Below are 56,132 nucleotides of genomic sequence, written 5' to 3'. Positions count from 1 at the left end.
GCCCACGCCAAATCCGCATGCCCCGTCACCTCACTCCTCCCTGCCGTATACGTAAATTGCCGTCCCCCGGGCGTCACCGTCTTGCGAATCGCCATCAACGACTGTGCCAAGTCCGTCCACCCCGCATCGAACTCCAACCGCCCCTTACTCACCACATCCCACGCCTTCATCACCAACCGCGTCTTCACCTCCGGGTTATAGGAAAACGTCCTCACCCCCGGAAAGAACTGCCGCACCAACTGCGCCACCGCACTCCCCATCCCCGTCGTATCGATCCCGACATACGTCACCCAATACCGCTGCGTCACCTTCCGAATCGTCTCCGCCTGCGAAGCAAAGTCCATCCCCCGAAACTGATGCCGCTCCAACACCCGAAACTTCCCCCCAGGCACCATCGGCGGCGCCACCACCACCAACCCCGCCGTATCCCCCGTCTCCGCCGGGTCATACCCCACCCAGACCGGCCGATCGGCAAACGGCCGCGCCGCGAACGGCTTGTAGTCCGCCCACTCCGTCCAACTGTCCACCATGCACGGCTGCAACACGGCCAACGGAAAGATGCTCGCCCCATCGTCCACGAACTCACACATCAACAAGTTCTGAAACGCCGCCGCGTCGTACTCCAACCGCAGCTCGTCCAGGTCGAACAGGTCACAGCCCCGCCCTTCCGCATCCAGGATCGTGACGATCTGCCGCCAGATCCGGTCCTCGCACAGCCTTCCCTGCTGCAAGGCGTCGTGGCTCACATCGATCGCCACCTGCTGCGCCGTCGGCTTGCCCTTGTTGAACCGCTCTCCCGTCCAGAAGGTGTACGCCTCATGCGCCATCGAACTGGGCGTCGAGAAGTACGTCCGGCGATAACGCTTCTGCATCGCCATCCCCGAGGCGACCTTGTTCAACTCCCTGAACTTGAACGTCCAGAAGAACTCGTCGAAGTAGAAGTTGCCGTGATACCCCTGCGCCGTCCGCGCGTTGGTCCCGAGAAAGTGCAGCTCGGCGCCGTTGGCCAGCACGATCGGATCGCCACCCAGCTCTACCCCAACCACGTCCCGGGCGAAGGCCTGGATGTACGCCTTGAAGATGTGCGCCTGCGCCTTGCTGGCCGACAGGAAGATCTGGTTACGCCCGGTCGTCAGCGCGTCGATCAGCGCCTCCCGTGCGAAGTAGTACGTGGCGCCGATCTGCCGGCTCTTGAGGATGGCCCGCGTCCGCTGGCCACCAGCCCGGTACCAATCCTTCTGGTAGTCGAAGCACCCGTCGACGAACGCCTCGACCAGCTTCTCGACGGCGTCTTCCGGGATGTCGTTGCGCTTGGGCTTGCGCTTCTCGCCTGCGTTGCGCTTGGCCAGCTCGGGGTTCAGGTCGGTCTCGGTCCCGCCGCCCTGATAGCGTTCGACCCGCGCCTGACGTTCCAACTGCCGGTGCAGCAGGTCGATCTCCTTGTAGTCCGACCCTGACTTAGGATCCTTGAGGATCAGCTGCACCAACCGCGCCTCAGTCGCCGCCTGAATGCGCTGCAACGGCGTGGCCCGGTCCCACTCGTCCCGCGCCTTCCAGCTGTGCACGGTCTTGTCCTTCTCGCCCAGCAGCTCGGCGATCTCGCACACGCGATAGCCCTGCCAGTACAGGTGCTTGGCATGGCGACGTGGGTCAGTGGGCAGATCGACGGTGGCATTCATGGCGCCGATGCTGCCGCCCGCGCGCGCAAACCCCTACCGACCTTCCCTGTAGCCCCTGCCCCTACAACGCCCCCACGTTGCCGCCATCGGGCGCCCTGCCGACCATGCACCCATCGCCAGGCACAACGCCCTGCATCGAGGACACCCCATGGCCGCCAAGACCGACACCCCACCCAAGCAGTACCGCAGCAAGTTCTTCCGCGTCGCCGTCGAAGGCGCCACCACCGACGGGCGCACCATCGAGCGCCAATGGCTGATCGACGCCGCCGAGACCTACGACCGCAACACCTACGGCGCCCGCGTCTGGCTCGAGCACTTCCGCAGCCTGCTACCGGATGGCCCCTTCCGCGCCTATGGCGACGTGGTGGCACTCAAGACCGACGAAATCGAGATCGCTGGCAAGAAGAAACTGGCCCTGTTCGCCCAGATCGAACCCACCGCTGACCTGATCGCCCTCAACAAGGCACGCCAGAAGATCTACACCAGCATCGAGATCAAGCCCAAGTTCGCCGACACCGGCCGCGCCTATCTCGACGGCATCGCCGTCACCGACACCCCGGCCAGCCTCGGTACCGAGATGCTGACCTTCAGCGCCCAGCACCCGGACGCCAGCCCCCTCAAGGCACGCAAGCAGAACCCGGACAACCTGTTCAGCGAGGCCATCGAGGTAGCCCTGGAGTTCGAAGAGGTCACCGACAACGAGCACCGCCTCGCCGGGTTGTTCAGCCGCGTCATGGACGCGCTGGGCAAAGGCCGCGCCAAGGCCGCCCAGGACGACCGTCAGTTCGCCGAACTAGCCGACGCGGTCGAAGCGCTGGCCAACCATGCCCGCGACCAGGGCGAAACCTTCGCCCAGGAGCAAGCCGCACGGCACGACCTGGCACGCCAGCTCGCCCAGCTCACCACCCACTTCGATGACCTGGTCAAGCGCCTGAGCGAAACCGACAACAACCCTACGCGACGCCCGCCGGTAACCGGTGGTGACGGCCGCGCCGTCACCGACTGCTGACCACTCACCACCTAAGACCGGAGCCCAACCATGCGCAACGACACCCGCACCCAATACCAGGCATACCTCGACCAGGTCGCCCAACTCAATGGCGTCAGCGATCCCACCAAGACCTTCACCGTCACCCCCGCCGTGCAACAGAAGCTCGAAGCCCGCTTGCAGGAGTCCAGCGAGTTCCTGAGCCGCATCAACGTCATCGGCGTCGACGAACTCAAGGGCGAGAAGGTCGGCATCGGCGTCAGCAGCACCATCGCCGGGCGTACTGACACCACCGGCAACGGCGTGCGCACCCCGCGCGACGTGTCCGGCCTCGACAAGCAAGGCTACGAGTGCCGCCAGACCGACTTCGACACCGCCATCCGCTACGCCCAGCTCGACGCCTGGGCGCGACACCCCAACTTCCAGACGCTGCTGCGCGACGCCATCATCAAGCGCCAGGCCCTGGACCGGATCATGGTCGGCATGAACGGCACCCGTGCAGCGGCCACCACCGATCGCGCGGCCAATCCGCTGCTCGAGGACGTCAACGTCGGCTGGCTGCAGCAGTACCGCGACAACGCCCCGGCGCGGGTCCTCAAGGAAGGCAAGACCGCCGGCAAGATCGTCATCGGCAATGGCGAAGACGCCGACTACCGCAACCTCGACGCCCTGGTCTACGACGCCATCGCCAACCTGATCGACCCCTGGCACCGCAAGGATCCAGGCATCGTGGTGATCCTCGGCAGCGCCCTGGTCCACGACAAGTACTTCCCGCTGGTGAACAAGGATCAACCGGCCACCGAAAAGCTCGCCACCGACATGATCCTGTCGCAGAAGCGCATGGGCGGCCGCCAGCCGGTCGAAGTGCCCTACGTGCCCGACAAAGGCATGCTCATCACCAGCCTGAGCAACCTGTCCATCTACTGGCAGATCGAAGGCCGCCGCCGCTACACCCAGGAAAACCCCAGCAAGAACCGCATCGAGAACTTCGAATCGAGCAACGACGCCTACGTGGTCGAGGACTACGGCCTGGGCTGCGTAGTCGAGAACATCGAGCTGGAGGACTGACTCCTATGGCCCAGAGCCTCGCCAAGCGGCATTTCCTCCAGGTCACGGCAGCCCAAGAGGCCGCTTCCACGGCGCCCGATGCGCTGATGGACGGCCTGACCAGCTATGAACTCATGCTGGCTAAGCTGCATCAGGATCAACTGCGCCTCAAGCAAGTCCAGTCCGGGCAAGGGAAGGCACGACTCAAGGCCGAGCTGTTGCCCGACTACGCACCCTACGTGAGCGGCATCCTCGCCGCAGGCCGAGGCGCCCAGGACGACGTACTGACCACCGTCATGCTCTGGTACCTGGATGCCGGGCAGTTCGAGCCAGGCCTCGACGTGGCTGCCTACGTGCTCGAGCACGGTCTGAAGATGCCGGACCGCTTCAGCCGCACCACCGGTTGCCTGGTCGCCGAGGAAGTGGCCGAAGCCGCGCTCAACGCGCAGAAGATGGGCGACACCTTCCCCGCGCACGTGCTCGCCCGTACCGCCCAACTGACCGCCACACACGACATGCCCGACGAAGTGCGCGCCAAGCTCGCCCTGGCTCAAGGTCGCGCACTGTTGCACGGCCTGGACGAAGCCGAGCCCAGCGCGGACCTGGCCACCGTCATCGCGAGCGGCATCGCAGAGCTGAAGCGCGCCATCGAGCTGCATGGCAGCTGTGGCGGCAAGAAAGACCTGGAGCGCGCCGAACGCCTCCTGAAGAAACATGCCGGCGCCGCCGGCTGACCGAGCGTCCCACGCACCCGGCGGCTCGGGATCGAACGGCGGCCCCAGCGGCCCACCCGTGACGTCCCGACCACCGCCGACCTGTTCTGGAACCACGCCCATGAGCGGATTCATCGCTAACGGCCCGCCCACCGGCGGCCACATCAACAACAGTCCCTTCTGGCCCTCGATCGACCTGGATCAGGTGCGCGCAAGCCTGCGTATCGATGCCAGCGTGTCCCTGGCCCGACTGGAAACCGCCGTCATCGCCGCTGTGATCGACGTCAACCGTGAGTTGGCTGCCTGGCGCCAGGCACGCCAGGACGAAGGCTTCGCCACCTTGGCCGAGGTGCCAGGCGAGCAGATCCAGGGCGTGTCCCAGTGGCTCCACCTCTACGCCCGGGCCGTGTCGTCCGCCGTCGGCGCCGAAGTCTGCGAGCGCTACCGCGGCTACGACACCACCGGCAGCGGTACCAAGCGTGCCGAAGACAGCTTGCCGACCATCGAGGACTACCGCCGCGACCAGCGCTGGGCGATCCGCGATTTTCTCGGCAGCAGCCGCACCACGGTGGAGCTGCTGTGATGAACCGCGTGCGCACCCAGCAACACGACACCGTGGATGCCGTGTGTTGGCGGCATTACGGCAGCACCACGGGCGTGGTCGAGGCCGTGCTCGCCGCCAACCCTGGCCTGGCCGAGCATGGCCCCTTTCTGCCGACCGGTCTGCTGGTCGACCTGCCGCCACTGCACACGACCGCGCCCGAGCGACCCATGGTGAACCTATGGACCTGACCCTCCACCCGACCTCGGACCACCGGAATGAAACCCATGCCTGAACGTCCCGACACTTGGGCTTGGCTGCTCGCTTGGCTCGAACACAACTGGCCCAGCCTGTACGCCGGGCTGCTGGCGGTAGTGATCGCCGCGCTGCGCATCATGTATGGCGGCGGCACTTGGCGCCGCATCGCCATCGAAGCGCCGCTGTGCGGAGCCTTGGCCCTAGCGGCCAGCCATGGCCTTTCACTGCTGGGGATTGCCGCCTCGACCGCTCCCTTCTTCGGCGGCGTGATCGGCCTGCTGGGCGTCGAAGGCACCCGCGCCCTGGCCAAACGCTTCCTGCACAACAAGGTAGGTCACTCATGAACATGCCAATCGCACGACGTGACCTGCTCGAGGCGGCCGGACGCCTGGACGTCCCCCTGGCGAGCATCGCTGCATTGAAGGACGTCGAGTCGCGCGGCCAAGGCTTTCTGCCAGATGGCCGACCTACCCTCCTCTACGAGCGACACATCATGTACCGTCGTCTGCACCTGCCCAACAAAGCCGAGGACGTTCCGGCGCAATTGCAGCAGCGTGCCGAGGCACTGGCCCGCACGTACCCTTCCCTGGTCAATCCCAAACCCGGTGGTTACGTCGGCGGCGCTGCCGAACATGAGCGCTTGGCGCGTGCCCGTGAGATCGACGACGAGCGCGCGCTCGAATCAGCGTCCTGGGGCGCCTTCCAGGTCATGGGGTTTCACTGGTCCCGATTGGGGTATGCCAACGTCACGGCGTTCGTCGAGGCCATGCAGCGTAGCGAGACCGACCAGCTGGAAGCCTTCGTGCGGTTCATCGAAACCGACGCAGTCCTGCATCGAGCGCTCAAGGCACAGCAGTGGAGCGCCGTGGCCAAGCGCTACAACGGCCCCGATTACCGACGAAACCAGTACGACACCAAGCTCCAGCAGGCTTACGAACGGCATCGGCAGGCTGACGCATGATCCCATGGCGTGGCGCCTTGGCAGGGCTGGCCTTGATCGCCCTGGCGACCGGCGTCGGCTGGGTGCGCGTGCTCCACGCCAACCTGGACGCCGCCCAGGCACACGTCGGCAGCCTCGAGGCCCAGGCCGAGCGCGACCGCGACACGATCGATCAACACCAGGCCCGCGCCGCGCAGTTGGCCGACCTGCTCGCCCGCGAACGCGCGGCCCAGGCCCGCACCCTGACGCTGCAACGCGAGCTGCGCCGCGGCCTGGACCAACGTCAACGCCAACTCGAAAGGCTCACCCATGAAAACGCCGCGCTTCGCCACTGGGCTGTTCAGCCTCTGCCCGATCCTGCTCGCCGGTTGCGCGAGCGTCCCGCCCTCACCGGCGCCAACGCCTATCGTCAGTGGCTGTCTGGCAGTGGTGCCGTGCCAGCTGCCGGCGACACACCCCCGCCACAACGGTGACTTGCTCAGCGATCAAGACCGCCTCGAACACGCCTGGGCCGAATGCGCTGCCCAGGTCGACCGCATCCTCGAGCACCAGGTGAACCATGAACAAACCCGATAGCCTACGCGCCCATCTGCTGACCGCCGTGCCGGACCTGGCGCACAACCCTGACCGCCTGCTGATGTTCATCGACAATGGCAAGGTCCGCTGCACGGCGGCATCCAGCCTATCGTTCGAGTACAGCTACAGCCTGCAAGTGATCCTGACCGACTTCGCAGGCCACCCCGATAGCGTCATGCTGCCGCTGCTGGGCTGGCTGCGCGCCCACCAGTCCGAACTGCTGGTCAACCTGGACAAGGCCGCCGATGGCGTACAATTCGAGGCCGACATCCTCGACGCCGGCAAGGTGGACCTGAGCCTAAACCTGCCCTTGACCGAACGCGTGGTGGTCAAAGGCACCCCCGAGACCGGTTTCGAGGTGTCGCATCCCGCCGAACCGGGCTATACGCCCTATCAGGACCATGGCCGCATCGAGCTGCATGCCAATGGCGAGTTGCTGGCCGCCTGGCAACCTCCCGTGCCGCCCGACGGCATGGCCCTGGTCAGCCCTCACCCGAAGGCGCCTGCGCATGACTGACCTCAATGTGCTGGAAGACTGGGCCGCACCCTTGTTGCAACGCCTCGAGCCCGCCGCACGCACCAAACTGGCCAAGACGCTCGCCCAGCAAGTGCGTCGCAGCCAGCAACAGCGCATCACTGCCCAGCGAAATCCTGACGGTACCGCCTTTGCGCCGCGCAAGCCGCGACTGCGCGACAAGACAGGCCGCGTACGGGGCAAGGCCAAGATGTTTCGACGGCTAAAGACTGCGTCCATGATGAAAGCGCGAGGTAACGCCAGCGGCCTCACGGTCGGTTTCACCGGTCGCTTGGCACGTATCGCTCGCGTTCACCAGTACGGCCTACATGACGCAGCGAGACCTGGATCAAAGTCCGTGAAATACGCTAGGCGTGAAATTTTAGGTTGGACGCCTCATGATTTTTCACTCCTGCGAGAGCAGTTATTGAACCATCTTACAAATTCGGCTTGACCTCGTCATTACTTGAACCTCGAAGCATGATGCGCTCTTTCATTTCATCCGCCACGCCACCATACCCAGGAAACATCCTTGCAGGTCCATAGCCTAGCCTTCTCAGCATACGCGCGAGCTCGACTGTCTCGGAGGCGGGAAGCAAAAATTTCGTAAAGACTTCGTCTGGACAACCTTTCCCAGAATTAGTCACGTGCTCATAAAGCTGGGACTCTAAGGCCCGCTGATCAATCGCCTCAACAGAACCATCAAGTGTGTTAACACCAAACACCTGATAGCTTTCTATCTTAGTTTTCCAGTGAGTGAACAAGCCACGTTGTGCTGCAAGGTTTGGGTTACCCTCATAATGTGGCTGCGTAAAAACCAAAGGAAAATTGGGGTCGCACAGCTCAAGCATTTGAATTTTGCTTTGATCTAGCGCCCATATGCATAACTCACCCTCAGCATTGACACATGAGCAGGATGAGAAAAAAGCAGCCACCAACGGATCATGGGTCCAATCGAGAAGTCTAGTGGGCACTCCGTAATGCTGTGCCAAGCCGGCAGCTTCTAGTATATCGTCGGGTAGCCATTCCACCTTATCCCGGGTGAAAGCTACAAGGTCAAAGTCCACTAGACTATGGATCTTCTTTCGCAGCGATCCTGACAATGGAACGTGCAACCCGGCCAAATCAGCCAGCTTGTAAAAATCCCTAATCAGCTGAAATTCATAGAACAAATAGACAGAAGCCTCATGCCTGCGATGATCATCCACCTCTATGTAAGTTCTAGCCATCGCCTGCATATGACGTAACGAGTCATCCCGTAAGACTTGCGGCACCAGCTTGTATCTTGCGTCCTTATGACCTCTAAAAACATAGCTATTTCCTTGTAAATATTCCGACCATGGCATAAGCGCATTAAGCAACTGCTGTGCAGAGTCAAACCGAACAGTTTTCAAAAAACCTTCCACTTGAAGCACTCCAACGCGGGCTGTAAAGCTAAATCTTACAAGGTCTTCTCGGTGCTGGGCGTATCGGTTTGCGCAAGCATTAACATCATGAACGATCTCGCCACCCTCCACCGCTTGCTAGAAAACCTCGTCCGCTATGGCCGCATCGCTGCCGTGCAGCACCAGCCACCGCGCGTGCGCGTGCGGACGGGCGACTTGACCACCACTTGGCTGCCCTGGCTCACCACGCGTGCGGGAAAGGACCGAATCTGGGATCCGCCCACCGAGGGCGAGCAGGTCGTGGTGATCGCGCCCAGCGGCCAGTTGGCCAACGCCTTCGTACTCACCGGCCTCTACCAGAACGCCATACCCGCCAACGGCGATCGGCCTGACCTGCACCGACGCAGCTACCGCGACGGTGCCGTCATCGAGTACGACAGCCACGCGCATCATCTGGGGATCACACTGCCGGCCGGTGCCACGCTCTCGCTGGTGAGCGATGGCGGATTGCACATCGTCGGCACCCTCACCCATCAAGGCGACTACATCCAGCAGGGCAACCAGCAGGTGAGCGGTACCGTCACGGTCGGTGAGGACGTGATCGCTGCCGGCGTCAGTCTGGTGAATCATCCGCACGGTGACGTGACGCCGGGCTTGGGCAAGACCGGCAAACCGGAGGCCACTTCATGAACCGAGCGACGGGCGCCCAGCTCGACCGACGCGAGCACATCATCCAGTCCATCGGCGACATCCTGACCACGCGTATCGGCACCCGCGTCATGCGCCGTCAGTACGGCAGCCTGTTGCCCGAGCTGGTCGACCAGCCCGCCAACGATGCCACCCGCCTGCGCCTGTATGCCGCCACCGCCATGGCGCTGATGAGCTGGGAGCCTCGGATCCGGCTGCACCGGGTGTCCGTACAGGAGACCAATCTGCAAGGCGTCACCGTACTCGACCTGGAGTACATCCTGATCGACGACAACGAGCGAACCCGCGTGAGTCTCGCATTGAACCTGGGAGCCAGCGTATGAGCACGTTCGTCGCCGTCGACCTGAGTCTGTTACCAGCGCCCATGGTGGTCGAGCCGCTCGATTACGAGCAGATCCTCGCCGAGCGCAAGGCCCGCCTGCTCGACCTCTGGCCGCCTGAAGAGCGCGCCGAGATCGAGGCCAGGCTCGCCCTGGAGTCCGAGCCGCTTACCAAGCTGCTGCAAGAGAACGCCTACCGGGAGCTGGTGTGGCGTCAGCGGGTCAACGAGGCGGCCATGGCCAACCTGCTGCCCTTCGCGCGAGGGGCGGACCTGGACAACCTGGTCGCCAACTTCAACGTTCGGCGCCTGGTCATACGCCCGGCCGATCCTGCCGCGACACCGCCCGTGCCTGCACTGCTGGAGAGCGACGACAGCCTGCGCGAACGGGCGCAAATGGCCTGGGAAGGTCTGAGCACGGCCGGGCCGCGTAACAGCTACATCTTCCACGCACGCTCGGCCTCGGGCCTGGTCGCCGACGCCAGTGCCTACAGCCCGAGCCCGGCCGAGGTGGTGGTCACCGTGCAGTCGTTCGAAGGTGATGGCACGCCGTCCGCGCAGTTGCTGACCGACGTCGCTACGCAGTTGAACGACGAAGACCGTCGCCCCGTAGCCGACCGGGTGACCGTGCAGGCCGCCGAGATCGTCCGCTATGCCGTCAGCGCTACCCTGTACATGCTGACGGCAGGCCCCGAAAGCGAACTGGCGCTGGCAGCCGCCCGTACTCGCCTGGAGCGCTTCGTCACCCAACGGCGCCGCCTCGGGCTGGAGATCTCCCGCTCGATCCTGCATGCCTGCCTACACGTGGAAGGCGTGCGCAAAGTGACGCTCGAAGGCTGGCAGGACATCGCGGCCACCTTGACGCAGGCGCCCTACTGCACCGGCATCACGCTGCGCCAGGGGCATGAAGGATGACCGAACGCTCACTGCTCCCCAGCACGTCGGTTCGCCTCGAGCGTCTGGCCGCGCAGGCCTTGGCGGATATCCAGCGGGTGCCCATACCGCTGCGTCAGCTCTACGACCCCGATGCCTGTCCGGTCGAGCTGCTGCCCTACCTGGCCTGGACCTTCTCCGTCGACCGCTGGGACCCGGCCTGGCCTGAGGCTGCCAAACGTGCCGCGATCCGCGCGGCTTACTTCATCCATCAACGCAAGGGCACCATCGGCGCCCTGCGTCGGGTGATCGAGCCCCTGGGCTACCTGATCGAGGTGCAGGAGTGGTGGGAGATGCTACCCCCAGGCACACCGGGCACCTTCGTGCTCAAGGTCGGCGTGCTCGAGACAGGTATCACCGAGCCGATGTTCCAGGAACTGGTCTGGCTGATCGACGACGCCAAGCCGGTCAGCCGGCACATGGTCGGGCTGCTCATCAGCCTGGAAACACGCAGCCCGCTACCCGTCGGTGTCGCCGCACACGACGGTGAAGTCCTCACCGTCTACCCCTACGCCCCTGGCCCCATCGAAGTCAGCGCCCGCGCCGTGCGCGTGGGCGGTGCCGATCACTCCCACGACATCATGAGCGTCTACCCATGAGCCAGACCTATTTCGCCCTCCTGACCGCCATTGGCGAAGCCAAGCTCGCCAATGCCCTCTCGCTGGGTACCCAGTTGGAGATCAGCCAGATGGCCGTCGGTGACGGCAACGGCGATCTGCCCACGCCCACACGCGACCAAACTCGCCTGATCAACGAGCGCTACCGCGCCTCTCTGAACAACCTGGCGCCGGACCCGCTCAACCCAAGCCAAATCATCGCCGAACTGGTGATCCCCGAAACCGAGGGCGGTTACTGGCTACGCGAAATGGGCCTGTTCGACGCGGCCGGTGACCTGGTGGCGGTCAGCAACTGCCCGCCCAGCTACAAGCCGCAAATGGCCGAGGGCTCGGGCCGCACGCAGGTCCTGCGCATGGTGCTGATCGTGAGCAGCACCGAAGCGGTGCAGTTGAAGATCGACCCCAGCGTGGTGCTGGCGACACGGCAGTACGTCGACCAGGTCGCGCAAGCGCATCTGGATCATCCGGACCCGCACGCGCAGTACCGCTTGCGGGGTCGGTTCACGCACTTCACTGCCCATGCCACGTTGACCGCCAGCCATGAAGGGGTCGTGGTGGTCGATGCGGCGAAGGGTGCAAGAACCCTCACCCTGCCCCCGGCCAACGCAGCGTTGGGGGTTCGTGACTTCCTGATTCGACGGCTCGACAACACGGGCAACCGCGTCAAGGTACAGACCGCAGGCAGTGACCGGATCAAGTTCCACACCCATTTGCGCAGCGAGGGGTATCCGTTCCTGGTGCTCATGGGTGCGGGAGACTGGTGGCACCTGCGCAGCGATGGCGCCGGGAGCTGGTGGCCGGTCGGACGCTTCGACGGGACGCCGGTCGGGCATATCGGCTTCGCGGCAGGGGTCTCGTTCGCACCGGGAGGCTACGGTGTGCCCAACGGGGGCACCTTGTCACGGGCCGAATGGCCGTGGGTCTGGGACCATGCGCAAGCCTCGGGGATGTTGGTCGGTGAGGCGGCACGCCGCGGTAACGAAGGCAGTTGGACCACGGGTAACGGCACCTCGACGTTCCGCCTCCCCGATGCGCGTGGCGAGTTCATTCGCCTGCTGGACGAGAACCGTGGTGTAGACGCTGGGCGCCAGGCCGGTTCATGGCAGGACGGGACGTGGATTCGGACCGTGGTGCAAGAGTGGTCGGGATCCGACATGGATCACGGTGCCTACATCATGGGGACTGCCTATGCCCAGCCAGACGGAAGGATCTCGACGGTGGGCACGGGCGGCGCCGTTCCACCCGGTGCCAAAGTGGCCGGCGGCAATCCTTATCCGCTCGAAACGACCGACAACTCCTGCATAGGCGAAGCCACGCTCGAAACGGCACAGGCCATCAACAACTGGATCCGCCTGCGCAGCCGCAACATGGCCTACCCCGGCCGCATCAAACTGATCTGAGGACGCCATGAACATCTATCTCGTCGACACCGATTGCGGTGAGCTGCAAGGGCCGGTATCGCTGCCGGTCGTACCGGGCCTCGGGCCGCATGTGCCTGAGCACGCCCTCGAACTCGAACGCCCGCTTCCACCCGCACGCGAAGGGCATGCCTGGGCGTTGGTCGCTGGCCAGCCTCGCGAGGTCGAGGATCACCGGGGCCCGGTCTACAGCACCGAGACGGGTGCGATGCTCGAACATCGTACGCTAGGGCCGCTGCCCGACGATTTGACGTCACAGCCCTGGCCAGGCCCGTTCCACGTCTGGACCGGCGACGGCTGGAAACTCGACGCACAGGCCAAATACGAGGCCGCCGCACAGCAGGAACGGGACTGGCGCAGCGCGGCCATCACCGCGAGCGACTACCTGGTGATGCCGGACTATCCCATCACCGCCGGGCAGCGCAGCGAACTGTACGCCTACCGCCAAGCCCTGCGCGACTGGCCCTCGGCAGACGCCTTTCCCGATCCGGATGCTCGCCCTTCTGCCCCTGCCTGGCTGCCCACCCTCAGCCTGTAGCCGGGCCCAATACAGCGGCTGACACTCGTCTGCGACGCCGGTCGCGGGCAGCCTGTGCAGTGTCATTCCACCACTGCGCAGGCACCCCATGGCCGACTACCTTCACGGCGTCAGGGTCATCGAACTGAACGATGGCACGCGCCCCATTCGCACCATCCCCACGGCCGTCATCGGCCTGGTCTGCACCGCCGCCGATGCCGATGCCAAGGCCTTCCCGGCCGACACGCCGGTGCTGCTGAGCAACGTCAAGGCGGCCATCGGCAAGGCCGGTACCAAAGGCACGCTGGCCCGGTCGCTCCAGGCGATCGCCGACCAGACCAATCCGTTCGTGATCGTCGTGCGTGTGCTGGAAGGCGAGACCGAGGCCGAGACGCTCTCCGCGCTGATCGGCACCACTACCGCCGACGGCCGTTACACCGGCATGAAAGCCCTGCTCGCCGCCAAGGCCAAGGTCGGCCTGGTACCGCGTATTCTGGCCGTACCAGGGCTGGACGCTTTACCCGTTGCGTCGGCCTTGGTGTCCCTGGCCCAACACCTGCGGGCCTTCGCCTACGTCAGTGCCTGGGGCTGCCAGACCAAGGAAGCCGCCACCGCTTATCGCGAAAACTTCGGCGCGCGTGAGGTAATGGTGATCTGGCCGGACTTCCAGAGTTGGGACACGACCATCAGTGCCACCGCCCTGGAGCCTGCCGTGGCCCGCGCGGTGGGGCTGCGCGCCAAGCTCGACCAAGAGGTCGGCTGGCACAAGACCCTGTCCAACGTCGCCGTCAACGGCGTGACCGGTATCAGCGCCGACGTTTTCTGGGATCTGCAGAACCCTGCCACCGACGCCAACTACCTCAACGGCAACGACGTCACCACGCTGATCAACGAGAACGGCTACCGCTTCTGGGGCAGCCGCACGTGCAGCGCCGACCCGCTGTTCGCCTTCGAGAACTACACGCGCACCGCGCAGGTGCTGGCCGACACCATGGCCACCGCGCACATGTGGGCGGTCGACCTGCCCCTGCATCCGTCGCTGGTGCGCGACATCCTGGAGGGGATCAACGCCAAGTTCCGCGAACTGGTCGGCGCCGGGTACCTGATCGGGGCCAGCGCCTGGTACGACGCCGAGGCCAACGAGGCCACCACGCTCAAGGCCGGGCGGCTGTTCATCGACTACGACTACACCCCGGTGCCGCCGCTGGAAGACCTGACCCTGCGCCAGCGCATCACCGACCGCTACCTGGTGGACTTCGCCAGCCGCATCAACCGCTAAGGGAGGCCGCGCCATGGCCATGCCGCGCAAGCTCAAGAACCTCAACCTGTTCAACGACGGCAACAACTACCTGGGCGTCTGCAAGAGCTGCACGCTGCCGCCCCTGGGTCGCAAGATGGAAAGCTACCGAGGCGGCGGCATGAACGGCCCGGTCAAGGCCGACTTGGGGATGGCCGACGACGGCATCCAGTTCGCCTGGAAGACCGGCGGCCTGGACCTGATCGTCTTGCGCCAGTTCGGTGCGATCAAGGCCAGTGGCGTGATGCTGCGCTTCGCCGGCAGCTACCAGCAGGACGACACCGGTGACTACACCGACGTCGAGATCGTCGTGCGCGGCCGCCACGAGACCCTCGAGATGGGCGAGGCCAAGGCCGGTGACGACACCGAACACAGCATCACTACGACCTGTACCTACTACAAGCTGACCGTCGATGGCGAAACGCTGATCGAGATCGATCTGCTCAACTTCATCGAAGTCATCGACGGCGAAGACCGTCTTGCCGCCCAGCGTAAGGCGCTGGGGATCTGACCTTTCTCACAGGAGCACGCCCCATGACCACTCGAACCCCCGAACTCGAACCTCTCACGCCGCCCAACGACAATCTGGTCGAACTGGAAACCCCGGTTCTGCGTGGCAAGACCGAGATCGCTTCCTTCACCCTGCGCCGCCCCACCTCGGGCGAGTTGCGCGGTTTGCATCTGTCGGAGTTGCTGCAGCTGGACGTGGCCAGCCTCATCAAACTGGTCCCGCGCATCAGCCCGCTCAACGAATTCGAGGTGGCGCAGCTCGACCCCGCTGACCTGGTGGCCATCGGCATGAAGGTATCGGGTTTTTTGCTACAGAAGCGGATGAAGACCGACGCCTCGTTCACTGCGTAGAAGACGCCATGGCCGACCTGGCCCTGGTCTTTCACTGGACCCCCACCGACATGAACGACCTGAGCCTGGGCGAGCTGATGGCATGGCGCGAACGGGCTCGCGTCCGGAGCGAGCAGCATGGCGAATGACCTGCGGCTGAGCGTGCTGCTCAGTACCATCGACCGAGCCACCGCGCCGCTGCGTCAGATCAACCGCAGCAGCCAGGCGACGGCCCAGGGCCTCAAGGCTGCTCGGGAACGCCTGCGTGATCTCAATGCCCAGCAGCGGGACGTTGCCGGATGGCGCACGCAGCTCAACCAGGCCAGGCAGACATCGCAGGCCTTGCAGCAGGCCCAGGAGCGCGTACGGGCCGTGGCCCGGCAGATGGCAGCCGCAGGCTCACCCACGCAAGCGATGACCCAGCAGATGCGCCGCGCGGTCGACGAGGCGCGACGGTTGAGCCAAGCGCAGCAACAACAATCGGCGAGCTTGCAGCAAACGCGTGCGCGGCTTCAGGCAGCAGGCATTCAGACACGCAACCTGGCCAGCCACGAGCGTGACCTGCGCACGCAGATCGCGGCGGCCAACGACTCGATCAGTGCCCAGACGCAGCGATTGCGTCAGCTTGGCGCTCAGGAGGCGCGTGTGGCTGCAGCACGGGCCAAGCTGGGCAAGGCGCAGCAACTGGGCGCCCATCTCGCCACCACCGGTGCCGGCGCCGTGGCGAGTGGCAGCGCCGCACTGTACACGGGGGCGCGTCTGATCCAGCCAGGGCTGGAGTTCGACGCCGCGATGAGCAAGGTGCAGGCGCTGGCCAGGCTCGACAAGGGCGATGAGTCGTACCAGGCCTTGCGGGCCCAGGCGCGCGAACTCGGCGCCAACACCAGTTTCACCGCCACCGATGCCGCGCAGGGTCAAGGCTACCTGGCCATGGCAGGTTTCGATCCCAAGGCGATCAAGCAGGCGATGCCAGGCATGTTGGACTTGGCCAAGGCGGGAGACAGTGGGCTGGCCGAGACGGCCGACATTGCGTCGAACATCCTTACGGGCATGAACTTGAAAGCCGAGGACATGGGCCGACTGGGCGATGTTCTGGTCGGCACCTTCACTCGCTCCAACACCAACCTGCAGATGCTCGGCGAGACCATGAAGTACGTCGCGCCCGTGGCCTCCGGTGTCGGTCAGGACCTGGAAACCGTGGCGGCCATGGCGGGCAAGTTAGGTGACTCAGCCATTCAGGGCAGCATGGGTGGTACTGCGCTCAGATCTATACTGCTCAGACTCAGCGCCCCACCAGCGGAAGCGGCAAAGGCACTTAAGACGCTGGGTATCAACACTGCGGATGCGCAGGGAAATTTACGTGACTTGCCAACCGTCTTGCAGGAGATTTACGAGAAGACCCAGCACATGGGTACGATCAAGCGCACAGCACTCATCTCGAAAATTGCCGGGACGGAGGCAGTAGCCGGTATGCAGGTGCTGGTTGCACAAGCTGGTACCGGCGATTTACAACGTTTTATCCAAACGCTCAAATCCGCGCAGAACGAGGCACAACGCACTGCCAAAGTCATGGCCGATAATCTGGCAGGCGACCTGGACACGCTGACCAGCAGTTGGCAGGACTTGGGTATCGAGCTGCAAACCCAACAAAACGGTCCGCTCAGGGACGTCGTCCAGACGATCACGGGCCTGATTCGCAGTATCAAACGCTGGGCCTCCGAGAACCCTCAGCTTGCAGCGGGGCTGGTCAAGACGGCTGCCGTCGCCGCCGCGTTGGTGGCAGGTATGGGGGCGCTGTCGATCGCGCTGGCCAGCATGCTTGGGCCTTTCGTGCTGATGCGTTACGGGCTGACGTTGTTGGGTCTGCGCGGTCTTGGTGTGCTGCCTGTCTTGGGCAGGCTGATCGGCGTGCTTAGGGGTGGATTGGTAGCGGCGCTGCGCACGGTAGGCGTGGCCATGTGGGCCTTGGCTGCCAATCCTGTGGTGTTGACGATCGCGGCCATCGTGGCCGTGGTCGCGGGAGCGGCTTATTTGATCCATCGCCACTGGGACTCGCTCAGGGCCAAGACGACTGAGGCTTGGACAGCAATGGTCGCTGTGATGACTGCCATCGTCGATCGCATGAGAAGCGTGATCCTTGCCTTCAACCCCTACCCCCTGTTGCAGGGAGCGTTCGCCGCAGCGTTGGACTACCTACGCACGTTGCCCACGGACTTCGCCGGACTCGGCGGGATGATCGTCGATGGCCTGGTGGCGGGGCTTCTGGGTGGGCTGGACCGGGTCAAGGCCGCAATCGGCAACCTGGGCAGCGGGACCATCGACTGGTTCAAGGACAAGCTCGACATCCACAGCCCGTCGCGTGTCTTCGCCGAGCTGGGCGGCTTCACCACGCAGGGCCTGGCCCAGGGCCTGGAGGCCGGCGCCGCCGAGCCGCTGGCAGCGATGAACCGCATGAGTCAGCGCCTGGTGCAGGCAGGCGACGTGCGCATGGGATCAGCGGGGTCAGGTGTCGACGTCGGTCGTCCTCGCATCGCCTTCGACGACCGTGCTCCGCTGAGCGCCAGTGCGGGAGCCAGCTACAGCAGCAACGATCGCTACGAGATCAACATCCACCCTGCCCCAGGCGCCGATACGCAGGCCATCGCCAAGGCGGTTCGCGCCGAGCTGGCCCGGATCGAGGCGGACAAGGCCGCCCGCCGTCGCAGTCGCCTAACCGACCTGGAGTAATCCCCGATGATGCTTGCCCTGGGCCTGTTCGTGTTCAGTCTGCCCACCCTCGCCTACCAGGAGATGCAGCGGCAGACCGCCTGGCGTCACGCCTCGAGCGACCGCGTGGGCGCGCAGCCGGCGTTGCAGTTCCTTGGGCGCGGTGACGACACCATCACCCTGCCGGGGGTGCTGATGCCCGAGCTGGCGGGTTCGACCCTCAGCCTCGACGCCCTGCGGCACATGGCCGACACCGGCAAGGCCTGGCCACTGGTCGAGGGCACCGGACGGTTGCTCGGGCTCTGGGTGATCGATGGCCTGAGCGAAACCCGCACTCTGTTTTTCCGCGATGGCGCCGCACGGCGCATCGAATTCAGCCTGAGCCTGCGCCGCGTCGACGACGGCAAGGTCGACCTGCTCGGCGCGGGCCTCAGCAGCAGCCTCGACCTGCTGAGGAGGCTGTCATGAGCAGTACCGGCATTGCCTACCTGGGCGACCTGCATCGCTCGCTGGCGCGCGAAGCGGCTTACCCAGTGCCGGCGTTTCGGCTGAGTGTCGATGGCGTCGATATCGCGCATTTAGTCAGCCCGCGCCTGGTACAGCTGGAGCTGACCGACAACCGTGGTATCGAGGCCGATCAGTTGAGCCTGACCTTGAGCGACCACGATGGCCTGCTGAGCATCCCTCCCCGGGGCGCCGTCGTGCGCCTGTGGCTTGGCTGGAGTGACACAGGGCTGGTCGACAAGGGCAGCTACACCGTGGACGAAACCGAACACAGCGGCTCACCGGACACGCTGAGCATCCGGGCGCGCTCGGTGGATCTGCGCACGGGCTTCAAGACCAAGCGCGAGCGCAGCTGGAGCGACACCACGCTCGGCCAGGTGCTGACCGACATCGCGGTCGGTCACGGTTTGCGCTCGAGCATCGCCGACACGTTGGCGCGACTGCCGATCCTGCACCTGGACCAAGCCAACGAGTCCGACGCCAACCTGGTGACACGCCTGGGCGAGGACTTCGACGCGGTGGCCACCGTCAAGGCGGGCTGCCTGGTCTGCGTGCCCGCCGGCGGCGGCAAGAGTGCGAGCGGGCTGGACCTGCCGCATGTGACGCTGACGCGCGAGGATGGCGACCAGCATGCCTTTCTACAAGCCGACCGTGAGAGCTACGACGGCGTGCGGGCGTACTACTACGACGTGAACAGCGCGAAGAAGCAGGAGGCCATCGCGGGGGGCGGCGAGAACCTGAAGACGCTGCGCCACACCTACAGCGACCGGCAATCGGCGCTGCGCGCGGCACGCGCCGAGTTGAACCGTCTACGTCGGGGCAGCGCTACGCTCAGCTACACGTTGGCACGCGGGCGAGCCGACCTGATACCGGAACTCACCTATACCTTGCAGGGCATCAAAGCCCCGATCGACGAGATCGTTTGGCATGGCGGCAACGTTCGGCACAGCCTGACGGCCGACGGGGGTTACCGGGTCAGCCTGGAGCTTGAGAGCAAGCTGCCGGAAGACACGGTCGATGGTCTGATCGAGCCCGAGGGGCGCGGTGCGTATACGGGCGTGATCGCATTCTACCGCGACAACGGCGTCGGGCCGGAAAAGCGCGTGGCGGTGGCCGATCAAAGCCGACCCAAGCGCATTACGCGTGTATACGTCAGTGAGAAGAACGCGCGGCGGGCGGCCGAGCGGGAGTGGGAAAGGATTCAGGCGAACGAGACGGTCCGGTGACGGATGTCATGAAGGCCCAGCGGTCAGCCGGGCCTCATGACGCCTAATGGCTAGCGTTGCGCAGAGCGGCCAGGATCCGCATCACGTCGTCTTTCTGCTGCCGCGTCAACGCTCGGAACAGCTTGATCAGGTCACGTTCCCGTTTGTTGATTTTTCTCACAACCGATACTCCGGATTCGCCATTACTCAGTGCCCTGTGGCTGGGCACCATCGAGATAACGCGGGAGTACGGGTGTCGTGTGCTTAGTGGCGCGCAGGTGGGGCCTTGAATTGCGGCAGGTGTGCGTACTTGCCGTTGCTGCTCCAGCCTTCCAGGTCACCATTGGGGAGCAGCACGTAGTATTCGCCGTTCTCGTCGTCGGGCTGCTGCAAGCGCAGGCGCTGGCCGTCGAGGCTCTTGGCGAGGTAGGTCTCGGTTCGCTTGCCTCCATCCGGGAAGATACGATCGAGTTTGTAGGTATTCTTTACTTTGTAGAGCACCATCAAGTGGCCCAGGCTGCCATCCTGCATCCAGCTGCTGATCATGGTTGGATACGAGTCGAGATCGAGGTCGGCCAGCGTGCGGTAAGCCTTGGCATCGAGGCCGATGATCGAGGCCTGATAGTCCGGCTGGAAGCTTGCGTTAGCCCAGTAGGCACGGTCGACTTGGCCCTCTACACGCAGACCAATGAACGTGCGCAGCGGCGTACCGTTAAAATCATCTCGGATGGCACGTGCAACCTTTTCGAGCTCTGACTCAGATACTCGGTGCGACAGCACGGCCTCGACTTTACGTGGTCTGCCGCTGCGATGGTCGTCTTGGGTGATCGTATAGGTGACGGGGGGGTTGGCGGCCTCGGCATTCGCCACGTCGGGCGCCGGATCGGGCAGCGTGGCGGCTGACTCTACTCGTGCAGACTCCGGCGGCTTCTTGGCATCTGGGATCAGGATTGCCCAGACAATCAACGTTAAGAATCCAGCGACCAAGCCGCTGACACACCCCAGTACATGGCGGGTGATGGCGCCCTTACCCTTTCGCCGTAAGTGTCTGACCGAGCCCCACCATACCAACGCGGTTGCCGCTAGCACTGACAATGGTCCTATAACTTCTTCCATTCCGATCGTCCTCGACAAAATCACCGACCACCATGGCCGGTGCGCTGCATCCGCGCGTCACCATGCCCATGATGGCAAGGTGACCTGTACACCGTGTCCTCACGCGTGGGGTTTTGCGTATGCAGTGGCGGTAGGAATTAGAAACGTTCGGGCTAGAGGCTTAGTACGCCGGAATGGTTTCAGGATCTGTCAGTTGCAAGATCACTTTGCAAATGCGGCGGCAGTACGCAGAAGAATGGCCTGATCAGCCTCGTCGATTCTGGACAGGAGTTCTAGCAACCGTGCCCCCTCGGTCGTCATGGCATCCAAGCGCATCTGGCGTGCGCCGGTGACGACATAGAGCACGTCCACGCCGCATTCGGCAACGGCTGCCAGGTAGGTCGCGTCAGGGCTGCGCTCACTTTTTTCGTACTTGCCCTGGGTGTTTCGGTTCACCCCGCCACGCTGGCCAAGCTCTTCCTGGTTCAGCCCAAGTCGCTCGCGCTCTTCACGCAGGCGCTCACCTATTGCACTCGTTTGCACGCAAAAACCCTTTGACATGCACGCGAATGGGTGCATAATCATCATCAAATGAACACGTTTGAACACAGATGAACACTATGCACGCACCTCTTACACCTGAGCAAGCTCGCTCCGAGCTGGACAGAGTCGGCATGTCGATCGCTGAGTTTTGTCGCCAGCACGGACTCAACAAAAACCTAGTCAGTGACCTTTTGAATGGTCGGAAAAAAGGTCGTCGAGGCGAATCCCACAGGGCAGCCGTACTGCTCGGTATCAAACGCGGCGAAACCGCACGGTAGACGACCTCGCTCACGGAGAAAACCAGAACATGAAACGCCCCGTGCTAGAAACGCTCCGCCAGGTCGTCAGCGCCGTGGTCTGCGCCTTTCCAGGCGGTCGCGAGTGCGCCGCGGCGCGCCTGGGCTACCCGCTCAAGCGCTTCGACAACCACGTCTACGAAAACGCCGGCAGCCGCCCGCTCAGCCCTGACCAGATCCATGTACTGGAGCAAGACGCGGGCACCACCTTCCTGCCCGAGTACATCGCCCAGCTGTACGGCGGCATGTTCGTGCCACTGGCTCAGCCGGAGACGCTGGACAACGTCGACCTCTACAGCCGGACGGTACGTACGGCCGCCAAGCGTGGAGTCGTCGACCAGATCATCGCCAAGGCGCTGGAGGACGGCGTCATCGAAGACGCCGAGGCGAAGATCATCATGGCGGCGCACACCCGACACCTGGCCGCACGCCAGGCAGAGATCATGGCAACTCTTCAGCTGTATCGAAGGGAGACTACGCAGTGAGCACCTACAAGCTGGTGTGCCCCCACTGCGCGGGCCGCATGCGCATCCGCACCAGCGAAGGCACGCACATCTTCTTGCGCATCGCCTACCTGCAATGCGTCAACGAAGCCTGCGGCTGGTCGGTGCGGGCGCAGTTCGAAATGACGCATGAAATGAGCCCCAGCGGCATGCCGAACCCGACCGTTCAGCTGCCTTTGGCACCGATCGCCATGCGCCGTCAGGCGATGCGATCGGCCGATGATCAACCTGACCTACTCGACCTGCTGGATATGGAGACTGTACACGCATGAACACCCTGACCTTGACCACCAACCCGACCCGTGACTACCGCCAAGCCATGCAGCAAGCCGCCGTCGCGTACCTGATGCGTCGACGCGACCAGTTCCTGTCGGGTGACGCCCAGGTGATGGAGTGCTGCAAGCACTACCTGGCTCACTCACTGGAAGTGCCCGCTCACCTGGTGCAACGGGTCGCCGAACTGGCCGTGGCCGAGTTCGAGCGGTCGGCCAGCGAACGCCTGACGGTGCTGGGCGTGTGTCCGCACAGCCGTATCGGCAGCCCCTTGTTCGTGATTTTCGACAGGCAGACGCAGGCGTGCCACGAAGTCCCTGCCCGCGTTCTGCCGCTGCACCTGCTGCAACGCTCCACCCTCTCCCGCTAACCCACGCTCGACGACCCGATACCCCGTCTTCACGTGGGTAAGGGTGAACTGCACTCGATAGGTGGCTGACATGAGCAACATCACCCTCCGCCTGGAACTGGACGAACGCCAGGCCAGGCACTACCTGGACTGGCTGAGCAGCCAGTTCGACGTGATCATGGCCGAGCTGTGGTTCTCCGATCGCTACCGGCATGTGCCCTGCGGGGCACGCGCGCCGAAGGTGCTCGCCGACCATCCGCACCTCGCTGGCATCGGCCGTACCCGCCATGCGCTGCGCAAGCAGCTGGCGCAGTCGTCGGAGTCCGTACGGTGAAAAGCATGGACCCTGCCGTACGTGACGAAGTCCTGCACAGGCTCAAGCATCAGTACGGCCTCAAACCCATCCAGGGGACGCAGTACCTGCGCAAGGGCACGTGCCCGAACTGCGGGAAAACGGAGCTGTACACGCGTGCTGACGAGCCGTGGTTCATCAAGTGCGGCCGGGAGAGCAAGTGCGGTGAGCAGTGGCACGTCAAGGAGCTGTTCGACGACCTCTTCGATGATTACAGCAAGCGCTACCCGAGCCGTCAGGACGCTCCTCATGCGGCAGGCGACGCGTATTTGCGCAATGCGCGCGGCTTTGACCTAACGTTGATTCAGGGGTGGTATACGCAGGACACCTATTGGGATGCGCGTTTGCAGATCGGCAGCGCCACCGTGCGCTTTGCGCTCGAGCATGGCGGCTATTGGGAGCGGCTGATCGATCGGCCCCATCGTTTCGGCAAGAAGAAGGCACGCTTCGCGCCCGGCCAGTCGCCGAAGGGGTACTGGTGGTGCCCACCGTCGGTGAATCTGCTCGAGGTCGACGAGCTGTGGATCGTCGAGGGCATCTTCGACGCCATTGCGTTGTTGCATCATGACCTGGACGCGGTATCGGCGATGAGTTCGGGCGCATTTCCGCATGCTTCGCTCAAGGCCCTGGCCACCCTGTGCGCGGAGCACGGCCGGAAGCTGCCTCGGTTGATCTGGGCGCTGGACAACGAGCCCGGTGCGCACCGCTACACCCGCAAGCATGCCGCTTTGGCGCGCGAGCTGGGCTTCGTCTGCGAGGCGGCGCAGATCCCCCAGCGTGGCCGCAAGGTGGACTGGAACGACCTGCACCAGCGCTGGCACTTCATTGACGCTGACAAGCGTCAGCAGCGCGTCGAGGCCGATCTGCGCGAGGCGCGTTACCACGGCAGCCTGCTGCTGGCCGACAGTGCCGCCGAGAAAGGCGTGCTGATGTACGACTGGCGGGAGCGCCAGGACTTTCACTTCGCGTTCGAGAACCGCTTGTACTGGTTCAAGATGGACGTCGACAAGTTCAACAAGGCACTGCAACAGCTCGACGAGTCGGAGCGCCACGAAGACCTGCTGCTCAACGACCGTCAGCGGCGTGACAAGGCTCTGCGCCAATGTGGGGCGGTGATCGAGATCGCCAACTGTTATCCGCAGGCGCTGTACTTCCAGCGCAACGAGGTGACGGACGAGTCCTGGTACTACTTCCGGGTGGACTTCCCGCACGATGAGCCAAGCGTGCTGAACACCTTCACCGGTGGCCAGGTGGCCGCTGCCAGCGAGTTCAAGAAGCGCCTGCTCAGCATGGCGGCGGGTGCGGTGTATACCGGCACCGGCGCGCAGCTCGACCGGATCATGCAGCAGCAGCTGTTCGGGCTGAAGACGGTCAAGACGATCGATTACGTCGGCTACAGCAAGGAACACGGCTGCTACGTGTTCGGTGACCTGGCGGTACGCGGCGGCGTGCTCGAGGAGGTGAATGCGGAGGATTACTTCGAGTTCAAGGGCCTGCGCCTGAAGACGCTGCAGAAGTCCATCCGCCTGGAGATCAATCGCGACCTGACGGCGTATCGGCCGCAGTGGTTCGACTGGCTGTGGACGTGCTTCGGCACGCAGGGCGTGATCGCCCTCGCCTTCTGGTTCGGCTCGTTATTCGCCGAGCAGATCCGCGCCGGGTTCCAGTCGTTCCCCTTCCTGGAAGTAACGGGCGAGGCCGGCGCTGGCAAGTCCACGCTGTTGATGTTCCTGTGGAAGCTGCTCGGGCGCCAGGACGAGGAAGGCGACGACCCGGTGAAGATGACCAAGGCCGGCCTGCGCCGTTGGCTGAGTCAGACTTCGGGCATGCCGGTGGTGATGCTCGAAGCCGATCGCAGCGATGCGGAGGGCGGCGCGGTCAAGTCATTCGACTTCGATCAGTTCAAGCCGCTGTTTAATGGCCGCGGCCTGGGGCTGACCGGCGTGAAGAACGGCGGCAACGACACCAACGCGCCACCCTTCCGGTCGACGCTGGTGTTCAGCCAGAACGCCTCGGTGGTGGCGTCCGAGGCGATCCTCACGCGGATCGTGAAGCTGCACTTCGTCCGGCCGGACGTCACCAGCGAGAGCCGCGCGGCGGCGGACAACCTGAACCACTTGCAGGCCAGTGAGGTGAGTCATTTCCTGCTGCTCGCCGCCAAGGCCGAGCACCAGGTGATGGAACGGTTCAGGGGCCAAGTGGGCGTCCACGAGCAGGCGCTGCGCGAACTGCGTGAGATTCGTGTCGAGCGGATCATCAAGAACCACGCCCAGATGATGGCGCTGGTGGATGCCTTGCGCCTGGTGGTGTCGATGAGCGATCGGCAGCACGACGCGGTGCTGCGTGAGCTGCGCGCCATGGCGCTGGGTCGTCAGCAGGCGGTGAACGCCGATCCGAAGGAGGTCGCGGAGTTCTGGGAGGTGTTCGACTACCTGGAGTCGCTGAGCGACGAGCCGGTGGTCGACCACAGCAAGAAACCGGAGGTGATCGCCGTGAACCTCAACGAGTTCTGCGAGCGAGCGGCCGAGCACAAACAGAAGCTGGCCGATGCCGGCACCCTGCGCACGTTGCTGCGCAACAGCAAATCCCGCCCTTTCATCGAGGCCAATCGCGCCGTCGACAGTGGTGTGCGGGCCGCTTTCAACCAGCGCGTGCCCGAGGCGGCACGGCGCGCGACGACCGTTAAATGCTGGCTGTTCAAGGCCGGCTGAACCGCTCGGACGCGGCAACGTCCGGGCACTTCGACCAAGGAGAAGCGACATGCAATTCGATGTGATTCGTGGGCCGGAAGGCTCTGGGAAAACGACGCGGCTGCGTCAGATGGCCAGCGAGTTCGGCGTCGGCGACAAGATTCTGGAGGGGTCCGGCAGCAGCGTCGAGTCGCTGAAGCGAGGGGTCATGGCGGCGGCCCGTCGCGGCGAGCGGCACGTCTTCGTCGACGACTGTTCGCAGGCGTGTCTGGAGGCGATGCGCGACTGGACGGGGATGCCGGCATCGATGGTCGTCCACGTCGTGCTTTCGACCCCTGCAGCGATCGACGCGCTTGCCCCCTTCTTCGACGAGCTCGACCGCCTGGACGCGCAGCGGCCGGCCGTCAAGGCGGCGGGACTGGCGGCGTTGGAGCGGTTGGTTCCGGTGGCGTTGCAGCAGACTGGTCAGGGCCAAGTGGTCGGGCGCGTGCTGCTGGGGTTGTACGACAGCCAGGCGTTTCCGTTCGAGCTGACCGCGTTGCGTGCTCTGGATGCGCAGGTGTTCGAGGACTGCATGGCGGTTCTGCGATTGGATCAGGTTCCGGAGCAGGATGTGCATGAGTACCTGCCTGATGGACGGCAGGTCTTCGATCGGCTGGTGGCGCTATGGCAATGAAGTGGAAGGTCAAGCGAAACCAGGAGGGCCAGGTCATCCCCAGGTGCTGGATCAGCGACAGCGGCTACACGGTGGCCGAATGTCGTCTGCCGCATGCGCGTTACCCCATCACCCGGCCGGGCGCGACGCAACCGTTCGCGTATGCGAAGGACAGACATGAGGTGATCGCGCTCATTACCCAGGACTCGGCGGCTACGGCCGAGTGAAGAAGATGGCGTCCAGGAGCGGCAACTCCTGGACGCCGGACCCACCCCAAGGAGAAGCGACATGCAATCACGAACCCCTGACGTCAGCGGGGCCAAGACTAGCACAGCAGGGTCGGCCGATCGGCTGCGTCCGCTCGGAGGCTGGAGGTCTGGACGTTCGCGCTTCATTCATCGCGGCCGCTCGGTAGGTAGGGGCTGACGTCCAGAACTGAGCGCTCGATCTTCTGGGTCGAGGCGCGCGTCTTCTTTTACGACGGCCCATACACTGGGCCGTTGCTGGTTTAGAGAATGATTCGATGGCAGATGGCGTAGAGGTACGCGGCAATCATGTGCGCGTGTATTTTCGATATAAAGGCGAACTGTGCCGAGAAACCATCCCAGGGCTGGCCTCCCCCGCGAATGTCGCGCGTGCGGAGCGCTTGATCGGCATCATCAACTTCGAAATTCAGGAAGGGACGTTCAATTACGCCCGGCACTTCCCCGATTCACCACGGGTGAAGACCAATACGCTGGGTCACTTCATCGAGCTGTGGCTCGATATCAAGCGCAACGAGATGGCCTGGTCGGGTTTCTTGGCCTACGAGAGCAAGGTCCGCAATCATATCGCTCCCAGGTGGGGTAAGCGTCAGGCTGATCAGATCACTCACTTGGATCTACAGGCCTGGATTCAGAAAGAGCTGATGCCAAAGCTGCACAACAAGACGATCCGCGAAATCGTCAGCTTGATGCGCCAGATCTTTACCCTGTACCGCACGTGCAACAGAACGGCGCACGATCCAACCGAAGGGATCACCGTCAGGCTTCCGGATGCTGATGACCCAGATCCCTTCGCCCGCAGCGAAATCGAGCGCATTCTCCAGGACGACCCTGACTTCCAACAGGAGATCAACTTGATCCAGTTCATGATGTGGACGGGCCCGAGGGTGTCGGAAGCCATTTCACTGGCATGGGAGGATGTCGACTTGGAGACGGGCACGCTGAGGTTTCGGCGATCCCAGGTTCGCAGTCACTACCGGGTTACCAAGACACGGCGCTCGACGCGTGAAGTTCGTCTGATGCGGCCGGCGCTGGAGGCGTTGCAGGCGCAGGTCCGTTTCACCAAGGGGCAAGCGCCCGTCGACGTCGAGGTCACTGACCGCGACAACCGTACGATCAGGAAGCAACGGTTGCGCTTCGTCTTCCACAAGACGACGACCGGTGCCGCCTGGACCAGTTCGGATGTGTTGATCAAGACCTGGTGGCGGGGGCATCTGGAGAAAGTTGGCGTACGGTACCGAGGGCCGAACAACTGCCGACATACCTATGCGAGTCAGATGCTCAGCACGGGCGCGGTTCCGTTGGACTGGATAGCGGATCAGATGGGACATACGTCGACCGCGATGATCTGGAAGCACTACGGCAAGTGGATTCACCAGGATGGGCCCGACATGGTCGGGATGCTCGAGCACGCGTTGAAGCTCGATGGCGGCTGAAGCCGGCATCAGTGGGATGCGAGGCTCGCTACAGGCCTCGCATCAACACCCGTTACACGACGTCAGAAAACGAAAAAGGCAGCCTCAAGGGGCTGCCTTTTTTTGCCTGAAATTCCCAAAGTGTTCCCATTTCGTTCCCAATTCGCAAATTGGCGGGAAAAATTCCTTTGAAAACAGGCACTTACATGGTGCGGACGAAGAGACTCGAACTCTTACAGCTTGCGCCGCTGGAACCTAAATCCAGTGTGTCTACCAATTCCACCACGTCCGCGTGGAGCACTTAAAGCAAAGGCGCCAGATCATACAATCAGGCGCCTTTCTTGAATATGGGGTGGACGATGGGAATCGAACCCACGACAACTGGAATCACAATCCAGCGCTCTACCAACTGAGCTACGCCCACCATATTGCGGTACTGCCATGAACCTTGCCCAAGCTGCCTTATGGCGCACCCGGCAGGACTCGAACCTGCGACCATCCGCTTAGAAGGCGGATGCTCTATCCAGCTGAGCTACGGGCGCTTATTCAATCTGCTTTCTGATACGATTGCAAATCAACGTCTAGTCCGTACCGAACGAGCTAAAAATCCGCTCATTCTGCCCGACCTTGCTAACCAGTGCTAGGCCCTGCCCGACAAGTGCGACGAATGTTATAGACGACCTGCCAAGGCGTCAACACCTTTTTAAAAAAAATTTAGCCGTTTGAAGGGCTTAGGGGATTTGCGCGACCATCTGCCTTTGCCCTCGGGCTTGGGCATGCGAGAATGTGCACTCTTTCATGTTCCTTTCTCGATGGTTAATCACCCGTCTATGACTGCACACCTAATCGATGGCAAGGCGATCGCCGCCACCCTGCGCAAGCAGATCGCCCACCGTGTCGAAGAGCGTCGCCAACAAGGCCTGCGCGTGCCGGGCCTGGCAGTGATCCTGGTCGGTTCCGACCCCGCCTCGCAAGTCTATGTCTCGCACAAACGCAAGGACTGCGAAGAAGTGGGCTTCCTTTCTCAAGCCTACGATCTGCCGAGCACCACCACCCAGCAGGCGCTGACCGAGCTGATCGACCGCCTGAACGATGACCCGGCGGTCGATGGCATCCTGCTGCAGCTGCCGCTGCCGGAGCACCTGGACCCGTCCCTGCTGCTCGAACGGATCCGCCCGGACAAGGACGTGGACGGCTTCCACCCCTATAACGTCGGTCGCCTGGCACAACGCATCCCGCTGCTGCGCCCCTGCACGCCCAAAGGCATCATGGCCCTGCTGCAAAGCACCGGCCAGGACCTGTACGGCCTGGACGCCGTGGTGGTCGGCGCCTCGAACATCGTCGGTCGTCCCATGGCCATGGAACTGTTGCTGGCCGGCTGCACCGTCACGGTCGCGCACCGCTTCACCCAGGATTTGGCCGGCCATGTCGGTCGCGCCGACCTGGTGGTCGTGGCTGCGGGCAAGCCGGGGCTGGTCAAGGGCGAGTGGATCAAGGAAGGCGCCATCGTCATCGACGTGGGCATCAATCGTCAGGCCAATGGCCGTCTTGTCGGCGATGTGGTCTACGAGACCGCCCTGCCGCGTGCCGGCTGGATCACGCCCGTCCCGGGCGGCGTCGGACCGATGACGCGCGCCTGCCTGCTGGAAAATACCCTGTATGCAGCCGAAACGTTGCACGGCTGATCCGCACGTTGCGAGGGTCGGTCGATGCCGTCCCTCGCCGATGCAGTAGATACATCGGTCACCCAAGTCTGCCCAGCTGATTAGCCTCACTGCTCCTATTCTCTGGAGCACCCCACATGGTCAGTACGTCACACCTGTCGCTCATCGAACCGCGCCTGCCCGCCTGGCTGGCGTCAGCCACCCCTGCACAGCGTCGGCAATTGCGTGAACGCACGCTGGCGAGCCACCGTGCAGCCCGCGCCGTTTCTACCGCATTGTCTTCCCTGCAAAGCATCGACACGTTCTGCCGCCCCCTGCTCCAGGACGCGCTGGCCCGATGGTTCCCCGACACCAGCCTGCCGTCGGTGGACGAAGGTCGGGTGCGACACCCTGACCGCAGGATTGCCACCTCATGGCTCGAGACGGCGCTGCAAGTGGTCGATGCCGATGCCCACCTGACCTTGTACGCCAGTGAAGAGGCCGATGCCCCGCTGACGCTGGACACTCATCGCTTCATCAGCGGCGTGCGCAACCTGGACCTGGGGCAACGCTATCGCTACCACCTGACGGACATCGTCGACAACGACGCCTTCCGGCGTCTGTTGCGCGAGCAGGACAAAGCAGCCTTTGCGGCAGACGTTGCCCTGGCCACGCTGCAGGGAAGGCTCGACACGTCTACGGCGGCCTTGGCCGAAGCGCTGCTGTCAGGCTCGACGATCGTACGGGACGTCAATGGCAGCCCACGCACCCTGGTATGCAGCCGCTTGACCCTGGCTGACGTGTCGCTGCGCGGCCCTCTGCTGCTCACACTGGAGCCCCACGACCGCGTCGAGCCATGCCTGCTCTACCTGCCGGGCCATCCAACGGCGCCGGTACGCCGATACGCTTCCCAACAGGCTGCCGCCGTGGCCTTGACCCGCCTGATGTGGCGGACCAAGGAGCGGGAATTCTTCTGTCGGTATGTGCTTCAGGCAGAGCGGGTACGCTTTGCCGACACCCTGAAAACGATCCTGTACCCGTTCTACCCCTACGACCAACTGCACACGCCTGCGCCGGTCCTGGAGCCAGGTCAGCACATCGGCTGGATGAAACGCCTCTTTCCTTCGCCCCGCGCGCTCTACCAGGCAACCTTGGACAAGAACGTGCACCTGCCAATGCAGGCAATACCCTGGCCGGGCGATTGTTTCGAGGCCAGGGCCCGTACCCAGGTCGAAGGTCTGATCCTGGACGCGGCCGCGCTTGCGGTGCCGGTTGCACAACACGATGCAGACGCCCAGTGGGCCTTGGTCGAGCGCTGGCTGGGGATCGGACTCTCGGTACTCAACCTGGCAGCGCTGCTGGTGCCTGGGTTGGGCGAGGTGATGTTGGTGACCGGCGGTGCGCAGTTGGTCGACACGTTTCTCGAAGGGATCGAAGCCGCCAACGATCACGACGCCGAAGCAGCGCTGGCGCACTTGTTCGACGTGCTCGAAAACGTGGCGCAAGTCGCGGTGCTGGGTGTTGCGGCGAGCTATAGCGAACCGATAGGCCTGCTGCACGACTGGATACCCGTCGGCCAGGCGCCGTCACTGAAACTCTGGTCTGGCAACCTCGAGCCCTTCGCGCGACCTGGCGGCTGGCCGACAGAAGCCCCGGCCCTGTCACAGACCCCCACCCTCTGGGAGGGCCGTCACTGGGTCGACATCGACGGCCAGCCTTGCGCGGTCGAGTCGGCGCCGGGCGGCCGGCGCCTGGGGCGTACGAAGGGCCAGGGGCACCGACCGTCACTGCGGCAGCACGCCGAGGGCTACTGGCTGCTGGAGCACGAGCGGCCGCTGGGCTGGACGGATGAGCAACTGCTGCACCGGATCGCCCCCTTCCCCGCCGAGCTTTCGCCGACGGCCCGCCTGCGCGCCCTTAAATGCAGCGGCCATGACGCCGCTGCGGTTCGCCAAGCCGTCGCCGACCACCAGCCGCTGCCGGCCGTCCTGCTCGACACCCTCGAAGCGTTCGGCGCGCACCTGCCCGAGCCTGCGCCTCACCTCGACGAACGGCCGTTGGAACAGGCCTTTCCTGGCCTGACGCCACGTACTCGCCGAGCCATCCTCGCCCAGGCCCGACCGGCCGATCTGGCCCGCCTGCGCGATACTCGAGGCGTCCCCCTGGCCCTGGCCGAAGCCGCGCGATTGTACTTGCGCGAAGGACGCCTGAGCCGCGCCTTGAGCCATTTCTATCTCGCGGCCGAATCAGTCGATCGCGATACCCTGGTATTCGCCACGCTGCCCCGCCTGAGGGGCTGGCGCTCGAGCGTCCAGTTGCGACTCATGGAAGACGGCGAGGTCATGGCGACCACGGGCACCTCTTCAGGCCCGACCAAGACCGTGGTGCGACGCGAGTCGCATTATCAGCCGTTCGATGAACAGGACCAGCCGCTGACCCGCCCGACCGATCTGTTCCAGGCACTGCTGCATGCGTTACCCGATGGCGAACGCGAAGCCCTGGGCATTCAGATCCACGAAGCCGAAACGCTGCGTGATCGTCTGTTCGAACAGGCCACGGCCCACCGGGAACGTAGCGCACAGTCTCTGGGCATGTCCTCGGTTCGACCGTGGTTCCGTCCGCCGTCGAGACTGTCAGACCGCCAAGGCGTGGGCTATGTGCTCAGCGGTCGCGGCAGGCAGGGCTGGATGACCGGCGACGAATTGTTCGATCAGTTGTTTCCCGCCAGTCCCGATAGCGACCGTGAGAGCTTGCGAGCGCTGCTGCGACAGGAAGCCGGTCCACAGGCCGGTGCCTTCACACGCCTGATGGTGCGCCTGCACGGTGAATACCAACGACTGGATGAGACGTTGCACACCTGGGTCTCGGACGAAGTGGGCGTCGAACCCGAAGTACAGCCGCAACGGCGTGCCGCCCGTGAAAGCGTCGCCCGCAGCCTCCAGGGGGCCTGGCGACGTGAGACGGTCATCCCTGGGCTCGACTCGCAGCAACGGGTACGACTGCAGATCGATGCCCATGCCGCCGACGGCCTGCCGGCGCTTGCCGACCCTCTGCCTTGGGTCAGGTACCTGGAGGTGACCGGCCTGACTGGCACCGGTGCTGCCAGCCTGAACGAGTTTCTCGGCGCCTTTCCACAGGTCCGGGTGCTCGACCTGAACGGCAACGCCCTCGACGCGCTTGCGCCACGCCTGGCTGAGTTGCCCGCGCTCGAAAGCCTGAACCTGTCGGAGAACAACCTTTCGCTCGACAACGAACGCGACCTTGGCATCCTCCTGCGTCTGCAATCACTCCAGAGCCTGGGCCTGACCGATGCCGTTTCGGACCTTTCGCCACTGACGCTGCAGCGACTGGGACAATTGCCGGCCTTGCGCTCGCTGCATCTCGATGTCAATGAGCTGGTGCTCGGCCCGGCGCATTTCCACGCGCTGCGACAGTGGCCTGCGCTGGAGGAGTTGCACCTGGGGCAGAACCAGATCACGCTCGATCCACCGACCCGGCAAGCGCTGGCAGGCCTCACCCGCCTGACGCGCCTGTCACTGTATGAAAACCCGCTAGACCTGCCGCCTGACCTGACAGGCTGGACGCGCCTGCGCCAGCTCGACCTGGAGCAGACGGGCATCGTCGAATGGCCGCCCGGCCTGCTCGAACTGCTGGATCAACGACCCCTGGTGCTTCGCGTGCTGGACCTCGGCCGCAATGGCCTGACCGAAGCGCCTGCATTGACGAACACGGCATTTGCCGAAGCCCTGCACGCCAATGAACCTGATCTGTATGTCTCTCTGGGGCCCAACCCCTGGAGCGAGCAGGCACAGGCCCTCTTGAGAGACATTGGAGTGGAGCCTCTGACCGACGTACCCGCATACGGCGACTGGTACGACGACTGGCCCGAAGCCCTGCGCCAACACGTCCTCGACACGAGGGCCGACGCCCAGTGGCAACCTCTGTACGCGCTCTTCGAACGGCTGTCCTACACCGCTGACTACCAGCGCAACCCGATTGTCATGCGCATCCGGATGTCGCATATCGTGCAGGCCCTGTCCTCCGAGATCGTTGATGCCACACCGGCCTGGGGGCTGGCGCAGTTGCGCCAGGAGATCAGCGAACGACTGATCGATGCCGGGCAAGCGTGTGTCGACCAGGCCAGCCTGCTGTTCCAGGACATCGAAACCGACGTCACGACATGGGAGATGGTCAATCGTGCACGACCGGACGCGAGCCATGAACAGGCCGCGATCGACAGTGCCGGGGCCTTGTACCGGCAACGCCTGCTCGAAGAGCAGGTCAGCGCGCTCTACCAGGCCCGCCTGGTTCGGCGCCGGGCGCTGGCAGAGGCCACCGACGAGCCGAGCCGAGCGGCGGCCCCCGCGCTGCACCCGGATGACGACCTGGACGACACCGCCCTCGGCGAGCCGAATTACCTGCTCGACGAGCTGGAGATGGCCCTCTATGCCCGCATTCAGCTGCAGGCACGCCTGCGCCTGCCGTCTCAACCGACGGACATGAGCTTTGGCTATCTGGCCCGCCTGAGCGAGGCGACGCTGGAACGCCTGGTCACCGCCGTGCGCGGCCTGGCGACTGGCGAGCGGGTGGCCGAATGGGCCGCCACCCAGCGGTTCTGGCAGGCATGGCTGCGTCGGCTGTACCCCCAGCGCTTCACGGCGTTCGCCCACCAGTGGGAGGGGGCCTCGGCGTATTTCGACCAGTTGAGCGAGGCAGGGCCGGGCACCGGTCGGTATGAAGGCCCTACCGTGCCTGACGCCTATGTCGACGCCTTGGAACAGGCCTTTCCAGAGGTAGAGGGCTTGCACTGGCGCCAGGACGGGGTCGTGCAGAACGTCGACCTGGTGTCCGGGCGCTACGCCAACGAAGGGGCGATGTACCAGCAGGCGGCACAGCTGTTGTTGAGCAGCCGCGCTGCCGATGAAGCGATGCTGTACCGCACCTTGAGCCTGGCCTTGGGCCACGCGTACACGCCATAACGGCAGTGGGACCGGTGGCCCGGCACCCAGGCCGTGTCACCGGTCCCACTCAGTCGGCGCGCAGCGTGCGCAGACGCGGCACCGTGCACAAGGCCAGCAGCAACAGCGCCGCGACCCCGTAGAAGGCCTCGACCAGCCCGGTCCAGTGCGCCACATAGCCGATCAGCGCAGGGCCGAGCAGCACACCCAGGTAGCCGCAGATACTGACGGCAGCCACGGCCGATTGCACCGGCATGACCTGCTGACGCCCTACCAGGGTGAACAGCGCCGGCACCACGTTGCCGACCGCCAGCCCTGCGACGAACAGCCCCAGCAACACCCCGGCCAGGCTGTTGGCGAAGGCGGTGGCCGCCACGCCCAGGGCGGTGAAGGCAAAACCGATGATCAGCACCCTGAATTCGCCGAAGCGCCCCACCAGACGATCGCCCACCAGGCGGATCACCGTCATGGCCAAGGCGAACACAGCGTAGCCGACGCCCGACAGCGAGACGTCGACCTGCTTTTCCTGGGTCAGCAACACTGCTCCCCAGTCCAGCATGGCGCCTTCGCTGAGAAAGCAGATCAGGATCAACGCGCCCAACGTCACCACGATGCCCTTGGGCACGGCCAGCAGCACGCCGCCGGAATTGGCGGGAGTGCGCAGAAACCCTGGCATGGCCGCCACAAGACACGCCAGCACGACGGCGGCGGCACTCAGCGTTGCCGCGCCAAGGCCCACGCCGCTGGCGATCAGGCCCGCCATGGCGCTCGCGCCAACCAGCCCGCCGACACTGTAGAGCCCGTGAAAGCCTGACATCAACGGCGTGCCGGCCGCGTCCTGTACCGCCATACCGTGAATGTTGGCGGCCACGTCGATGGCGCCCACGGCAGCGCCGAACACCAGCAGGCACAGCCCCAGTGCCAGGGGAGTGGACAGCACCGAGAGCAGCGGCAGGATCGCCAGCATGCATGCCGCCCCGACCACGATCACCGGCTTGGCGCCGACGCGGGCACAGCACGCACCCGAGGCAGGCATACCGATCACCGCCCCCAGGCCCAGGCACAGCAGGATGTTGCCCAGCGTCGCTGCGTCGGCCCCGATGCGGGCTTGCACGAAGGGCACCAGCGGCGCCCAGCAGGACAAGGCGAATCCGGCGATGAAGAACGCCAGGCGCGTCGCCCGCTTGGCGCCTGGCAGGGCACGTGCCTGGGCGGTCTCAGCCTCTGGTCGCTGCCGAGTGGCAGGCGTTGTCCGTTCGATTCGACTCATGAACCCTCCTGGTCATTGCAACGGTCGAATAGCTCAGACGCCGAAAGAGCGTCGGCGTTTGGCGCGCATCGAAGGAAAATTCTCCCTCTCACGCTTCTCTCGGGCTGACAGCCTTGAGGGAAACGGTTTGTGCGTATAATCCGTGCTCCTTTCATTGCCCCTGTCCGTGACCATGACCCGATTGCTGTACGCCCTGACGCTGCTCCTGTCCCTCGTCACCACCGCGCACGCCGCGCCTCCCGCCACCTTCGCCGAAGCCAAGGTCGTGGCCAAGCAGAAGATCTACTTCGACCAGGGCAACAGTGCCACGGGCGAACTGTACTGCGGCTGCAAGTGGACCTGGGTCGGCAAGTCCGGGGGCCGGATCGATGCGCAGTCGTGCGGCTACCAGACCCGCAAGCAGCAGAACCGCGCCGAACGCACCGAGTGGGAACACATCGTCCCGGCCTGGACCTTCGGCCATCAGCGCCAGTGCTGGCAGAACGGCGGCCGTGCGCATTGCGTCGATGCCGACCCGGTGTTCCGCGCCATGGAAGCCAACCTGTTCAACCTGTACCCGGCCGTGGGCGAAGTGAACGGCGATCGCAGCAACTTCAATTACGGGATGGTCACCGGCGTCGCACCGCAGTACGGCCAGTGCCCCACCAAGGTGGACTTCCAGCAGCGCGCAGCCGAGCCCCGTGATGCGGTCAAGGGGCTGGTGGCACGCACCACGTTCTACATGTTCGATCGCTACAAGCTGAACATGTCGCGCCAGCAGCAACAGCTGCTGATGGCCTGGGACGCGCAATACCCGGTCAGCGCCTGGGAAAAACAGCGTGACCAGCGCATCGCCGCGATCATGGGCCATGCCAACCCGTTCGTGACCGGCGAGCGGCACTGGACACCGGGCTACAAGCCGGTCGGCGATGGTCTGGTAGACGCCTCGGCCCCGGCTCCCCGTCCGACCAAGGTCGAGCGCGCGCCTGCGACCGCGACCGGTTCCGGCGACATTCAAGGCAACCGCAAGAGCCTGCTCTACCACCTGCCGTCGGGTTGCCCGAGCTATGGCAAGGTGGCCGAGAAGAACCTGACCCGCTTCGCCACCGAGGCCCAGGCCCAGGCCGCCGGCTACCGCAAGGCCGGCAACTGCAAGTGAGCCTGCCGGCGACCTGAGCACGTCGGCACGGCGCTGGCCCACGGCCCTGTCGGCCCGCGTCAACCGTGGGGGATCTCGATCCTCGCCTGCCGGCCTGCCTCGCGGTAATGCCGGTGCAACAGGTCGGCCAGGCACTGCTTGGCCTGGGGCTCCCCGTGGATCAGGCGGATTTCCGTCGGCCACTGCGCCATGCGCGTCACCCACCCGACCAGATCAGCCTGGTCGGCATGGGCCGAATACCCCCCGACGCTGTCGATGCCCGCCCGGATGTCGACACGTTCGCCGTCCAGCATCACGTAGCCGCCCTCGGGACCGTAGGTCTGGATGTCATGCCCCGGCGTGCCCTTGACCTGATGCCCGACGAACACCACGTTGTGCCGTGGATCGCCCAGCAACGTCTTCAGGTAACGCACGATCCGGCCACCGGCGCACATGCCGTTGCCGGCGATGACGATGGCCGGGCGTGCGGTATCGGCCAGGTGCCGGACGATGCGTTCATGCTCGGCGTGGTCGTCCACGATCACCAGCTGCTTGAACGAGAACGGCCTGCTCGGGCGCTTCGAGGTCCGGCAGGAGTGGCGAATGCGAAGCGCCCAGGTCGCCGCTGAACACCACCCGCCGCTGCACGCCCTGGTCGACGAACTGCAGCTCCACGTAGGCTGATCCCAGCACATGCCCGGCCGGCTGCAGACGCAGCTGGCAGCCCTGCGCCGGGGTGCCGTGCACAGTGAACCAGGTGCCGTAGGGCAAGGCGATGATGCGCTGCCCGATGACTTTCAGGTAGCGCTCCAGCGCCTCGGGATCACGGCTGATCGCCAGGCGAAACGCGTCCTCCAGCACGATCGGCAGCAAGCGAGCCGAGGGCTCGCTGCACAGGATCGGCCCGTCGAAGCCGGCCGCCAGCAGGTTGGGAATGCGCCCTACATGGTCCAGGTGCACATGGGTCACGATCAGGACCTTGATCCCCTCGACGGGAAAGCCCAGGGCCAGGCGATCGTCTTCATGCTCGGCGTGGTCCGTGCCTTGAAAGGCGCCGCAGTCGATCAGCACGCTGTGCTCGGCATCGAGCCAGAGCTGGTGGCAGGAACCGGTCACGCCGTCGTGACCACCGCGGTGAACGAGCTTGGGAGACGTCATCGGGCTTCCTTGGCCGGCGCCCTGCGCTGGCAATGACCTGCGATAAAGAGGCGTACCGGCCGCGCGCCCCTGGATGCGCATTCGGCCTGTCGACGGTAGGCAAGTTTCCACGATCCGTGTCGGGATCGGCCCAACGGTCGATGCGAGGGAACGCTGCGATCTGCCCGCCCTCAGACGACCATACCTACAGGAGAACAGCATGAATCAGACAGCCTTGGTCGTCGGTGCCAGCGGTATCGTCGGCAGCGCCCTCACCCACCTGCTGGTCGAACAAGGATGGCCCGTCACCGCCCTGTCGCGCCACCCCAGCGAGCAGCCTGGCGTGATCCCGCTGGCCGCCGACTTGCAGGATCCTGCTTCCCTGACGAGCGCCCTGGCCGGGCACCAACCGACCCATGTGTTCATCACCACCTGGTCGCGTCAGGCCACCGAAGCCCTGAACATCCAGGTCAACGCCGCCATGGTGCGCAACCTGCTCGACGCCCTGCGCCCGGCCAAGAGCGTGCGCCACGTCACCCTGGTCACCGGCCTGAAACACTACCTCGGGCCCTTCGATGCCTACGGCAAGGGCCAACTGCCCCACACGCCGTTCCGTGAAGACCAGGGGCGCCTGGACGTCGAGAACTTCTACTACGCCCAGGAAGACGAGCTGTTCAGCGCAGCCGAGCGCGACGGCTTCACCTGGAACGTGCACCGTCCGCACACCGTCACCGGCGTGGCGGTCGGCAACGCGATGAACATGGCGACCACCCTCGCCGTCTACGCCACGGTGTGCAAACACCTGGGTCGCCCCTTCGTCTTCCCAGGATCGCGCGTCCAGTGGGACAGTCTCACGGACATGACCGACGCGCGCCAACTGGCGTGCCAGCAGCTCTGGGCCGCCACCACACCGGCCGCCTTCGATCAGGCGTTCAACGTCACCAACGGCGATGTGTTCCGCTGGAAGTGGATGTGGGGCCGGATCGCCGAATACTTCGGGCTGGAAGCGGCAGACTACCCCGAGCAGCTGGCGCCCCTGGAAACCCAGATGGCCGACGATGCGCCGACCTGGCGTCAGATCGCTGAAGCGAATGGCCTGCAAGAGCCCGACATGACGCGACTGGTCTCGCCCTGGCACACCGATGCCGATCTGGGTCGCCCGATCGAGGTGGTGACCGACATGTCCAAGAGCCGGCGCCTGGGCTTCACCGCTTACCAGGCCAGCGACCAGGCGTTCTTCGACGTGTTCGACCAGCTGCGTGCGCAACGTCTGATCCCCTGAAACGCCTCGGACGTCGTCTCTCGCCGAGGTTGGCCCAGCACGGCTCAGCCTCGGACTCGCCTGCGCCCCTGCGGTGCAGGCCTGTCGATGTAGAGGGCATCGAGCGCACTGTTGCGCAGCCCCTTGATCGGGTTCCAGTGGGCCGACGTATGAATGTAGCGCGAGGTCAGCACCCGACGTTGCTCCGGCGTCAGCCCTGGCGCTTCACGTTCGCCCAGGGCCATCGCCTCAAGCGTGTCGGCGATGGGTCGCAATTCGTCCGGTATCGCCAGCCGCCCGTCCTGTTCATCGATCGACGCCAGGGGCACCCCTGCACGTCGCGCTAGCGCATGCAGGATGCGCAGCGCGACACGTGACAGGTGGCCATGGACCTCGCGTTCGCGCAGCAAGGCGGCATGGACCTGCTTTTCGGCCGGTTCATCGCGCCGTGCACGCGTGGAGGCCAGGGCACGCTCCCAGGTCAGCACACGGGTGTCTGCAAGCGTTTCGCGCAAGGCCGCCACCTCGCGATACGCAGCAGTCTGCTTCACAGGCGTGGCGAGTGGCACCCGGCTCGACCGGGGCTTGCACATCAGCACCCGCTCCTGCAGACGCGTCGGGTACCCCCCACCAATGTCCGAGTGCGCACCCGGCAGCACGATGTCGTTCGCCGTCGGCACCAGGGGGAAGTGGTAGCGGTGCTCATCGCCCGCCACCAGTTGCACCACCTGCCCGGCCACGCCTGGCGCCAGCGCCAGGTCCAGGCCGCCATGATCGTCGTCGAAAGGCGCCAGGACGGCCACGACCGTGTCGAACAGCCCGATGAAGCCGAGCGAGACCGTGCAACCCACCTGGACCTTGTCGGACAACGCGCGCATGAATTGGCTCTGCCGGCCACGCTGCAGGTCATTGGCCAGGTGCCGGGCGGCGGCCGCGCCTCGACTGAAGCCGAACAGGTCGACCTGCACCCGCGCAGGCCGCCCTGCACCTGAGGCCTGCCAGTGCTGCGCCACCTGATCGGCCAGCGCCTGACTGGCCTGCTCGACCCGCCTGGCGACGCCGGTACGGCCGCGCCCGGTGGCCTGGCTCCAGAGCAGGTCGGCCTGCCCCCGGGCCGTGCCGACACCCTCCACATACACTCGCCCGGTCGCAGGTTGACCTGCGGCGGGCTGGCCCACGCAGGGGTACAGCTCGTACAGCAACGCGACATTGGTCAGCGCCTTGCCATGGCTGGCGTGTGACGGCTCGAACGGTTGGGCCTCGAGGTGCTCGAGGCTATTGAAGCGATTGTTGCCCGTGCCATCGAAGAAGACGCCGATGCGGAGCGTGTCGGGATGAGGGGATGGGTGATTCATGCGCGTGCTTCCTTCGACCAAAACGCCATGGAAGACAGCGGCCCGCGCCATGTGAATCAGCGCATCGGCCCACGCAGGCGGGATAAATGGACGCGACACCCGCACGGCCAGGTGTTATTTGTGTGTCGTCATTGGTCGGCAAGGGGCCGGATGCATTAAAGTAGGCGCCCTTGCCTGTGTGGTGGCCTGCCAACCCATCCCGGCTCTCAACCAGGAAGTCTCGACGATGGAACACCGTGACGCGCTCGTGGCGCTGCGCACCTTTCTTTCCACCCAGATCCTCGGCCAGGAAAAGCTCGTCGAGCGCCTCCTGATCGTGCTGCTGGCCGACGGCCACATGCTGGTCGAAGGGGCGCCGGGGCTGGCCAAGACCAAGGCGATCAAGGAGCTGGCAGAAGGCGTCGAAGCGCAGTTCCACCGCATCCAGTTCACCCCGGACCTGCTGCCGGCCGACATCACCGGCACCGAGATCTATCGTCCCGAAACCGGCAGCTTCGTGTTCCAGCAAGGGCCGATCTTCCACAACCTGGTGCTGGCCGACGAAATCAACCGGGCGCCTGCCAAGGTGCAGTCGGCCCTGCTCGAGGCCATGGCCGAACGTCAGGTCAGCGTGGGGCGCAGCACCTACGACCTGTCGCCGTTGTTTCTGGTCATGGCCACGCAGAACCCGATCGAGCAGGAAGGCACCTACCCACTGCCCGAGGCGCAGCTCGACCGCTTCCTGATGCACGTGAAGATCGGCTTTCCCGACTCGGCGGTCGAGCGCCGTATCCTGCAGCAGGCGCGTGGCGAAGCGCTCAACGGTGAAACCAAGCCGGAGCGCCGGGTCAGCCAGCAGGCGATCTTCGCGGCGCGCAAGGAAATCCTCGGCCTGTACATGGCCGATGCCGTGGAGGAGTACCTGGTGCAACTGGTCATGGCCACGCGCACCCCGGCCAAGTTCGATGCCGACCTGGCCGACTGGATCGCCTACGGTGCCAGCCCGCGCGGCTCCATCGCCCTGGACCGTTGCGCACGCGCGCATGCCTGGCTGGCCGGGCGCGACTTCGTCAGCCCCGAGGACATCCAGGCCGTGCTGTTCGATGTGCTGCGCCACCGCGTCATCCTGTCTTTCGAAGCCGAGGCAGCCGGTGTCGACCAGGACCGCGTGGTGCAGCGCATCCTCGACGTCGTGGCCGTCGCCTGAGCCCATGCCCACCTCGTCGCCAGCCGAACCCGGCATTCGCATCGGCCTCGCCGAGCTGATCGACATGCGTCACCGCGTGCGTGAGATCCAGCTGTTCGCCCAGGCCGGCCAGCGCAGCCCGTTGGTGGGCCTGCACCATTCGCGGCTGCGCGGGCGCGGCGTGGACTTCGACCAGGTGCGGGTCTACCAGGCCGGCGACGACGTGCGCAACATCGACTGGCGGGTCACGGCGCGTACCCAGGAGCCTCATACCAAACTGTTCCATGAGGAGCGCGAGCGGCCCATCTTCATCCTGGTCGAGCAGAGCCAGCGGCTGTTCTTCAGCTCGGGCCTCAACTTCAAGTCGGTCCTGGCGGCCCAGGCGGCGGCCCTGTTCGGCTGGGCCGCCCTCGGTCACAACGACCGGGTCGGCGGCCTGGTGTTCGGCGACGCCGAGCACTATGAGATCAAACCGCGCCGCAGCAAGCAGAGCCTGTTGCAGCTGCTCAACCGGCTGGCACGGGTCAACCAGTCGCTGCACACCGAAGCCGTGCCGCACCCGGACAGCCTGGGTCTGGCGCTGCGCCGTGCCCGCGAGGTGCTGCGCCCGGGCAGCCTGGCCATCGTGATCTGCGACGAGCGCGCCCTGAGCCCGGCTGCCGAGCAGCACCTGAGCCTGCTGTCGCGGCACTGCGACCTGCTGTTGATGCCGATTTCCGACCCATTGGACCACGCGCTTCCCGCCGCCGGCCTGCTGCGCTTCGCCCAGCGCTCGGCACAGCTGGAGCTCGACACCCTCGACCCGCACCTGCGCCAGGCCTACCGGCAGCAGGCCGAGGTGCGCATCGAACGCTGGGACACGCTGGCGCAGAAGCTGCGCGTGGTGCTGATGCCCTTGAGCACGCAGCGCGAGATGCTCGACCAGTTGCGCGACTACCTCGCCGAACAACGTCCGAGGCGCGCACCATGAGCCCATTGGAACAGTTGCAGCCGTTGATCGAGCCTGCGCCGGTCAGCGCCTGGCCACCTGCACCAGGCTGGTGGGCGCTGTTGGCGCTGACGCCGGTGCTGGTGTGGACGGCATGGCGCGTGTACCAGAGACTGTCCCGGCGCCTGGCGCCACGCCCGCTCGCGCAGGCCGAGCAGCCCCTGGACCCGATCCGCGTGGAAGCGCTCGCCGAGCTGGCACGTCTGCCGCGCCCGTACGACGGCGCACCGGCCGGCGCCTGGCTGCAACAGATCAACGCACTGCTCAAGCGCTTGTGCCGCAACCACTACCCGGATGCCAACAGCCATACCCTCAACGGCCGCCAATGGCTGGCCTTTCTCGACAACCGCTGCCCCGCCGCCGGGCTGACCCGTTGGATGATCCTGGTCGAAGGCGCCTACAAGCCCGAGTGCAAGCTCGACGACAAGGCCATCGCCGGGCTGGGCAACGCCGTCGACACCTGGATCCGCAAACATGTTTGACCTGGCCTGGCCGTGGATCTTGCTGCTGGCGCCGTTGCCTTGGCTGGCACGGCTGCTGCTGCCGCCTGCCGAAAGCGGCGAGCCGGTGCTCAAGGTCGGCTTCCTGCCCGAACTCGAACGCCTGGCCGGGCGCCGGGCGCGCTTGAGCCTGCCGACCTGGCGCCAGCAGGCGCCGTTCGTGATCATCTGGCTGCTGGTGCTGCTGGCCACGGCGCGCCCCCAGTGGCTGGGCGAACCGGTGCCGGTGGCTGCCAGCGGTCGCGACCTGCTGGTGGCCGTCGATGTGTCCGGCTCGATGGACTTCCCCGACATGCAGTGGCAAGACGAGGACGTCAGCCGCCTGGACCTGGTCAAGGCGCTGCTGGGCGACTTTCTCCAGAACCGCGAAGGCGATCGCGTCGGCTTGATCCTGTTCGGCAGCCAGGCCTACCTGCAGGCGCCCTTGACCTTCGATCGACGGACCGTGCGGGCGTTTCTGGATGAAGCACGGATCGGCATCGCCGGCAAGAACACGGCCATCGGCGATGCCATCGGCCTGGCGGTCAAACGCTTGCGCGAGCGTCCCGCGACCAGTCGGGTACTGATCCTGATCACCGACGGTGCCAACAACGGGGGCCAGATCCACCCTCTGACCGCCGCACGCCTGGCGGCCCAGGAAGGCGTGCGCATCTACACCATCGGTATCGGCGCCAACCCCGAGACCACCGGCATGCCGGGCCTGCTGGGGCTGAACCCGAGCCTGGACCTGGACGAAGCCTCCCTGCGCGAGATCGCCGCCTTGACCCAGGGCAGTTACTTCCGCGCCCACGATGGCGCCGAACTCGGTGCGATCGGCGAGACCCTCGACCAGCTCGAGCCGGTGACCCAGCAACCGACTCAGACCCGCGTGGCCAGGCCCTTGTATGCCTGGCCTCTGGCGTTGGCGCTGCTGTTGAGCGTGTTGCTGGTCGGCAGCAGCCTGTGGCCCGAACCCCTGTTGCAGCGCCTGCTGCGCCAGGGTCGCCTGCCGGCGCCGTTGGCGCGCGGGTATGCCCGCCTGGTCGCGAGGAAACGCCCATGATCGAACTCTGGCCGCAATGGCTGCGCCCGCTCTGGCTACTGGCGTTGCCAGCGCTCGGGTGGTTGCTGTTCAGGGTGTGGCACCGGCGCAAGCGTGCCGGCCGCTGGCAGATGATCGTGCCGGCGCGGTTCCACGCCGTGCTGCTCGGCGGCGGCGATGGCAGCACCAGCAAGCTGCACTGGGTGGTCCTGGGCCTGGCCTGGTTGCTGACGCTGCTGGCCCTGCTCGGGCCCAGCTGGCAACGCCTGGAGGACGCCCACCAACGTCCGGCCGACCCGCTGGTGATCCTGCTCGAGCTGACGCCGCAGATGCTCGCCGAGGACAGCGCGCCCAATCGCCTACAGCAGGCACGGCGCAAGATCCTCGATGTGCTCGAACACCGCCGCGACAGCCAGACTGCGCTGATCGTCTATGCCGGCAGCGCACATGTGCTGGTGCCGTTGTCGGACGACGTGGCCACCACGCGCAACCTGCTCGAGGCGGTCGACCCGTCGATCATGCCGCAGGCCGGGCAACGGGCGGACCTGGCCGTGCGCAAGGGGCTGGCGCTGTTGGCCCAGAGCGGGCTCGGGCAAGGGCGGCTGCTGCTGGTCGGCTCCTCGCTGGATGATCGTGAACGGCGCGGTATCCTCCGCGCCCTGGGCCGTCAAGGCCCGAGCCTGTTGATGCTGGGCATCGGCAGCAGCGCCGGAGCACCGGTGCGCCAGGCCAATGGCGAGTACCTCAAGGATGCCCAGGGCGCGATCCTCGTGCCACGCCTGGACGGCCCGAGCCTGAAGACCTTCGTCAATGGCACCGGCGGGCGCTACCGGCATGCGCGCATCGACGACCTGGACCTGCGCGGCCTGGGGCTGTTCGACGACCCTCGGGCACTGCACAGCGAGGGGCAGCGCCTGCAACTGGACAGCTGGGCCGACCAGGGTCACTGGTTGCTGCTGCCTCTGCTGGTGCTGATGGCCTGCGCCGGTCGACGCGGCTGGTTGTTCTGCCTGCCGCTGCTGCTGGTCCTGCCCCAGCCCAGCTACGCGTCGAGCTTCGACGACCTGTGGGCACGCCCTGACCAGCAAGGTCAGCGCCTGCTGGAGGCCGGTCGACCTGACGAGGCCGCGCGGCACTTCCGTGACCCGGCCTGGCGTGGCGTGGCCCTGTACCAGGCCGGCGACTTCGCCGGCGCAGCACACGCATTCGCCAAGGGCCGGACAGCCCAGGCCCATTACAACCGAGGCAATGCACTGGCCCGGGCCGGCGACCTGGAAGGCGCCCTGGATGCCTACGACCAGGCGCTGGAGCTGCAACCAGACCTGCCGGCAGCGTTGAGCAACCAGGCCTTGGTGCAACAGGCGCTCCAGGCACGCGAAGCGCAGGCCCAGGCTGACGATCAGTCTGCGCAGTCGCAGCCCAGCCCGGATCGCGACAACCAGGGCAACAGTGGCTCGCCCGGCGACTCCAGCGACTCGGCACCGGCCGAAGGCGACTCGACGCCTCCACCCAGTCGCGCCTCGGACGACGCCGACGCCCGGCCCGGCCACAGTCCCGCTGCGGACGATGTCCTGCACCCGCCCCAGCGCCCCGCCGAGGCCGCCCTGGATGCCGAGCAGCGCCAGGCCCTGGAGCAATGGTTGCGCGAGATCCCCGACAACCCGGCAGAGCTGCTGCGGCGCAAGTTCTGGTACGAGCAGCAACTGAATCAGGAATCCACCCCATGAGCCGCCTTGGCGTCTTGCTTGTCTGCCTGTGTGCCTGCCTGACGGTCCAGGCGCAATCCCTCTTCCAGGCGTCGGTCGACCGTACCCGTGTGGACGCGGGCGAGACGCTCGAGCTGACCCTCGAGAGCCAGGACGTCACCCAGTTCGGCAAACCTGACCTGAGCGTGCTGGAGACCGATTTCGACGTGCGCAGCACGCGTCAGCTCAACAGCCTGCACACGCTGGACGGCGAAACGCGTGCGAGCACCCGCTGGATCATCACGCTGCTGCCGCGTCGCAGCGGCAGCCTGCAGATCCCGGCCCTGCAGTTGGGCCAGGCCAGCACCCAGCCCATCGAGCTGCAGGTACAGCAGGCCGACCCCAGCCACGCCGGGGGTGCGGCGCCGGTGTTCCTCGAAGCCACGCTGGACAGCGACGACGTCTATGTCCAGGCGCAGGCCGTACTGACCGTGCGGGTCTACCATTCGGTCTCGCTGTATGACGACAGCACCCTGAGCCCGCCCCAGGTGGAAGACGTCAAGCTCGAGCCACTGGGCGATTCGCGCACCTTCGAGAAGGACATCGACGGCGTCCGTCATGGCGTGATCGAAACCCGCTATGCCCTCTACCCGCAGCGCAGCGGCCCGCTGGACATCGCTCCGTTGACGTTCACCGCCACTGCCGCCGACACCGAAGGCGCCTCCCCTGGCAGCGCACGCGGCCGCCAGGTGCAGGCGCGCTCGCTGCCCCTGCGCCTGCAGGTACGGCCCATCCCTGCCAGCTACCCGGCGGACACACCGTGGCTGCCGGCGCGCAGCCTGATCCTGGAGGAGCACTGGAACCCGGATCCGGCCCTGCAGCGCACCCAGGTCGGGGACTCGCTGACCCGCCGTATCAGCCTGCGCGCCGAGGGCCTGTCGAGCGCCCAGCTGCCCGCGCTGCCGGCCACCGAAGTGGCCGGGTTGCGCCGTTACCCGGATCAACCGCAGTTGCGCAATGACGTCGGTGAGCGCGGCATGATCGCCAATCGCGAGGAGCGCGAGGCGCTGGTACCGGTGCGCGCCGGGGAGCTGGCCCTGCCCGCCCAGGACGTCGTGTGGTGGAACACCCGTGAAGACCATCTGGAGCATAGCAACCTGCCGGCACGCACCCTGACCGTGCTCGACAACCCGGCGTTGACCGGCGACGCCCCGGTCAACAGCGCCGGCACACCGGTTCACCTGTGGCCTTGGCAACTGGCGACCGTGCTGCTGGCCCTGAGCAACCTGTTGGTCGGCGCGCTGTGGTGGCGGGCACGCTCGCGGCCGGCGGTGGCGCGGGCAGTGCAGAACGGGCCGAGCCCGCGCAGCCTGCTCGACGACCTCAAGCGCGCCTGCCAGGCCAACGACCCGCAGGCCACCCGTCAGGCGCTCGATGCCTGGGCGCGTCAGCAACCGGAAACCCTGGCCGACATGGCCGCGCGTTTCGTACCCTTGTCCGATGCCCTGGACGGGCTCAATGGCGCGCTCTACAGCGAGACCGGCCAGACCTGGCAGGGCGACGAGCTGTGGCGCGCCATCGGTACCATTCCTTCGGCCGAGCACCTGCGCCCGCCTGCGGGCGATGCTGGCAGTCTGCCGCCGCTGTATCCCAAATAATCCTGGCGTGACGCCTGGCGTCGCGCCCGTACTGCATGGACCCTTCGATGCGCCTGTTTCACACGTCCGACTGGCACCTGGGCCAGAGCCTGCATGGCCAGGAACGCGACTACGAGCATGCCTGCTTCCTCACCTGGCTGCTCGAGCAGCTGCGTCAGGAGCAGCCCGATGCCCTGCTGATCGCTGGCGACGTCTTCGACACCGTCAATCCACCGGTCAAGGCACAGGAGCGCCTCTACGACTTCATCGTCCAGGCCCACGAGCAACAGCCCACCCTGGACATCGTGATGATCGCCGGCAACCACGACTCCGGCTCGCGCATCGAGCTGCCAGCGCCCCTGATGCGCCGGTTGCGCACCCATGCCTTGGGGCGGGTGCACTGGCTGGACGATGGCCAGCTCGACGCCGAGCGCCTGTTGATCCCGCTGACCGGCGCGGATGGTCAAGTCGGCGCCTGGTGCCTGGCGCTGCCCTTCATGCGCCCGGCCGAGGTCACCGGCCTGCACCTGGGCGACGACTACCTTCGCGGGGTCGGCCAGGTGCACCAGCAACTGATCGCCGCCGCTCAAGACAAACGTGCGCCAGGTCAGGCGCTGATCGCCATCAGCCATGCGCACATGGCCGGCGGCAGCGTGTCCGAAGACTCCGAACGCAGCCTGATCATCGGCAACGCCGAGGCCCTGCCTGCGCGGCTGTTCGATCCGTGCATCGGCTACGTGGCCCTGGGGCACCTGCACAAGCCTCAACGGGTCAACCGCGAAGCGCGTATTCGCTACAGCGGTTCACCCCTGCCGCTGTCGTTCGCCGAGGTCGACTACCCGCACCAGATCCTCGATGTGCGCTTCGACGGCGCCACGCTGGCCAGCGTCGAGCCGCGCCGGGTGCCACGTGCGGTCTCGCTCAGGCGCGTCGGTCCTGCGCCGCTGGAGGCATTGCTCGAGACCCTGGCCGAGCTGCCGGCGGTCGATCTGCTCGACGACCCCCGGCACCAACCCTGGCTCGAGGTACGGGTCAGGCTCGATGCCCCGCGCCCCGACCTGCGCCAGCAGCTGGAGACGGCGCTGCAGGGCAAGGCCGTGCGCCTGGTGCGGATCTATGCGGAGTACGCCGGCAGCGGCCAGGTCGACGACCCCGGCGAGCGGCTGGTGGAACTGGGCGAGCTGACGCCCCAGGACCTGTTCGGCCGAGCCTGGACCCAGGCTTACGGCAGCCCGGTGGACGCGCAGGCGTTGGCCGACTTCGCCGTGCTGCTGCATGAAGTACAGCACGAGGAGGAGCAGCCATGAAGATCCTTGCCATCCGCCTGAAGAACCTGGCGTCGATCGCCGGCCCGGTGGACATCGACTTCACCGCCGAACCCCTGGCCAGCGCTGGCCTGTTCGCCATCACCGGTCCGACCGGGGCCGGCAAGAGCACCCTGCTCGATGCGCTGTGCCTGGCACTGTTCGGCAGTGTCCCGCGCCTGGGCGCCGTATCGCGCGAGGCCAAGGTGCCGGATGGCGACGGCGACATTGCCACCTGGGACCCACGCAACCTGCTGCGCCGCGGCACCGGCAGCGGTCACGCCGAAGTCGATTTCGTCGGCACCGACGGCCACCGCTACCGCGCCCGCTGGGAAGCCAACCGGGCCCGTGACAAGGCTGGCGGCAAGTTGCAGCACAGCCGCCAGAGCCTGCACGACCTGGACAGCGAGCAACTGCTGAGCAACCAGAGCAAGACCGAATACAAACACCTGATCGAGGCGCGCCTGGGGCTGAACTTCGACCAGTTCACGCGTGCGGTGATGCTGGCGCAGAGCGAATTCAGCGCCTTTCTCAAGGCCGACGACAAGGAGCGCAGCGAGCTGCTGGAAAAGCTCACCAACACCTCCATCTACACCCGTCTGGGGCAACGGGCCTTCAGCAAGGCGCGCGAGGCCGGCGAGCGGCATGCCCAGCTCGAGGCCGAGGCCGCCCATGTGGTGCCCCTGGCCGACGACCTGCGCCAGGTGCTCGATCAGCAGCTCATCCAGGCGCGGCAGGACTTGCAGGCCCACCAGGCGCGGCAGCGGCAACTGGAGGCGCAGCGGGTCTGGTTGGCCGAGCAGCAGCGCCTGCGCGACCAATGCGCGAGCGCTGCCGAGGCACTGCGCGAGGCCGAACAGGCTGCCGATGCCCTGGAGGCGCAGCGCCAGGACGTGCTGTGGCTCGAGCAGCTCGCCCCCCAGCGTCATCTGTTCCAGCGTCAGCAGGCGGTCCAGGCCGAGCTGACGTCCTTGCAGGCCGCCTCGACCGCCCGGCAGCAGGAGCAGCAAACGCTGGAGGCGCATGTCGCCCAGCAGCGCGAGGCCGTCCAGGCGGCCCACCTGGCCGTGCAACAGGCCCAGGCCCAGGTGACGGACGCAGGCCCTGCCTTGCGCCGCGCCTATGCGGCACACGATCACCTGCAGCGCCTGGCCGAGGAGCAGGCTCGCCTGACCACGGCTGTCGAACAGGCCGATCAGGCCGTTCGCCAGGGACAGCAGCAGCTCGATCAGTTGCAGGCCCAGCAGCAGCGCAGCCTCGACCACCTGGCGACGATCGAGGCGGCCCTGGCGCACAGCACCGAGCTGGAGGGACTGAGCACCGCCTGGCATGCCTATCGCGCCCAGCTCCAGCAGCTGTTGCAGATCGACACGCGCCTGACCCAGGGGCGCGCCGAACTGCCTGCCCTGCAACGCACCGTCGAGCAGGCGACCCAGGACGTAAGCACGAGACAGCAGGCGCGGACGTTGCTGTTCAGCGAGGCGGACGTTGAACCGCAGGCGTTGGGCGAGCAACTGGACCTGCTGGGCCCGTTGCTGCAGGACAATCGACGACAGCTGCGCACGGTCGAAGCCGCAGCGCGCGTTCATGCCCGCCAGCAGGAGCTGGAGCAGGACCTGACCGCGCTGCAGCAGCGCCAGGCCGACGCGCTACAGACACGCCAGCAACAGGTCACCGAGGGGCTTGCCGCCAAGGCCGAGCTGGACACGGCCGAGCAGGCCCTGACGTTGACGCGCCAACTGCTGGAACGTCAGCGCCTGGCCCGCACGGCCAGCGTCGAACAGCTGCGCGCGCAGTTGCAGGATGACCAGCCCTGCCCGGTCTGCGGCAGTGCCGAACACCCTTATCATCGGCCTGAGGCGCTGCTGGAAAGCCTGGGCGCACATGACCAGGCCGAAGAGCGGCAAGCCCAGGAGCAGGTCGATCGGCTCAAGGCCCGGCTCGACGACCTGCGCTTGAGCGTCGGCGTGCTCAACGGGCAGATCAAGGCGTATCAGCACCAGCAGGACCAGTTGCGCGCGCAGTTGCAGCCGCTGGTCGAGCAGCTGGCGGCGGACCCGCTCTGGCCCACCCTCGACACCCAGGACCCACCGGCCCGCACGGCCTGGCTGGCCCTGCAACAGCGCCGCCTGGAGCAGGACATCGGCCGCGACGAAGCCCGCCAGGCGCTGTTACATGATGTGCAGCGCCAGGCCGTCGTGCTGAACGAGCAGGTGCAGGCTGCGCTCGAGGCGCGCCAGCAGGCCGAACGTCAGCTCGAGCAGCAGCGCCAGGCGCTGGAAGACGATCGGCAGCGCCTGGACCAGGCCCTGGCGGCGTTCGCCCCGGTCATGCCGGCAGCGCTGCTGCAGGCGCTCAAGGACAATGCCGCCCAGGCCTTCCTGACGCTCGATCAACAGGTCGGCCTGCGTGTGCAGCAACAGGCGCAGTACCGCGAAGAGCACCAGGAGCAGCAGGCACGACAAGCGCGACTCGACCCGTTGCGCAACGAGCAGCACGCCGGCCAGGTGCGTCTGCGCGAGGTGCGCGACCAGTGCACGGCGCTCGAGGCGCAACGGCACCAGGCACAGCAGGCGCTGACCGACCTGCTGGGTTCGCATGCCAGCGCCGAGCAGTGGCAGGCGCAGGTGGAACACGCCTTGGCGCAGGCTCGTCTGGCCGAGACCGAGGCCAATCAGCAGGTCCAGCGACTGCGCGAGCAGCAGGTGGCGCTGGCAGGCGAGATCAAGGCCGATGGCGCGCGCGAAGCCGCCCTGGCCGAAGAGCGCCAGGCACTCCAGACCCAGGTCGCGCAGTGGCGAGCGGGCCACCCGCAAGTGAGCGACGATCAGCTCGAGCGGTTGCTGGCGGTGGATGACACACAACGCGACCACTGGCGTCAGTCGCTTTCTGCGGCAGACACGCGCCTGCACCAGGCGCGCATCCTGCTCACCGAACGCGAGGCGCGCATACAGCAGCACATGGCGCTGGCCGACGACACCGCCCTGCCCGCCGATGCCCTGGAGCAGACGCTTCAGGTCCTGCACCCGCAGATCGCCGAACACGAGCAGCACTGCGCCGAACTGCGTGCGCGCCAGGCCGACGACGACCGTCGCCGCGACGCTTATCGCGCGCTGGCGACCGACATCGACACCGCGTACCAGCACTGGCAGCGCTGGGCACGCGTGAATGCGCTCATCGGGTCGGCCACGGGCGACACCTTCCGCAAGTTTGCCCAGGGCTACAACCTCGACCTGCTGCTGCACCATGCCAACAGTCAGCTGCGCCAACTGGCCCGTCGCTACCGCCTCAAGCGCGGCGGCAGTGCGTTGGGCCTGCTGGTGCTGGACACCGAAATGGGGGACGAGCTGCGGTCGGTGCACTCGCTGTCCGGTGGCGAGACCTTCCTGGTCTCGTTGGCCCTGGCCCTGGGCCTGGCATCGATGGCGTCGAGCACCCTGCGCATCGAGTCATTGTTCATCGACGAAGGCTTCGGCAGCCTCGACCCGGAATCGCTGCAACTGGCCATGGACGCGCTGGATGGCCTGCAGGCCCAGGGTCGCAAGGTGGCGGTGATCTCCCATGTGCAAGAGATGCACGAGCGCATCCCGGTGCAGATCCAGGTGCAGCGTCAGGGGAATGGGTTGAGCAAGGTGGAGGTGGTGGGTTAGGCAGGGCCATGCAATCGCCTGCCCGGTTCAGCGACACGACGCCGCCTGTAAGACAGTTGCTCACAAGGTGGTGGAGCTCATGGCTGGTACCAGGCAGTTGCCTGGAACAGGGACCAGTGGGTGCTGGCTTGCCAGCGATAAGGCCCGGTCAAGCGCCGCCTGCAATCGCGGGCAAGCCCGCTCCCACAGGGTCCGGTCAGTAGGCTGATACCAGGCAGTTGCCTGGAACGGGGACCAGTGGAAGCTGGCTTGCCAGCGATGGGGGTTGGCCCTGCACAGGCAAGCCTGCCCTCATTGCTGTGGACTACGAACAGGCGCCCTTGCGCGCGGGCACTTCCTTTCAGAATCGCAGGCACTCGGCGTCTTGTTCGCCTTACTGGATGAACGCAAAGTCCGACGGTGCACCATGCTCCACCACCTGCACCGTCTCGCCCAACAACCCACTGCGCGGATCGCGCTTGATCACCACGATGCGGTCGCTCTTCTGGTTGGCCACCAGCAGGAAGTCGCCGCTCGGGTCGATCCGGAACTCCCGAGGTTCGCGCCCTTCGCTGGCGCGGTGCTGGAGGGGCGTCAGGCGGCCTGTTTCCGGCGTCACGGCGAACACCACGATCTCGTTGCAGGTGCCACGGTTGCTCACGTACAGGAAACGGCCGTCCGGCGACAGATGCAACCCGCCCGCCGCCCTGGCCTGCTGCTCGCGTCGAGAGGTCAGTGGCAGGCGCTGGCGTTCGACCAACTGGCCCTCGGCCACGTCGAACATCACCACCTCGCCACTCATCTCCAAGGTCAGGTAGGCATGTTCGCCCTTGGCGTCGAAGGCCAGGTGACGCGGGCCACTGCCCGGCGGCAGGCTCACGGCAGCCGGTTGCGCCGGGCGCAGGGGTTGCCCGGGGTTGGCGCTGTCGTAGTGGTAAATGAACACTTTGTCGGCGCCCAGGTCACTGGCGTACAGGTAGAGCCCATCCGGGGAGAACACCGCCGAATGCACGTGAGGCCCGGCCTGCCGTTCAGGGTCCACCTGGCTCGGCGCGTGTCGGTGTTGCTGGGTCACCGGTTGCAGCGTGCCGTCACGGCCGACGGGCACGGCCACCAGGCTGCCACCGGGCACGTCGTCCGCAGAATAGTTGGCCACCAGCAGGTAGCGCTGGTCCTGGCTCAGGCTGGCGTGGGTCGGCTCGTCGCCCTGGCTGGGCACGTCGTTGAGCGGCGCGAGGGCGCCGCGTTCATCGATGGAGAAACTGCTGACACTGCCCTGCCCATCGCCCACTTCGTTGACCGCAAAGAGCAGGCGCTGGTCTTCGGACATCACCAGCCAGGAGGGGTTGGGCGTCTTGAGCACCTGCAGCGCCTGGGTATCGATCAGGCCCGTGCGGCTGTCGAAGGCATAGCGATAGAGGCCTTCATTCTTGCCCTGGGTATAGCCGCCGACCACCAGGGTCGCGGCGTTCGCTTGCAGATTCAGGCTCATCAGGCTCACCGTCAGAAAGGTCATGAGGGTGCGGTTCATCTTCATCTTCTTCCCAGGCGCGCAAGGCGCTCATGCAGACCAGGCTGTGCTCGCCATGAGCATCGGACAGCCGCCAATCGGTGCCCTGCCCAGTCGCTGCCTGGACCTGTTCGGGCGTGAAATGCCAATGCTTGCGCTCGCGGCCGTCCATGCATTCGACCTTCAGCCCCTGATCGTCGAACATGAAATCGAAGGCATGCAGCCCATCGATCAGGAGCATGTCGCAGTCGTGCAGCGTATCAGCAAGCGTCGTCATCAGCGTTCACCAGAAGAAAAGCACGCATTATAGGCAGACCGACGTCCCCTCGGCGCGTTCAACGCGATGACGTCAGCTGCGTTCGCCAGGGCCCGCGCTCAGTTCGAAGGGGCTGGCGCTGCGCCGCTGGTTGCGGTCTTCACGCGGCGTGGCGCCGAAGAAGTTGCGGTAGGCGCTGGAGAAGTGCGGCCCGGAGGAGAACCCGCAGGACAGGCCGATCTGGATGATGGACTTGCTGGTCTGCAACAGCATCTGCCGCGCCTTGTTCAGGCGCAGTTCGAGGTAGTACTGGCTGGGCACGCGATTGAGGTACTGCTTGAAGATGCGTTCGAGCTGACGTCGGGACACGCAGACGTGCTGGGCGATCTCGTCGGTGGTCAACGGCTCTTCGATGTTGGCCTCCATCAGCACCACCGCCTGGGTCAGCTTGGGGTGGCTCGACCCCAGGCGGTTCTGCAGCGGGATGCGCTGGCGCTCGCCTCCCTCACGGATGCGCTCGACCACCAGCTCTTCGGAGACCGCGCCGGCCAGTTCGGCGCCATGGTCGCGCGCCAGCACCGCCAGCATCAGGTCGACCACCGACAGGCCGCCACAGGCGGTCAGGCGATCCCGGTCCCAGTCGAACAGGTGACTGGTGGCGATCACCTTGGGGAAGCGCTCGGCGAAGTCATCCTGCCAGCGCCAGTGGACGGCGGCGCGGTAGCCATCGAGCAGGCCCAGCGACGCCAGGGGGTAGACACCGGCGGACAGCCCGCCGATCAGGCAACCGCTGCGCGCCACCTGGCGCAGCGCGCCGGCCAGTGCCGTGCTGACGTTCTGCGGCGGCTCGTCGGCCACCAGAAACAGCTTCTGCAGCCCGTCCAGGCGGCCGGCCCAGGACGTACCTGGCAAGCGCCAAGCGCCCTCCTCTGGCGGCTCGGCCTGAAGGAACACCAGCTCGTAGGCCAACTCCGGCTGCAGGCGGCGCGCGCCGAGCAAGACATCCTCGGCCAGGGCCAGGGTCGATGCACGGGTGCTGGGCCAGGTCAGAAAGCCGATTCGCGGGTGGGTCATAGGGGGGTCCGAAACCTGAGGTCGATCGAGTCGGTGGCGCTGCCGTGGCAGCGCCAGACACGCGCGGCAGTGCGGCATGCCCTGGGATGGTGCATGCTCGCAGTATCTACTTCAAGCTGCCAGAAAGAAACTGCTTGAGGCGTTCGGACCGAGGATTGGCCAGCACCTCACGCGGGTGGCCGGTTTCTTCCACCAGGCCTTTGTGCAGGAAGATCAACTGGTTGGACACCTCCCGCGCGAAACCCATTTCGTGGGTGACCACGACCATGGTACGGCCTTCCTGGGCCAGCGACTGCATGACCTTGAGCACATCGCCGACCAGCTCGGGGTCGAGCGCCGAGGTCGGCTCGTCGAACAGCATGACCTCCGGCTCCATCGCCAGCGCCCGGGCGATCGCCACCCGCTGCTGCTCGCCACCCGACATGTGCCCAGGGTAGGCGTCCTTGCGGTGCGCGACGCCAACCTTGGCCAGGTAGTGTTCGG

General features: G+C 65.6%; 52 protein-coding genes, 3 tRNA genes and 4 pseudogenes (2 of these 59 running past the window's edge). 45 read left to right on the top strand and 14 right to left on the bottom strand.

Annotated elements, in window-relative coordinates; translation table 11 throughout:
- Positions 1-1,679, bottom strand: partial view of a terminase ATPase subunit family protein gene (locus G7Z99_RS00755; protein ID WP_181091114.1) — the 5' portion only. The gene continues 79 nt to the left of window position 1, outside the view; 1,679 of the gene's 1,758 nt are visible here — the first part of the coding sequence; its start codon is at positions 1,677-1,679; its stop codon lies off the left edge, out of view.
- A gap of 148 nt (positions 1,680-1,827) precedes the next feature.
- Here G7Z99_RS00755 and G7Z99_RS00750 point away from each other — a divergent pair, with 148 nt between their 5' ends.
- The 11 genes and pseudogenes from G7Z99_RS00750 to G7Z99_RS00705 all read left to right on the top strand — a co-directional run bounded on the left by G7Z99_RS00750 (position 1,828) and on the right by G7Z99_RS00705 (position 7,710).
- Positions 1,828-2,688, top strand: a complete 861-nt coding sequence (locus G7Z99_RS00750; RefSeq protein WP_181091112.1) for a GPO family capsid scaffolding protein — start codon at positions 1,828-1,830, stop codon at positions 2,686-2,688.
- Positions 2,689-2,718: 30 nt separating this feature from the next.
- Positions 2,719-3,735 (top strand): phage major capsid protein, P2 family, encoded by a 1,017-nt coding sequence (locus tag G7Z99_RS00745; protein WP_181091110.1) that lies wholly within the window; start codon positions 2,719-2,721, stop codon positions 3,733-3,735.
- 5 nt (positions 3,736-3,740) lie between these two features.
- The gene (gene gpM, locus G7Z99_RS00740; RefSeq protein ID WP_181091108.1) at positions 3,741-4,448 is read left to right on the top strand and encodes a phage terminase small subunit; all 708 of its coding nucleotides are present in this window, start codon (positions 3,741-3,743) and stop codon (positions 4,446-4,448) included.
- A 100-nt stretch (positions 4,449-4,548) separates the two neighbouring features.
- Positions 4,549-5,010: a head completion/stabilization protein gene (locus tag G7Z99_RS00735; RefSeq protein WP_181091106.1), complete on the top strand. Its 462-nt coding sequence runs from the start codon at positions 4,549-4,551 to the stop codon at positions 5,008-5,010.
- Entirely contained in the window at positions 5,010-5,219 is a 210-nt protein-coding gene (locus tag G7Z99_RS00730) for a tail protein X (RefSeq protein ID WP_219854011.1), read from the top strand. Before G7Z99_RS00735 ends, G7Z99_RS00730 begins: the two co-directional genes overlap by 1 nt.
- 27 nt (positions 5,220-5,246) lie before the next feature.
- Positions 5,247-5,570 (top strand): phage holin, lambda family, encoded by a 324-nt coding sequence (locus G7Z99_RS00725; RefSeq protein WP_181091102.1) that lies wholly within the window; start codon positions 5,247-5,249, stop codon positions 5,568-5,570.
- A 20-nt stretch (positions 5,571-5,590) separates the two neighbouring features.
- Positions 5,591-6,187, top strand: a pseudogene (locus tag G7Z99_RS00720) (N-acetylmuramidase family protein); the annotation flags it as partial.
- On the top strand, positions 6,184-6,639 hold the full coding sequence (lysB, locus tag G7Z99_RS19765) for an Rz-like lysis system protein LysB (protein WP_181091098.1): 456 nt from the start codon (positions 6,184-6,186) through the stop codon (positions 6,637-6,639). The pseudogene G7Z99_RS00720 and the gene lysB, both read left to right, overlap by 4 nt.
- Positions 6,548-6,742: pseudogene (lysC, locus tag G7Z99_RS19715) on the top strand (Rz1-like lysis system protein LysC); the annotation flags it as partial. The gene lysB and the pseudogene lysC, both read left to right, overlap by 92 nt.
- The gene (locus tag G7Z99_RS00710) at positions 6,726-7,259 is read left to right on the top strand and encodes a phage tail protein (RefSeq protein WP_181091096.1); all 534 of its coding nucleotides are present in this window, start codon (positions 6,726-6,728) and stop codon (positions 7,257-7,259) included. The pseudogene lysC and the gene G7Z99_RS00710, both read left to right, overlap by 17 nt.
- Positions 7,252-7,710, top strand: a complete 459-nt coding sequence (locus tag G7Z99_RS00705) for a phage virion morphogenesis protein (protein WP_181091094.1) — start codon at positions 7,252-7,254, stop codon at positions 7,708-7,710. Before G7Z99_RS00710 ends, G7Z99_RS00705 begins: the two co-directional genes overlap by 8 nt.
- On the opposite strand, the gene G7Z99_RS00700 is transcribed toward G7Z99_RS00705, so the two are convergent.
- On the bottom strand, positions 7,694-8,662 hold the full coding sequence (locus G7Z99_RS00700) for an FRG domain-containing protein (protein WP_181091092.1): 969 nt from the start codon (positions 8,660-8,662) through the stop codon (positions 7,694-7,696). The two genes, G7Z99_RS00705 and G7Z99_RS00700, sit on opposite strands and share 17 nt — an antisense overlap.
- 87 nt (positions 8,663-8,749) lie before the next feature.
- Between G7Z99_RS00700 and G7Z99_RS00695 the strand changes: the two genes are divergently transcribed.
- The 13 genes from G7Z99_RS00695 (at position 8,750) to G7Z99_RS00635 (ending at position 19,726) form a co-directional block, all read left to right on the top strand.
- A complete protein-coding gene (locus tag G7Z99_RS00695; protein ID WP_181091090.1) occupies positions 8,750-9,331 on the top strand; it encodes a phage baseplate assembly protein V in 582 nt (193 codons plus the stop codon).
- A complete protein-coding gene (locus G7Z99_RS00690; RefSeq protein ID WP_181091088.1) occupies positions 9,328-9,672 on the top strand; it encodes a GPW/gp25 family protein in 345 nt (114 codons plus the stop codon). Before G7Z99_RS00695 ends, G7Z99_RS00690 begins: the two co-directional genes overlap by 4 nt.
- Positions 9,669-10,583, top strand: a complete 915-nt coding sequence (locus tag G7Z99_RS00685) for a baseplate J/gp47 family protein (RefSeq protein WP_181091086.1) — start codon at positions 9,669-9,671, stop codon at positions 10,581-10,583. The genes G7Z99_RS00690 and G7Z99_RS00685 overlap by 4 nt, the downstream gene beginning before the upstream one ends.
- Positions 10,580-11,200: a phage tail protein I gene (locus G7Z99_RS00680; protein ID WP_181091084.1), complete on the top strand. Its 621-nt coding sequence runs from the start codon at positions 10,580-10,582 to the stop codon at positions 11,198-11,200. The genes G7Z99_RS00685 and G7Z99_RS00680 overlap by 4 nt, the downstream gene beginning before the upstream one ends.
- On the top strand, positions 11,197-12,618 hold the full coding sequence (locus G7Z99_RS19760) for a phage tail-collar fiber domain-containing protein (RefSeq protein ID WP_258196912.1): 1,422 nt from the start codon (positions 11,197-11,199) through the stop codon (positions 12,616-12,618). The genes G7Z99_RS00680 and G7Z99_RS19760 overlap by 4 nt, the downstream gene beginning before the upstream one ends.
- A gap of 7 nt (positions 12,619-12,625) precedes the next feature.
- Positions 12,626-13,174, top strand: coding sequence for a phage tail assembly chaperone (locus G7Z99_RS00670; protein WP_181091083.1), 549 nt, complete (start codon positions 12,626-12,628; stop codon positions 13,172-13,174).
- A gap of 88 nt (positions 13,175-13,262) precedes the next feature.
- Entirely contained in the window at positions 13,263-14,432 is a 1,170-nt protein-coding gene (locus G7Z99_RS00665) for a phage tail sheath protein (protein ID WP_181091082.1), read from the top strand.
- 13 nt (positions 14,433-14,445) lie between these two features.
- Positions 14,446-14,961 carry a phage major tail tube protein gene (locus tag G7Z99_RS00660; RefSeq protein WP_181091080.1) on the top strand — a complete coding sequence of 172 codons (516 nt, stop codon included), beginning with the start codon at positions 14,446-14,448 and terminating at the stop codon, positions 14,959-14,961.
- Positions 14,962-14,984: 23 nt separating this feature from the next.
- Positions 14,985-15,311, top strand: coding sequence for a phage tail assembly protein (locus tag G7Z99_RS00655; protein WP_181091078.1), 327 nt, complete (start codon positions 14,985-14,987; stop codon positions 15,309-15,311).
- An 8-nt stretch (positions 15,312-15,319) separates the two neighbouring features.
- Complete coding sequence (locus G7Z99_RS00650; RefSeq protein WP_181091076.1) at positions 15,320-15,439, top strand: GpE family phage tail protein; 120 nt, start codon at positions 15,320-15,322, stop codon at positions 15,437-15,439.
- The gene (locus G7Z99_RS00645) at positions 15,429-18,017 is read left to right on the top strand and encodes a phage tail tape measure protein (protein ID WP_181091074.1); all 2,589 of its coding nucleotides are present in this window, start codon (positions 15,429-15,431) and stop codon (positions 18,015-18,017) included. Before G7Z99_RS00650 ends, G7Z99_RS00645 begins: the two co-directional genes overlap by 11 nt.
- Positions 18,018-18,023: 6 nt before the next feature.
- Positions 18,024-18,464, top strand: a complete 441-nt coding sequence (locus tag G7Z99_RS00640; protein ID WP_181091072.1) for a phage tail protein — start codon at positions 18,024-18,026, stop codon at positions 18,462-18,464.
- Positions 18,461-19,726, top strand: a complete 1,266-nt coding sequence (locus G7Z99_RS00635) for a phage late control D family protein (protein WP_181091070.1) — start codon at positions 18,461-18,463, stop codon at positions 19,724-19,726. Before G7Z99_RS00640 ends, G7Z99_RS00635 begins: the two co-directional genes overlap by 4 nt.
- A 243-nt stretch (positions 19,727-19,969) precedes the next feature.
- Here G7Z99_RS00635 and G7Z99_RS00630 read toward each other — a convergent pair whose 3' ends face one another.
- Together G7Z99_RS00630 and G7Z99_RS00625 are read right to left on the bottom strand one after the other, a co-directional pair.
- The gene (locus tag G7Z99_RS00630) at positions 19,970-20,671 is read right to left on the bottom strand and encodes a zinc ribbon domain-containing protein (protein WP_181091068.1); all 702 of its coding nucleotides are present in this window, start codon (positions 20,669-20,671) and stop codon (positions 19,970-19,972) included.
- A 351-nt stretch (positions 20,672-21,022) separates the two neighbouring features.
- Complete coding sequence (locus tag G7Z99_RS00625; protein WP_308812265.1) at positions 21,023-21,409, bottom strand: helix-turn-helix domain-containing protein; 387 nt, start codon at positions 21,407-21,409, stop codon at positions 21,023-21,025.
- Positions 21,410-21,420: 11 nt separating this feature from the next.
- On the opposite strand from G7Z99_RS00625, the gene G7Z99_RS00620 reads away from it, so the two are divergent.
- The 9 genes from G7Z99_RS00620 to G7Z99_RS00580 all read left to right on the top strand — a co-directional run bounded on the left by G7Z99_RS00620 (position 21,421) and on the right by G7Z99_RS00580 (position 28,160).
- Positions 21,421-21,621, top strand: a complete 201-nt coding sequence (locus tag G7Z99_RS00620; RefSeq protein ID WP_181091463.1) for a DNA-binding protein — start codon at positions 21,421-21,423, stop codon at positions 21,619-21,621.
- Between the two features lie 29 nt (positions 21,622-21,650).
- Complete coding sequence (locus tag G7Z99_RS00615; protein WP_181091066.1) at positions 21,651-22,124, top strand: YmfL family putative regulatory protein; 474 nt, start codon at positions 21,651-21,653, stop codon at positions 22,122-22,124.
- Complete coding sequence (locus G7Z99_RS00610; protein WP_181091064.1) at positions 22,121-22,414, top strand: ogr/Delta-like zinc finger family protein; 294 nt, start codon at positions 22,121-22,123, stop codon at positions 22,412-22,414. Before G7Z99_RS00615 ends, G7Z99_RS00610 begins: the two co-directional genes overlap by 4 nt.
- Positions 22,411-22,785, top strand: coding sequence for a hypothetical protein (locus tag G7Z99_RS00605; protein WP_181091062.1), 375 nt, complete (start codon positions 22,411-22,413; stop codon positions 22,783-22,785). Before G7Z99_RS00610 ends, G7Z99_RS00605 begins: the two co-directional genes overlap by 4 nt.
- Positions 22,786-22,855: 70 nt before the next feature.
- Positions 22,856-23,098: a hypothetical protein gene (locus tag G7Z99_RS00600; protein ID WP_181091060.1), complete on the top strand. Its 243-nt coding sequence runs from the start codon at positions 22,856-22,858 to the stop codon at positions 23,096-23,098.
- A 5-nt stretch (positions 23,099-23,103) separates the two neighbouring features.
- Positions 23,104-25,827: a toprim domain-containing protein gene (locus G7Z99_RS00595; protein ID WP_181091058.1), complete on the top strand. Its 2,724-nt coding sequence runs from the start codon at positions 23,104-23,106 to the stop codon at positions 25,825-25,827.
- A 49-nt stretch (positions 25,828-25,876) separates the two neighbouring features.
- Positions 25,877-26,482, top strand: coding sequence for a DUF7673 family protein (locus tag G7Z99_RS19755; protein WP_258196911.1), 606 nt, complete (start codon positions 25,877-25,879; stop codon positions 26,480-26,482).
- Positions 26,479-26,688, top strand: a complete 210-nt coding sequence (locus tag G7Z99_RS00585) for a hypothetical protein (RefSeq protein WP_181091056.1) — start codon at positions 26,479-26,481, stop codon at positions 26,686-26,688. The genes G7Z99_RS19755 and G7Z99_RS00585 overlap by 4 nt, the downstream gene beginning before the upstream one ends.
- A 296-nt stretch (positions 26,689-26,984) precedes the next feature.
- Positions 26,985-28,160 (top strand): Arm DNA-binding domain-containing protein, encoded by a 1,176-nt coding sequence (locus G7Z99_RS00580; protein ID WP_181091054.1) that lies wholly within the window; start codon positions 26,985-26,987, stop codon positions 28,158-28,160.
- 186 nt (positions 28,161-28,346) lie between these two features.
- Here G7Z99_RS00580 and G7Z99_RS00575 read toward each other — a convergent pair.
- From G7Z99_RS00575 to G7Z99_RS00565, 3 genes are all read right to left on the bottom strand, one after another.
- Positions 28,347-28,431 (bottom strand) — tRNA-Leu (locus G7Z99_RS00575).
- 56 nt (positions 28,432-28,487) lie between these two features.
- Positions 28,488-28,563, bottom strand: a tRNA-His gene (locus G7Z99_RS00570).
- 41 nt (positions 28,564-28,604) lie between these two features.
- Positions 28,605-28,681: transfer RNA gene (locus G7Z99_RS00565), tRNA-Arg, on the bottom strand.
- A 288-nt stretch (positions 28,682-28,969) separates the two neighbouring features.
- Between G7Z99_RS00565 and folD the strand changes: the two genes are divergently transcribed.
- Together folD and G7Z99_RS00555 are read left to right on the top strand one after the other, a co-directional pair.
- Entirely contained in the window at positions 28,970-29,824 is an 855-nt protein-coding gene (folD, locus tag G7Z99_RS00560; protein WP_181091053.1) for a bifunctional methylenetetrahydrofolate dehydrogenase/methenyltetrahydrofolate cyclohydrolase FolD, read from the top strand.
- Positions 29,825-29,940: 116 nt separating this feature from the next.
- Positions 29,941-34,761 (top strand): dermonecrotic toxin domain-containing protein, encoded by a 4,821-nt coding sequence (locus G7Z99_RS00555; protein WP_181091051.1) that lies wholly within the window; start codon positions 29,941-29,943, stop codon positions 34,759-34,761.
- A gap of 49 nt (positions 34,762-34,810) precedes the next feature.
- Here the strand turns inward: G7Z99_RS00555 and G7Z99_RS00550 are convergent, their stop codons facing one another.
- Positions 34,811-36,010: an MFS transporter gene (locus tag G7Z99_RS00550; RefSeq protein WP_181091049.1), complete on the bottom strand. Its 1,200-nt coding sequence runs from the start codon at positions 36,008-36,010 to the stop codon at positions 34,811-34,813.
- A 172-nt stretch (positions 36,011-36,182) separates the two neighbouring features.
- Here G7Z99_RS00550 and G7Z99_RS00545 point away from each other — a divergent pair, with 172 nt between their 5' ends.
- Positions 36,183-37,148 (top strand): endonuclease, encoded by a 966-nt coding sequence (locus G7Z99_RS00545; protein WP_181091047.1) that lies wholly within the window; start codon positions 36,183-36,185, stop codon positions 37,146-37,148.
- 59 nt (positions 37,149-37,207) lie between these two features.
- Here G7Z99_RS00545 and G7Z99_RS00540 read toward each other — a convergent pair.
- Positions 37,208-38,285, bottom strand: a pseudogene (locus G7Z99_RS00540) (MBL fold metallo-hydrolase RNA specificity domain-containing protein).
- A 199-nt stretch (positions 38,286-38,484) separates the two neighbouring features.
- Between G7Z99_RS00540 and G7Z99_RS00535 the strand changes: the two are divergent.
- Positions 38,485-39,546 (top strand): SDR family oxidoreductase, encoded by a 1,062-nt coding sequence (locus tag G7Z99_RS00535; RefSeq protein ID WP_181091045.1) that lies wholly within the window; start codon positions 38,485-38,487, stop codon positions 39,544-39,546.
- A gap of 44 nt (positions 39,547-39,590) precedes the next feature.
- On the opposite strand, the gene G7Z99_RS00530 is transcribed toward G7Z99_RS00535, so the two are convergent.
- Positions 39,591-40,880 (bottom strand): phospholipase effector Tle1 domain-containing protein, encoded by a 1,290-nt coding sequence (locus G7Z99_RS00530; protein ID WP_181091043.1) that lies wholly within the window; start codon positions 40,878-40,880, stop codon positions 39,591-39,593.
- Positions 40,881-41,106: 226 nt separating this feature from the next.
- On the opposite strand from G7Z99_RS00530, the gene G7Z99_RS00525 reads away from it, so the two are divergent.
- The 8 genes from G7Z99_RS00525 to G7Z99_RS00490 are packed head-to-tail and all read left to right on the top strand — an operon-like array spanning position 41,107 to position 52,830.
- Positions 41,107-42,066 carry an AAA family ATPase gene (locus tag G7Z99_RS00525; protein WP_181091041.1) on the top strand — a complete coding sequence of 320 codons (960 nt, stop codon included), beginning with the start codon at positions 41,107-41,109 and terminating at the stop codon, positions 42,064-42,066.
- Between the two features lie 4 nt (positions 42,067-42,070).
- Positions 42,071-43,015: a DUF58 domain-containing protein gene (locus G7Z99_RS00520; RefSeq protein WP_181091039.1), complete on the top strand. Its 945-nt coding sequence runs from the start codon at positions 42,071-42,073 to the stop codon at positions 43,013-43,015.
- Complete coding sequence (locus G7Z99_RS00515; protein ID WP_181091037.1) at positions 43,012-43,515, top strand: DUF4381 domain-containing protein; 504 nt, start codon at positions 43,012-43,014, stop codon at positions 43,513-43,515. Before G7Z99_RS00520 ends, G7Z99_RS00515 begins: the two co-directional genes overlap by 4 nt.
- Complete coding sequence (locus tag G7Z99_RS00510) at positions 43,508-44,575, top strand: vWA domain-containing protein (RefSeq protein WP_181091035.1); 1,068 nt, start codon at positions 43,508-43,510, stop codon at positions 44,573-44,575. The genes G7Z99_RS00515 and G7Z99_RS00510 overlap by 8 nt, the downstream gene beginning before the upstream one ends.
- Positions 44,572-46,281, top strand: a complete 1,710-nt coding sequence (locus G7Z99_RS00505) for a tetratricopeptide repeat protein (RefSeq protein WP_181091033.1) — start codon at positions 44,572-44,574, stop codon at positions 46,279-46,281. The genes G7Z99_RS00510 and G7Z99_RS00505 overlap by 4 nt, the downstream gene beginning before the upstream one ends.
- Complete coding sequence (locus tag G7Z99_RS00500) at positions 46,278-47,897, top strand: BatD family protein (RefSeq protein ID WP_181091031.1); 1,620 nt, start codon at positions 46,278-46,280, stop codon at positions 47,895-47,897. The genes G7Z99_RS00505 and G7Z99_RS00500 overlap by 4 nt, the downstream gene beginning before the upstream one ends.
- A 47-nt stretch (positions 47,898-47,944) precedes the next feature.
- The gene (locus G7Z99_RS00495) at positions 47,945-49,183 is read left to right on the top strand and encodes an exonuclease SbcCD subunit D C-terminal domain-containing protein (RefSeq protein ID WP_181091029.1); all 1,239 of its coding nucleotides are present in this window, start codon (positions 47,945-47,947) and stop codon (positions 49,181-49,183) included.
- Positions 49,180-52,830, top strand: coding sequence for an AAA family ATPase (locus G7Z99_RS00490; RefSeq protein WP_181091027.1), 3,651 nt, complete (start codon positions 49,180-49,182; stop codon positions 52,828-52,830). Before G7Z99_RS00495 ends, G7Z99_RS00490 begins: the two co-directional genes overlap by 4 nt.
- A 373-nt stretch (positions 52,831-53,203) precedes the next feature.
- Here the strand turns inward: G7Z99_RS00490 and G7Z99_RS00485 are convergent, their stop codons facing one another.
- The 4 genes and pseudogenes from G7Z99_RS00485 to G7Z99_RS00470 all read right to left on the bottom strand — a co-directional run.
- Complete coding sequence (locus G7Z99_RS00485; RefSeq protein ID WP_181091025.1) at positions 53,204-54,340, bottom strand: lactonase family protein; 1,137 nt, start codon at positions 54,338-54,340, stop codon at positions 53,204-53,206.
- Positions 54,312-54,596, bottom strand: a pseudogene (locus G7Z99_RS00480) (DUF5629 family protein); the annotation flags it as partial. The pseudogene G7Z99_RS00480 and the gene G7Z99_RS00485, both read right to left, overlap by 29 nt.
- A 72-nt stretch (positions 54,597-54,668) precedes the next feature.
- Positions 54,669-55,649, bottom strand: a complete 981-nt coding sequence (argR, locus tag G7Z99_RS00475; protein ID WP_181091021.1) for a transcriptional regulator ArgR — start codon at positions 55,647-55,649, stop codon at positions 54,669-54,671.
- 106 nt (positions 55,650-55,755) lie between these two features.
- Positions 55,756-56,132 carry the 3' portion of an ABC transporter ATP-binding protein gene (locus G7Z99_RS00470; protein WP_181091019.1) on the bottom strand. It continues 388 nt past the right edge of the window, so 377 of the gene's 765 nt are visible here — the last part of the coding sequence; the start codon falls outside the window, past its right edge — the gene reads right to left on this strand; its stop codon occupies positions 55,756-55,758.

Origin of the sequence: Pseudomonas entomophila (assembly GCF_013523165.1) — a bacterium.
GTDB classification, from domain to species: domain Bacteria; phylum Pseudomonadota; class Gammaproteobacteria; order Pseudomonadales; family Pseudomonadaceae; genus Aquipseudomonas; species Aquipseudomonas entomophila_A.
Note: the sequence above shows the minus strand (reverse complement) of the source record. Positions and strands in the feature narration are given on the sequence as shown.

Bases quoted from the DNA above. Each gene is read 5' to 3' on its own strand.
- G7Z99_RS19760 (WP_258196912.1), top strand. From the start codon at position 11,197: ATGAGCCAGACCTATTTCGCCCTCCTGACCGCCATTGGCGAAGCCAAG.
- G7Z99_RS00550 (WP_181091049.1), bottom strand. From the start codon at position 36,010: ATGAGTCGAATCGAACGGACAACGCCTGCCACTCGGCAGCGACCAGAG.
- G7Z99_RS00555 (WP_181091051.1), top strand. From the start codon at position 29,941: ATGGTCAGTACGTCACACCTGTCGCTCATCGAACCGCGCCTGCCCGCC.
- G7Z99_RS00685 (WP_181091086.1), top strand. From the start codon at position 9,669: ATGAGCACGTTCGTCGCCGTCGACCTGAGTCTGTTACCAGCGCCCATG.
- G7Z99_RS00725 (WP_181091102.1), top strand. From the start codon at position 5,247: ATGAAACCCATGCCTGAACGTCCCGACACTTGGGCTTGGCTGCTCGCT.
- argR (WP_181091021.1), bottom strand. From the start codon at position 55,649: ATGACCCACCCGCGAATCGGCTTTCTGACCTGGCCCAGCACCCGTGCA.
- G7Z99_RS00615 (WP_181091066.1), top strand. From the start codon at position 21,651: ATGAAACGCCCCGTGCTAGAAACGCTCCGCCAGGTCGTCAGCGCCGTG.
- G7Z99_RS00535 (WP_181091045.1), top strand. From the start codon at position 38,485: ATGAATCAGACAGCCTTGGTCGTCGGTGCCAGCGGTATCGTCGGCAGC.
- G7Z99_RS00670 (WP_181091083.1), top strand. From the start codon at position 12,626: ATGAACATCTATCTCGTCGACACCGATTGCGGTGAGCTGCAAGGGCCG.
- G7Z99_RS00605 (WP_181091062.1), top strand. From the start codon at position 22,411: ATGAACACCCTGACCTTGACCACCAACCCGACCCGTGACTACCGCCAA.
- G7Z99_RS00635 (WP_181091070.1), top strand. From the start codon at position 18,461: ATGAGCAGTACCGGCATTGCCTACCTGGGCGACCTGCATCGCTCGCTG.
- G7Z99_RS00580 (WP_181091054.1), top strand. From the start codon at position 26,985: ATGGCAGATGGCGTAGAGGTACGCGGCAATCATGTGCGCGTGTATTTT.
- G7Z99_RS00655 (WP_181091078.1), top strand. From the start codon at position 14,985: ATGACCACTCGAACCCCCGAACTCGAACCTCTCACGCCGCCCAACGAC.
- G7Z99_RS00640 (WP_181091072.1), top strand. From the start codon at position 18,024: ATGATGCTTGCCCTGGGCCTGTTCGTGTTCAGTCTGCCCACCCTCGCC.
- G7Z99_RS00750 (WP_181091112.1), top strand. From the start codon at position 1,828: ATGGCCGCCAAGACCGACACCCCACCCAAGCAGTACCGCAGCAAGTTC.
- folD (WP_181091053.1), top strand. From the start codon at position 28,970: ATGACTGCACACCTAATCGATGGCAAGGCGATCGCCGCCACCCTGCGC.
- G7Z99_RS00500 (WP_181091031.1), top strand. From the start codon at position 46,278: ATGAGCCGCCTTGGCGTCTTGCTTGTCTGCCTGTGTGCCTGCCTGACG.
- G7Z99_RS00745 (WP_181091110.1), top strand. From the start codon at position 2,719: ATGCGCAACGACACCCGCACCCAATACCAGGCATACCTCGACCAGGTC.
- G7Z99_RS00690 (WP_181091088.1), top strand. From the start codon at position 9,328: ATGAACCGAGCGACGGGCGCCCAGCTCGACCGACGCGAGCACATCATC.
- G7Z99_RS00730 (WP_219854011.1), top strand. From the start codon at position 5,010: ATGAACCGCGTGCGCACCCAGCAACACGACACCGTGGATGCCGTGTGT.
- G7Z99_RS00665 (WP_181091082.1), top strand. From the start codon at position 13,263: ATGGCCGACTACCTTCACGGCGTCAGGGTCATCGAACTGAACGATGGC.
- G7Z99_RS00525 (WP_181091041.1), top strand. From the start codon at position 41,107: ATGGAACACCGTGACGCGCTCGTGGCGCTGCGCACCTTTCTTTCCACC.
- G7Z99_RS00650 (WP_181091076.1), top strand. From the start codon at position 15,320: ATGGCCGACCTGGCCCTGGTCTTTCACTGGACCCCCACCGACATGAAC.
- G7Z99_RS00520 (WP_181091039.1), top strand. From the start codon at position 42,071: ATGCCCACCTCGTCGCCAGCCGAACCCGGCATTCGCATCGGCCTCGCC.
- gpM (WP_181091108.1), top strand. From the start codon at position 3,741: ATGGCCCAGAGCCTCGCCAAGCGGCATTTCCTCCAGGTCACGGCAGCC.
- G7Z99_RS00735 (WP_181091106.1), top strand. From the start codon at position 4,549: ATGAGCGGATTCATCGCTAACGGCCCGCCCACCGGCGGCCACATCAAC.
- G7Z99_RS19755 (WP_258196911.1), top strand. From the start codon at position 25,877: ATGCAATTCGATGTGATTCGTGGGCCGGAAGGCTCTGGGAAAACGACG.
- G7Z99_RS00510 (WP_181091035.1), top strand. From the start codon at position 43,508: ATGTTTGACCTGGCCTGGCCGTGGATCTTGCTGCTGGCGCCGTTGCCT.
- G7Z99_RS00680 (WP_181091084.1), top strand. From the start codon at position 10,580: ATGACCGAACGCTCACTGCTCCCCAGCACGTCGGTTCGCCTCGAGCGT.
- G7Z99_RS00515 (WP_181091037.1), top strand. From the start codon at position 43,012: ATGAGCCCATTGGAACAGTTGCAGCCGTTGATCGAGCCTGCGCCGGTC.
- G7Z99_RS00705 (WP_181091094.1), top strand. From the start codon at position 7,252: ATGACTGACCTCAATGTGCTGGAAGACTGGGCCGCACCCTTGTTGCAA.
- G7Z99_RS00620 (WP_181091463.1), top strand. From the start codon at position 21,421: ATGCACGCACCTCTTACACCTGAGCAAGCTCGCTCCGAGCTGGACAGA.
- G7Z99_RS00645 (WP_181091074.1), top strand. From the start codon at position 15,429: ATGGCGAATGACCTGCGGCTGAGCGTGCTGCTCAGTACCATCGACCGA.
- G7Z99_RS00595 (WP_181091058.1), top strand. From the start codon at position 23,104: ATGGACCCTGCCGTACGTGACGAAGTCCTGCACAGGCTCAAGCATCAG.
- lysB (WP_181091098.1), top strand. From the start codon at position 6,184: ATGATCCCATGGCGTGGCGCCTTGGCAGGGCTGGCCTTGATCGCCCTG.
- G7Z99_RS00485 (WP_181091025.1), bottom strand. From the start codon at position 54,340: ATGAACCGCACCCTCATGACCTTTCTGACGGTGAGCCTGATGAGCCTG.
- G7Z99_RS00495 (WP_181091029.1), top strand. From the start codon at position 47,945: ATGCGCCTGTTTCACACGTCCGACTGGCACCTGGGCCAGAGCCTGCAT.
- G7Z99_RS00600 (WP_181091060.1), top strand. From the start codon at position 22,856: ATGAGCAACATCACCCTCCGCCTGGAACTGGACGAACGCCAGGCCAGG.
- G7Z99_RS00660 (WP_181091080.1), top strand. From the start codon at position 14,446: ATGGCCATGCCGCGCAAGCTCAAGAACCTCAACCTGTTCAACGACGGC.
- G7Z99_RS00530 (WP_181091043.1), bottom strand. From the start codon at position 40,880: ATGAATCACCCATCCCCTCATCCCGACACGCTCCGCATCGGCGTCTTC.
- G7Z99_RS00695 (WP_181091090.1), top strand. From the start codon at position 8,750: ATGAACGATCTCGCCACCCTCCACCGCTTGCTAGAAAACCTCGTCCGC.
- G7Z99_RS00505 (WP_181091033.1), top strand. From the start codon at position 44,572: ATGATCGAACTCTGGCCGCAATGGCTGCGCCCGCTCTGGCTACTGGCG.
- G7Z99_RS00545 (WP_181091047.1), top strand. From the start codon at position 36,183: ATGACCCGATTGCTGTACGCCCTGACGCTGCTCCTGTCCCTCGTCACC.
- G7Z99_RS00585 (WP_181091056.1), top strand. From the start codon at position 26,479: ATGAAGTGGAAGGTCAAGCGAAACCAGGAGGGCCAGGTCATCCCCAGG.
- G7Z99_RS00710 (WP_181091096.1), top strand. From the start codon at position 6,726: ATGAACAAACCCGATAGCCTACGCGCCCATCTGCTGACCGCCGTGCCG.
- G7Z99_RS00490 (WP_181091027.1), top strand. From the start codon at position 49,180: ATGAAGATCCTTGCCATCCGCCTGAAGAACCTGGCGTCGATCGCCGGC.